The organism is Nocardia sp. NBC_00416 (assembly GCF_036032445.1).
Taxonomy (GTDB): Bacteria; Actinomycetota; Actinomycetes; order Mycobacteriales; family Mycobacteriaceae; genus Nocardia.
Genome location: NZ_CP107932.1, coordinates 4,492,572 through 4,550,242, shown reverse-complemented (window position 1 = coordinate 4,550,242; position 57,671 = coordinate 4,492,572). Strand labels below are relative to the sequence as shown.

Annotated in this window: 25 protein-coding genes and 3 pseudogenes (1 of these 28 only partly in view); 16 read left to right on the top strand and 12 right to left on the bottom strand. The window is 68.8% G+C overall.

Annotated elements, in window-relative coordinates; all coding sequences use genetic code 11:
- A protein-coding gene (locus OG804_RS19415) for a non-ribosomal peptide synthase/polyketide synthase (protein ID WP_328388487.1) crosses the window boundary here: on the top strand, window positions 1-34,984 show its 3' portion. It extends 19,370 nt beyond the left edge of the window; 34,984 of the gene's 54,354 nt are visible here — the last part of the coding sequence; its start codon lies off the left edge, out of view; it ends in the stop codon at window positions 34,982-34,984.
- Between the two features lie 191 nt (window positions 34,985-35,175).
- Here OG804_RS19415 and OG804_RS19410 read toward each other — a convergent pair whose 3' ends face one another.
- Window positions 35,176-36,480, bottom strand: a complete 1,305-nt coding sequence (locus OG804_RS19410) for a cytochrome P450 (protein WP_328388484.1) — start codon at window positions 36,478-36,480, stop codon at window positions 35,176-35,178.
- A 410-nt stretch (window positions 36,481-36,890) separates the two neighbouring features.
- Here OG804_RS19410 and OG804_RS19405 point away from each other — a divergent pair, with 410 nt between their 5' ends.
- A complete protein-coding gene (locus tag OG804_RS19405) occupies window positions 36,891-37,781 on the top strand; it encodes an NAD(P)-dependent oxidoreductase (protein ID WP_328388482.1) in 891 nt (296 codons plus the stop codon).
- 63 nt (window positions 37,782-37,844) lie between these two features.
- On the opposite strand, the gene OG804_RS19400 is transcribed toward OG804_RS19405, so the two are convergent.
- Entirely contained in the window at window positions 37,845-38,189 is a 345-nt protein-coding gene (locus OG804_RS19400; RefSeq protein ID WP_328388480.1) for an ester cyclase, read from the bottom strand.
- Window positions 38,186-38,623 (bottom strand): MarR family winged helix-turn-helix transcriptional regulator, encoded by a 438-nt coding sequence (locus tag OG804_RS19395; protein ID WP_328388478.1) that lies wholly within the window; start codon window positions 38,621-38,623, stop codon window positions 38,186-38,188. The genes OG804_RS19400 and OG804_RS19395 overlap by 4 nt, the downstream gene beginning before the upstream one ends.
- Before the next feature lie 125 nt (window positions 38,624-38,748).
- Between OG804_RS19395 and OG804_RS19390 the strand changes: the two genes are divergently transcribed.
- Window positions 38,749-39,198: an SRPBCC family protein gene (locus tag OG804_RS19390; RefSeq protein ID WP_328388476.1), complete on the top strand. Its 450-nt coding sequence runs from the start codon at window positions 38,749-38,751 to the stop codon at window positions 39,196-39,198.
- Window positions 39,199-39,295: 97 nt separating this feature from the next.
- On the opposite strand, the pseudogene OG804_RS19385 reads toward OG804_RS19390, so the two are convergent.
- A pseudogene (locus tag OG804_RS19385) lies at window positions 39,296-39,532 on the bottom strand (GNAT family N-acetyltransferase); the annotation flags it as partial.
- Between the two features lie 343 nt (window positions 39,533-39,875).
- On the opposite strand from OG804_RS19385, the gene OG804_RS19380 reads away from it, so the two are divergent.
- The 3 genes from OG804_RS19380 to OG804_RS19370 all read left to right on the top strand — a co-directional run bounded on the left by OG804_RS19380 (window position 39,876) and on the right by OG804_RS19370 (window position 41,834).
- Window positions 39,876-40,226, top strand: a complete 351-nt coding sequence (locus tag OG804_RS19380) for a PadR family transcriptional regulator (protein WP_328388474.1) — start codon at window positions 39,876-39,878, stop codon at window positions 40,224-40,226.
- Window positions 40,163-41,206, top strand: a complete 1,044-nt coding sequence (locus OG804_RS19375; RefSeq protein ID WP_328388472.1) for a permease prefix domain 1-containing protein — start codon at window positions 40,163-40,165, stop codon at window positions 41,204-41,206. Before OG804_RS19380 ends, OG804_RS19375 begins: the two co-directional genes overlap by 64 nt.
- A gap of 322 nt (window positions 41,207-41,528) precedes the next feature.
- A complete protein-coding gene (locus OG804_RS19370) occupies window positions 41,529-41,834 on the top strand; it encodes an imine reductase family protein (RefSeq protein ID WP_328388470.1) in 306 nt (101 codons plus the stop codon).
- Between the two features lie 65 nt (window positions 41,835-41,899).
- On the opposite strand, the pseudogene OG804_RS32375 reads toward OG804_RS19370, so the two are convergent.
- From OG804_RS32375 to OG804_RS19365, 3 genes and pseudogenes are all read right to left on the bottom strand, one after another.
- Window positions 41,900-42,256 (bottom strand): annotated as a pseudogene (locus OG804_RS32375) (GNAT family N-acetyltransferase); the annotation flags it as partial.
- Between the two features lie 25 nt (window positions 42,257-42,281).
- Window positions 42,282-42,428 (bottom strand): annotated as a pseudogene (locus tag OG804_RS32370) (GNAT family N-acetyltransferase); the annotation flags it as partial.
- 13 nt (window positions 42,429-42,441) lie between these two features.
- The gene (locus OG804_RS19365; RefSeq protein WP_328388468.1) at window positions 42,442-43,416 is read right to left on the bottom strand and encodes a helix-turn-helix transcriptional regulator; all 975 of its coding nucleotides are present in this window, start codon (window positions 43,414-43,416) and stop codon (window positions 42,442-42,444) included.
- A gap of 63 nt (window positions 43,417-43,479) precedes the next feature.
- Between OG804_RS19365 and OG804_RS19360 the strand changes: the two genes are divergently transcribed.
- The 3 genes from OG804_RS19360 (at window position 43,480) to OG804_RS19350 (ending at window position 46,146) form a co-directional block, all read left to right on the top strand.
- The gene (locus OG804_RS19360; protein WP_328388466.1) at window positions 43,480-44,622 is read left to right on the top strand and encodes an epoxide hydrolase family protein; all 1,143 of its coding nucleotides are present in this window, start codon (window positions 43,480-43,482) and stop codon (window positions 44,620-44,622) included.
- A gap of 111 nt (window positions 44,623-44,733) precedes the next feature.
- Entirely contained in the window at window positions 44,734-45,270 is a 537-nt protein-coding gene (locus OG804_RS19355) for a potassium channel family protein (protein ID WP_328388464.1), read from the top strand.
- 9 nt (window positions 45,271-45,279) lie between these two features.
- Entirely contained in the window at window positions 45,280-46,146 is an 867-nt protein-coding gene (locus OG804_RS19350) for an Fpg/Nei family DNA glycosylase (protein WP_328388462.1), read from the top strand.
- Window positions 46,147-46,160: 14 nt separating this feature from the next.
- On the opposite strand, the gene OG804_RS19345 is transcribed toward OG804_RS19350, so the two are convergent.
- The 4 genes from OG804_RS19345 to cobF are packed head-to-tail and all read right to left on the bottom strand — an operon-like array spanning window position 46,161 to window position 50,387.
- Complete coding sequence (locus OG804_RS19345) at window positions 46,161-47,888, bottom strand: carboxylesterase/lipase family protein (protein WP_328388459.1); 1,728 nt, start codon at window positions 47,886-47,888, stop codon at window positions 46,161-46,163.
- Window positions 47,888-49,354 carry a dihydrolipoyl dehydrogenase family protein gene (locus OG804_RS19340; protein WP_328388457.1) on the bottom strand — a complete coding sequence of 489 codons (1,467 nt, stop codon included), beginning with the start codon at window positions 49,352-49,354 and terminating at the stop codon, window positions 47,888-47,890. The genes OG804_RS19345 and OG804_RS19340 overlap by 1 nt, the downstream gene beginning before the upstream one ends.
- A 10-nt stretch (window positions 49,355-49,364) precedes the next feature.
- Window positions 49,365-49,610, bottom strand: a complete 246-nt coding sequence (locus tag OG804_RS19335; protein WP_328388455.1) for a DUF2630 family protein — start codon at window positions 49,608-49,610, stop codon at window positions 49,365-49,367.
- Window positions 49,611-49,646: 36 nt separating this feature from the next.
- The gene (gene cobF / locus OG804_RS19330) at window positions 49,647-50,387 is read right to left on the bottom strand and encodes a precorrin-6A synthase (deacetylating) (RefSeq protein ID WP_328388453.1); all 741 of its coding nucleotides are present in this window, start codon (window positions 50,385-50,387) and stop codon (window positions 49,647-49,649) included.
- Window positions 50,388-50,488: 101 nt separating this feature from the next.
- Between cobF and OG804_RS19325 the strand changes: the two genes are divergently transcribed.
- The 7 genes from OG804_RS19325 (at window position 50,489) to OG804_RS19295 (ending at window position 56,016) form a co-directional block, all read left to right on the top strand.
- Window positions 50,489-51,328, top strand: a complete 840-nt coding sequence (locus tag OG804_RS19325) for a thymidylate synthase (RefSeq protein ID WP_328388451.1) — start codon at window positions 50,489-50,491, stop codon at window positions 51,326-51,328.
- A complete protein-coding gene (locus OG804_RS19320) occupies window positions 51,325-51,894 on the top strand; it encodes a dihydrofolate reductase (RefSeq protein ID WP_328388449.1) in 570 nt (189 codons plus the stop codon). Before OG804_RS19325 ends, OG804_RS19320 begins: the two co-directional genes overlap by 4 nt.
- 77 nt (window positions 51,895-51,971) lie before the next feature.
- Window positions 51,972-52,298 carry a cupin domain-containing protein gene (locus OG804_RS19315; RefSeq protein ID WP_328388447.1) on the top strand — a complete coding sequence of 109 codons (327 nt, stop codon included), beginning with the start codon at window positions 51,972-51,974 and terminating at the stop codon, window positions 52,296-52,298.
- A 50-nt stretch (window positions 52,299-52,348) separates the two neighbouring features.
- Window positions 52,349-53,377, top strand: a complete 1,029-nt coding sequence (locus tag OG804_RS19310; RefSeq protein ID WP_328388445.1) for a Dyp-type peroxidase — start codon at window positions 52,349-52,351, stop codon at window positions 53,375-53,377.
- The gene (locus OG804_RS19305) at window positions 53,374-54,171 is read left to right on the top strand and encodes a family 1 encapsulin nanocompartment shell protein (RefSeq protein ID WP_328388443.1); all 798 of its coding nucleotides are present in this window, start codon (window positions 53,374-53,376) and stop codon (window positions 54,169-54,171) included. The genes OG804_RS19310 and OG804_RS19305 overlap by 4 nt, the downstream gene beginning before the upstream one ends.
- An 87-nt stretch (window positions 54,172-54,258) precedes the next feature.
- Complete coding sequence (locus OG804_RS19300; RefSeq protein WP_328388441.1) at window positions 54,259-54,786, top strand: hypothetical protein; 528 nt, start codon at window positions 54,259-54,261, stop codon at window positions 54,784-54,786.
- Window positions 54,787-54,879: 93 nt separating this feature from the next.
- Window positions 54,880-56,016 (top strand): lipase family protein, encoded by a 1,137-nt coding sequence (locus OG804_RS19295; protein ID WP_328388439.1) that lies wholly within the window; start codon window positions 54,880-54,882, stop codon window positions 56,014-56,016.
- Between the two features lie 7 nt (window positions 56,017-56,023).
- Here the strand turns inward: OG804_RS19295 and OG804_RS19290 are convergent, their stop codons facing one another.
- The gene (locus tag OG804_RS19290) at window positions 56,024-57,643 is read right to left on the bottom strand and encodes an acyl-CoA dehydrogenase family protein (protein ID WP_328388437.1); all 1,620 of its coding nucleotides are present in this window, start codon (window positions 57,641-57,643) and stop codon (window positions 56,024-56,026) included.
- Window positions 57,644-57,671: the final 28 nt, after the last annotated feature.

The window sequence follows — 57,671 nt, the reverse complement described above, 5'->3', positions numbered from 1 at the left end:
CGCCGACGCCGCGCCGGTACTGGCCGAACTGCCGGGTGCCGGGATCGGCACGCTGCCGCCGACCCCGGTGGTGCGGTTCATGGCCGAACGGGCCGGCTCCTTCGGCCGGTTCCATCAGCTCATGGCGCTGGAACTGCCGCTGGGTGTGGACGCCGCGACCATTGCCGCGGTCCTCGGGCCGGTGCTCGACCGGCACGATATGCTGCGCGCCCGGTTGGCCTTCGCCGACGGGGACTGGGTGGTCGAAACGGCCGAACCCGGCACCCTGGATGTGGCGGGCCTGATCGACCACACGGTGTTCGACGCGAGTGCGGACGCGGACCTGTTCTTCGAGATCGCCTCGGCCGCCGTGGATGCCGCACTGGACCGGCTCGACCCGCTGGGCGGTGTCGTCGTGCGGTTCGTCTGGCTCGAGCCCGACAGCGCCGAGCGCGCGGGCCGCCTGGTGGTCATCGCCCATCACCTGGTGGTGGACGGTGTGTCCTGGCGCATCCTGGTCCCCGACCTGGTGGCCTCCGCCGGCGCGCACAGCGCCGGCGGGGCCCCCGAACTGCCCGCCCCCGCCACCTCCATGCGCTCCTGGGCGCACGCGCTGGACGAGAACGCCCGCAGCCCACGGCGACTGGCCGAACTGGACTACTGGCGCACCGTCGCCGGTACCGCCGACCCGCTGCTCACCGAGCGTCGGATGGACCCGGCCGCCGATACCTCCGGAGTGGTCGAGATCCACGCGGTAGAGGTGTCCCCGGAGGTGACCCGGAGCCTGCTGACCACGGTTCCGGCGTTGTTCCACGGCGGTGTCAACGACGGCCTGCTCACCGCGCTCGCGCTGGCCACCGCCGTATGGCGGGCGCGCCGCGTGCCGGGGTCGCGCGCCGACGACGCGCTGCTGGTCCGGCTCGAGGGCCACGGTCGCGAAGAAGAGGTCGTGCCCGGGGCGGACCTGTCGCGGACGGTCGGCTGGTTCACCGCCATCTTCCCGGTGCGGTTCGAGCTGACCGGGATCGACGTCACGGCCGCCTTGACCGGAGGCCCCGATATGGGGGCGGCGCTCAAGGCCGTCAAGGAGCAGTTGCTGGCGGTGCCCGACAAGGGCATCGGCTACGGCCTGCTGCGGTACATGAACCCCGCGACCGCCGGTGAACTCCCCACGGAACTGCCGGGCCAGGTGAGCTTCAACTACCTGGGCCGCGTCGCCGCGAGCGAGCTGCCCGAGGGATTGCGCGGGTTCGGCTGGGTCCCCGCGCCCGAACTCGGTCTGCTCGGCGGCGCCTATGACGCCGATATGCCGGCGATGGCGCCGCTGGACATCAATGCCATCGTGGCCGGCGATACGCTGACCGCGCGGATCGGCTATCCGTCCACCCTGCTCTCGGCCGGTGAGGTCGCCGAATTCGGCGACCTGTGGGTCGCGGCGCTGGAGGCCGTCGCCCGGCACGCCGAGTCGGCGGGTGCGGGCGGGCACACGCCGTCCGATTTCGGCATGGTGCGCCTGGCGCAGGCCGATATCGACGGGTTCGAACGGCAGTTCCCGGGCCCGGTGGCCGATGTGTGGCCGGTGTCCTCACTGCAGGCCGGTCTGCTGTTCCACGCACAGCTCGCCGCGCATTCGGTCGACGTGTACACCGCGCAGGCGGTGCTCACGCTCAGCGGCCGGGTCGACGCGACCCGGCTGCGGGCGGCCGCGCAGGCTCTGCTCGACCGCTACGAGAATCTGCGCACCGCCTTCGTCGCCGACTCCGGCGGTAATCCGGTGCAGATCGTGCTCGACGGGGTCCGGGTGAACTGGGCGGAATTCGACCGCACCGCCACCGGGGACGCCGCCGAACTGATCGACGCGGACCGGTTGCGGCGCTTCGATCTCACCGAACCGCCGCTGATCCGATTCACCCTGATCCAGGTGGGCGCCCAGGAGTGGCAGTTCGTGGTGTCCAACCACCACATCCTGCTCGACGGCTGGTCGATGCCGCTGCTCATGCGGGATCTGCTGGTGCTGTACGCGGCGCACGCCGACACCAGCGTGTTGCCCGCCGCCCGCTCCTACCGGCACTTCCTGGAATGGGTCGGCGAGCAGGACCATCGGGCGTCGCTGACGGTGTGGTCCGACGCGCTGTCCGGCATCAGCGAACCGACCCTGCTGACCAGGCCGGACAGCGGCGGGTCTTCCTCGCACGAGATCAACGCGCTCTCCGGTGAATACGAGTTCGGGCTCGACGAGGTCGCTACCTCCCGGCTCACCGCGGTGGCCGCGGAAATCGGGATCACCGCCAATACCGTGCTGCAGGTCGCGTGGGCGATCCTGGTGGGCCGGATGACCAGCCGCGACGATGTGCTGTTCGGCGCCACCGTATCCGGTCGCCCCCCGCAATTGACCGGTGTCGAGACGATGGTCGGCCTGTTCATCAACACTGTCCCGGTGCGGGTGCGCTTCGACCAGTCCCGGTCCGCGCGCGAGGTCCTGGTCCGTACTCAGGCCGAGCAGGCCGATCTGCTCGACCACCACTATGTGGGCCTGTCCGATATCCAGACGGCCGCCGGAATGGCGAACCTGTTCGACACGCTGCTGGTGTTCGAGTCCTATCCGGTGGACGCGGAGGGCATCCAGGCGCAGGCCGCCGATATCGACGGGATGACGGTGACCGGCCTGAACGCGGTCGACGCCACGCACTACCCGTTGACCCTGGTGGCCGCGATGGATTCCCGGCTGCGGATCCGCGCCGGCTACCTGCACGACATGTTCGACGAGGCGACCGTCCGCCGGATCGCCGAGCGGCTGGTGTGGGTGCTCACCGCCATCACCACCGAGCCCGAGCGCCCGATCAGCGAGATCGATCTGCTCGGCGAAGGGGAGCGCGAACTCGTGCTGTCGCGGTGGAACGCGACGGCCCACGATCTGGACACCACCGCGACCCTGGTCTCGATGTTCACCGACCAGGTCGCGCGGACCCCGCAAGCGTCCGCGCTCACGTTCGAGGGGACGACTCTGTCCTACGCCGAGCTCGCCGCCCGGGTGAACCCGCTGGCGCGCTGGCTCATCGATCGCGGTGTCGGCCCGGAATCGTATGTGGCGCTGGGGATGCGGCGTTCCATCGATCTGGTGGTCGGAATGTACGCGGTCGCCGTGGCCGGCGGCGCGTATGTGCCGCTGGACCCGGATCATCCGGCCGAGCGCACCGAATACATTCTGCGGACCGCCGATCCCGTGTGCGTGCTCACCTCCGGCGACGATCTCGAGATCGACACCGCGCAGGTGCGGATCGATCTGCTGGATCTGTCCGGGCACCGCGAGAGCGCGATCACCGACCGGGACCGCCGGGCCCCGCTGCGCTCCGGCAATACCGCGTACGTGATCTTCACGTCGGGTTCGACGGGCCGCCCGAAGGGTGTGGCGGTGTCGCATGCGGCGATTGTGAATCGTCTGGTGTGGATGCAGTCCGAGTACGGGTTGTCGGTCACGGATGTGGTGTTGCAGAAGACGCCGGCGTCGTTCGATGTGTCGGTGTGGGAGTTCTTCTGGCCGTTGCAGATCGGTGCGCGGTTGGTGGTGGCCAAGCCGGACGGTCATCGTGATCCCGCCTACCTCGCGGAGATCATCGACGCCGAGCGGATCACGGTCGCGCATTTCGTGCCGTCGATGCTGACCGTTTTCGTCGGGGCTCTCGCCGAGACCGCCGATTCGGAATCCCGCTGTGCGTCGTTGCGGTTGGTGTTCTCCTCGGGTGAGGCGTTGTCGCCGAAGCCTGCGCGGCGTGTGCGGGAGTTGACCGGGACTGCGTTGCACAACTTGTATGGTCCGACCGAGGCCGCGGTGGATGTGACGTATCACGAGGTGACCGATGCCGATGTGGTGTCGGTGCCGATCGGTGCGCCGGTGTTCAATACGCGGGTTTATGTGCTGGATGACCGGTTGCGGCCGGTTCCGGTGGGTGTCGCGGGTGAGTTGTATCTTGCGGGTGCGCAGTTGGCGCGTGGTTATGTGGCGCGGCCTGATCTGACCTCCGACCGTTTCGTGGCGGATCCGTTCGATTCCGGTGCGCGTATGTATCGCACTGGTGATCTGGTTACGTGGACTGCTGGTGGTGAGCTGGATTATCTGGGTCGTACCGATTTCCAGGTGAAGTTGCGTGGTCTGCGTATCGAACTCGGCGAGATCGAAGCCGCGCTCGCCGGTATCGATGAGGTCGACCAGGCCGTCGTGGTACTGCGCGGCGATCCGCACACCGGCGATCAGCTGGTCGGCTATGTGGTCGCGGCGGCGGGCGCTCAGCTCGATATCGAAACCGTGCGCGAGGACCTCTCCGCGCAGGTGCCCGCCTACATGGTTCCGGCGACGATCATCGCGCTGGACGCGTTCCCGCTCAACGCCTCCGGCAAGCTCGACCGCAAGGCGCTGCCCGCGCCGGTGTTCGAGGCCGCGGTGTTCCGCGCCCCCACCACCCCGGTGGAGGAGATCGTCGCCCGGACCTTCGCCGAGGTTCTCGGCGTCGAGCGGGTCGGGCTCGACGACGACTTCTTCGCGCTCGGCGGCAACTCGCTCAGCGCGACCCAGGTCGCCGCCCGGTTGTCGGCGGCATTGGATACCGCTCTCGCGGTCCGCGAACTGTTCGAAGCGTCCACCGTGGCGGCACTGGCCGCGCGCGCGGAAACCCGGGCCGGTGCGGGCAGCGCCCACGCGGCACTCGTCCCGCAGCCCCGCCCGACCCATACCCTGCCCTCCGGCGAGGTCGTGGAGCGGGTGCCGTTGTCGCTGGCGCAGCAGCGGATGTGGTTCCTGAACCGGTTCGATCCGGATTCGGCGGTGGACAACATCACCGTCGCGGTCCGGATGTCGGGTCTGCTGGACCGGCAGGCCCTCCAGATCGCGGTGGCCGATGTGCTGGCCAGGCACGAATCGCTACGTACCTTCTATCCGGAGGTCGACGGCACCGCCTATCAGCAGATCGTGCCGACCGCGCAGGTCATCCCGGATCTGGCGCCGATCGATATCACCGAGGCCGAACTGCCGCACCGCCTGGCCGAAGTGGTGATGGCCGGATTCGATGTCATCGCCGCGGTTCCGTTCCGGGCCCGGCTCTTCGAGATCAGCCCGACCGAGCACGTCCTCGGTTTCGTGGTCCACCACATCTCCGGCGACGGGTTCTCGATGACCCCGTTCTTCCGGGACGTGGTCACCGCCTACGCCGCCCGGATCGAGGGCGGGGAGCCCGGCTGGCGTCCGCTCGAGGTCCAGTACGCCGACTACGCGCTGTGGCAGCGGCAGGTGCTGGGGTCGGAGGACGACCCGGATTCGGTGATCTCCGAACAGATCTCGTACTGGACCGACAAGCTGGCCGGAATCCCGGAACAGCTGGATCTGCCGATCGACCGGCCGCGGCCCGCGATCGCGTCCGGTCGCGGCGCGACCCATCTGTTCGAGATCGACGCCGATACCCATGCCGCCCTCACCGAACTCGCCCGCTCGCACGGCGCCACCCTGTTCATGGTCGTGCACTCCGCTTTCGCGGTCCTGCTGTCGCGGCTTTCCGGTGAATCCGATATCGCGATCGGCACCCCGGTCGCGGGTCGCGGTGAACGTGCGCTCGACGACCTGATCGGCATGTTCGTCAACACCCTGGTGCTGCGTACCCCGGTGGACCCGGGCGCCGGCTTCACCGATCTGCTGAGTGCGGTGCGCGGCACCGATATCGCCGCTTTCGGTCATGTCGATCTGCCGTTCGAGCGGCTGGTGGAGATTCTGAACCCGGTGCGCTCGCAGGCCCGGCATCCGCTGTTCCAGGTGATGTTGTCGCTGCAGAACACCCGGCCGGTCAGCATGGAGTTGCCGGGCCTGGTCATCGAAGGGGTCGGCACCCCGATCGAGACCGCCAAGTTCGATCTGGCGCTCGAGCTCACCGAGCGGGTCGGCGAAGAGGCCGGCGCCGCCGGAATCGACGCGAAATTCGTCTACGCCACCGACCTGTTCGACGACGTCACCGTCGCCACCTTCGCCCGGCGGTTCAACCGGCTGCTCAAGGCCCTCACCCGGACGCCGGAACGGCCGATGGGTGATCTGCCGATGCTCGAACCGGCCGAGGCGGCGCAGGAACTGCGCGGCTGGCACGGGACCACGCGGCCCATGGACCGTTCCGCGACTCTGGCCTCGATGTTCACCCAGCAGGCTTTCGAGACCCCGGACTGGGTCGCGCTCACCGGCCCGACCGGCGAATCGCTGACCTACGAAGAGTTCTCGGCCCGGGTCTCGCGGTTGGCGCGCAAGCTGATCGACGACGGCGTCGGCCCGGATACCCGGGTGGCCCTGGGCATCCGGCGCTCCATCGACCTCGTCGTCGCGATGTACGCGGTGGTGCAGGCCGGCGGCGCCTACGTCCCGCTCGACCTGGACCAGCCGGCCGACCGGATCGCCTATGTCCTCGACACCGCGGCACCGGTCTGTGTGCTGACCACCGGCCGTGACGGTTTCGCCGCCGCGGGCCGCCCGACCCTGACCGTCGACGAGATCGATTTGTCCGGCTATTCGGACGACCCGGTCACCGATGCCGACCGGACTGTCCCGCTGCATCCGCAGCATCTGGCCTACATGATCTTCACCTCGGGTTCGACCGGTCGCCCCAAGGGCGTGGCCGTCACGCACGCGGCGATCGTGAACCGTCTCGTGTGGATGCAGGCCCAGTACGGGTTGTCGGGCTCGGACGTGGTGTTGCAGAAGACGCCGTCGACGTTCGACGTATCGGTGTGGGAATTCTTCTGGCCGTTGCAGATCGGCGCCCGGCTGGTGGTCGCCAAGCCGGACGGTCACCGCGACCCGGTGTATCTGGCCCAGGTGATCGACGCCGAAGACGTGTCGGTGGCGCATTTCGTGCCGTCGATGCTGACCGTGTTCGTCGGAGCGCTGGCGGATTCGGGTGTGGCGCACTGCGATTCGCTGCGCCTGGTGTTCGCCTCGGGCGAGGCGCTGACACCGCGGCCGGCGCAGCGACTGCGCGAGCTGACCGGTGCGGCGCTGCACAACCTGTACGGCCCGACCGAGGCCGCGGTCGATGTGACCTATCACGAGGTCACCGATGCCGATACCGTCACGGTGCCGATCGGTGCGCCGGTATGGAACACCCAGGCCTTCGTCCTGGACGCCCGGCTGCATCCGGTGCCACCGGGTGTCGCGGGTGAGCTCTATCTGGCGGGCGTCCAACTGGCCCGGGGCTACTTCGGTCAGACGACGCTGACCGCGGACCGTTTCGTGGCCAACCCGTTCGGTCCCGAGGGCTCCCGGATGTACCGCACCGGCGACCTGGTCACCCGGGGCCGCGACGGCGAGCTGAACTACCGGGGCCGCACCGATTTCCAGGTGAAGCTGCGCGGTCTGCGGATCGAGCTCGGCGAGATCGAGACCGCGCTCACCGGACACCCGTCGGTCGGGCACGCGGTGGTGCTGGTGCGGACCGACGCGCACACCGGCGACCGTCTGGTCGGCTATGTGGTTCCCGCCTCGGATGCCGACGTTGACGTCGACGTGCTGCGCGACTACCTGGGCACACAGGTGCCCGCTTATATGGTGCCGGCAGCGTTCGTGGTGCTCGATGAGCTCCCGGTCAACGCCAGCGGCAAACTCGACCGCCGGGCGTTGCCGGATCCGGTGTTCGCGGCCCGCGAGTTCCGCGCTCCGACCACCCCCGTGGAAGAGATCGTCGCGAATGTGTTCGCCGAAGTCCTCGGCGTCACCGCGGACCGGCGGATCGGCCTGGACGACGATTTCTTCGAACTCGGCGGCAACTCGCTGATCGCCACCAAGGTGGCCGCCCGGCTGGGCGCCGCCCTGGAGACCGAGATCCCGGTCCGGATGCTGTTCGAGGCGTCGACCGTGGCGGCGCTGGCGACCCGGATGGAACACGCGGAGAGCGGGGCGCGCCTGGCGTTGACCGCCGGACCGCGGCCGGACCGCATTCCGCTGTCGCTGGCGCAGCAGCGGATGTGGTTCCTGAACCGGTTCGACAGCCGGTCGGCCGCGTACAACGTGCCGATGGCGGTCCGGTTGTCGGGTCGCCTGGATGCGGACGCGCTGCGCGCGGCGATCGGCGACCTGGTCGGCCGGCACGAGGTGCTGCGCACGGTGTATCCGGAGAGCGACGGTCCCGAGCAGGTGATCCTGCCGGTGGTCGGCGCGGTACCGGAACTGACGGTGCGCGCGGTGGCCGCGGACGCGGTGCTCGGCGCGGTGCTCGAACTCGTCTCGACCACCTTCGATGTCACCACCGAGGTGCCGTTGCGGGTGGCGCTGTTCGATATCGATGGCGCCGGCACGGAATACGTCCTCGCGATGGTGGTGCACCATATCGCCGGTGACGGCTCCTCCGTGGGGCCGCTGACCCGTGATCTGATGATCGCCTACGCGGCGCGGGCCACCGGCGAGGCGCCGGGCTGGGCGCCGCTGCCGGTCCAGTACGCCGACTACAGCATCTGGCAGCGGTCGGTGCTCGGTGACGAGGCGGATCCGGAATCGCTGGCGCACAAGCAGGTCGCGTACTGGCAGTCGGCGCTGGCCGAGCTGCCCGAACAGCTGGACCTGCCGACCGACCGGCCGCGTCCGGCGGTGCAGTCGCACACCGGTGGCCGGGTCGAGGTCCATATCGACGCGGAGATCCACCGCGCGCTGCTGGAAGCCGCGCGTGACGAGCACGCCACCCTGTTCATGGTGGTGCACACCGCGTTCGCGGTGCTGCTCGCCCGGCTTTCGGGCTCCGACGACATCGCCATCGGCACGCCGCTGGCGGGTCGCGGCGAGGCGGCACTCGACGATCTCATCGGCATGTTCGTCAACACCTTGGTGTTCCGGACCCGGATCGACCGCGGTGAACCCTTCACCGAACTGCTGTTCCGGCAGCGGGAGAACGATATCCGCGCCTTCGCCAACGCCGATGTGCCGTTCGAACGCCTGGTGGAGGTCCTGAACCCGGAGCGCTCGACCGCGCGCCATCCGCTGTTCCAAGTGGGTCTGTCGTTCCAGAACACGGCGAATTCGCAGCTGGAACTGCCGGGCCTGACCGTTTCGCCGGTGGATTTCGATACCGAGCAGTCCCAGTTCGACCTGAATCTGATCGTCGGGGACAACTACGACGATTCCGGCGCCGCGGACGGAATCAGCGGGTTCCTGACCTACGCGACCGATCTGTTCGACAGCGCGACCGCGCAGGGCATCGTCGACCGGTTCCTGCGGCTGCTCCGCGAGATCGTGGCCGCCCCGGATACCGCGGTGGGCGATTTCGACGTCCTCGACGACTCCGAACGGGACCGCGTCCTGGTGGCGTGGAACGACACCGCGCGGACGATCGATCCGGAACTGCTGCTGACCGGCTACACCCGGACCGCGGCGGCCCATCCCGATCGGGTTGCGGTGGTGTACGAGGGCGCCGAGCTCACCTATCGGGAATTCGACGAACGGGTCAACCGGCTGGCCCGATTGCTGATCGAGTCGGGTGTGGGCCCGGAGTCCCTGGTGGGGCTCGCGGTGCGGCGCTCGCTGGACCTCGTGGTCGGCATGTACGCGATCATCACGGCCGGTGGCGCCTATGTTCCGCTGGATCCGGACCATCCGGCCGAACGCATCGGCCATATCCTCGGCACCGCCCGGCCGGTGTGCGTGCTCACCACCGCCGCGGACGCGGTGCCGGTTCCGACGGGCACTCCGGTGTTCGAGATCGACAGCGTCGATGCCGAGTCCTACCCGGCCGACCCGGTGCGGCCGAGTGAACTGCGCGGGGTCGTCTCGCCCGACAACCCGGCGTATGTGATCTTCACGTCCGGTTCCACGGGCCGCCCGAAGGGTGTGGCGGTTTCGCATCGGGCCATCCACAACCAGATCACCTGGATGCTGTCGGAATACCCGATGGACGCCGCGGACGTCTACTTCCAGAAGACCGCGACCACCTTCGACGTATCGCTGTGGGGCTGGTTCATGCCGCTGCGGGCGGGCGCGAAACTCGTCGTGGCCACCCCGGACGGTCATCGCGACCCGGCCTATATCGCGGAAACCATTGCCGCGCGGCAGGTCACCGTCACCGACTTCGTGCCCTCGATGCTGACGGTCTTCGCGACCCAGACCGCCGCGGGGTCGATCCCGACCCTGCGCGATGTCTTCGTGATCGGCGAGGCGCTGCCGCCGGAGACGGTGGCGGCTGTCCGGGCGATCTCGGATGCCGGTGTGCACAACCTGTACGGTCCGACCGAGGCCGCGGTATCGGTGACCTATTGGCCGGCTACCGGTTCGGAGACCTCCAGTGTCCCGATCGGCTTGCCGCAGTGGAACACCCGCGGCTATGTGCTGGACGCCCGGTTGCGGCCGGTACCCCCCGGTGTGGTGGGTGAGCTCTATCTGGCGGGCGATCAGCTGGCCCGCGGTTATGTCGCGCGCCCGGACCTGACTTCGGACCGGTTCGTGGCCGACCCGTTCGATCCGGGCGCCCGGATGTACCGCACCGGCGACCTGGTGCGCTGGCAGCCGATCGACGGCAAGGGTGTCCTGGACTATCTGGGTCGCTCCGATTTCCAGGTCAAGTTCCGCGGTCAGCGGATCGAGCTCGGCGATATCGAATCGGCGCTGCTGGCGCAGCCGTCGGTGAGCCAGGCGGTCGCGTTGGTCATGCCGTCGGAACTCGGTGAACAGCTGGTCGCCTATGCGGTGCCGGCGCCGGGCGCGCAGATCGATCCGGCGGGCCTGCTCGCCGCCATCGGGCAGCGGCTGCCGACCTACATGGTCCCGGCGACCGTGGTCGGGCTGACCGAGTTCCCGCTCAACACCAGCGGCAAGCTGGACCGCAAGGCGCTGCCGAAGCCGACGCTGAGCCGGCGTGAGTTCCGGGCCCCGGCAACCCCGATCGAGGAGATCGTGGCCGGAGTGTACGCGGATCTGCTCGGGGTCGAGCGGGTCGGCGCGGACGACGATTTCTTCGCGCTCGGCGGCAACTCACTGGTCGCGACCCAGATCGTGGCCCGGATCGGCGCCGCGGTGGATACCCGAGTGCCGGTGCGGCTGCTGTTCGAGGCGCCCACGGTGGCCGGTCTGGCCGCGAAGCTGGAGCAGCACTCCGGTGCCGCGGGACGCCCGCCGCTCGTCGCCGGGCCACGGCCCGAGGTGGTGCCGCTGTCGCTGGCGCAGCAGCGGATGTGGTTCCTCAACCAGTTCGACACCGCGTCCTCGGCGTACAACATCCCGGCCGCGATCCGGCTCACCGGCGAACTGGACACCGCCGCCCTGCAGCGGGCGGTCGCCGATGTGATCGGTCGGCACGAGGTCCTGCGTACCGTCTATCCGGAGCGGGACGGGGTTCCGCAGCAGGTGATCCTGCCGGTGGAACGGGCGCTCCCGGACCTCACGCCGGTTCCGGTTCCGGCCGAAGCGGTGCGCGACCGGGTCGCGGCCGCGATCTCCGTCGGCTTCGACGTCACCACCGAGGTACCGCTGCACGCGGCGCTGTTCCATGTGGGCGAGCGCGAGTACGTGCTGGTCATCGTGGCGCACCACATCAGCACGGACGGCTGGTCGATGGGACCGCTCACCCGTGACGTCATGGTCGCCTACGCGGCCCGGGCCGCCGGTGAGTTGCCCGCGTGGTCGCCGCTGCCCGTGCAGTACGCCGATTTCAGCCTGTGGCAGCGCGCGGTTCTGGGTTCCGGCGACGACCCGGAGAGCCTGCTCAGCAACCAGACCGAGTTCTGGCGGACCGCGCTGGACGGGGTCCCCGACGAGCTGAACCTGCCCGCCGACCGGACCCGCCCCACCACGCAGTCCTTCGCGGGCGGCCGGGTGCGCTTCGATATCGACGCCGAGTTGCATCGCGCGGTGGTCCGCCTGGCCGCCGAGCACAACGCGACGCTGTTCATGGTCGTGCACGCCACGCTGGCGCTGTTCCTGGCCCGGATGTCGGGCACCGGCGATATCACCGTCGGCACCCCGGTCGCGGGCCGCGGCGAAGCCGAGCTCGACGATGTCATCGGCATGTTCGTCAACACCCTGGTGCTGCGATCCCAGGTGGACGGTGACCTGAGTTTCACCGAATTCCTGGCCGCCACCAGGGAATCCGACCTGCAGGCCTTCGGGCACGCCGATATCCCGTTCGAGCGGCTGGTCGAGCTGCTCGACGTGGAACGGTCGACGGCCCGCCATCCGCTGTTCCAGGTGGCGCTGTCGTTCGAGAACCTGCCGGTCACCGAGTTCGAGCTGCCCGACCTGCGGGTCGCCGGCGTCGAGTTCGATATCGACACCGCGAAATTCGATCTCGCGCTCAATCTGGCCGAGCTCGCGGGCGGCGGAATGTACGCGGACTTCGCCTACGCCCGTGACCTTTTCGACGAGTCCACGGTGGCGGTGTTCGCCGAGCGGTTCGTCCGATTGCTGCGCGCCGCCGTCGGCGCCCCGCACACGCCCCTCGGCGATCTGCCGCTGCTCGAGGACGCCGAATTCGGGCTGATGACCGATGTCCACGGCGACCATGTCATGGCCACCGGTCTGATGCCGGAAATGCTCACCCACGGCGTCCGCCTCAACCCGGACGGTGTGGCCGTTCGCTACCGGGGCCGTTCCATCACCTACCGCGAACTCGACGACCGGTCCTCGCGACTGGCGCGGGTGCTCATCGGCCGCGGTGTCGCGCCGGAAGAGATCGTGGCGCTGTCCTTCCCGCGCTCCTACGAGATGGTGCTCGCTTTCTGGGCGGTGACCAAAGCCGGTGGCGCGCATGTGCCGGTGGACCCGAACTACCCGGACGACCGCAAGCGCCACATGCTCACCGACTCCCGTGCCGTCCTGGGTATCACGAGCAGTGAGTTCGTGGATCAGTTGCCGGGCGAGGCCGAATGGCTGCTGCTGGACGATCCGGAGTTCATCGCCGAGATCGATGCGGAGTCGGGGGCCGAGGTCACCGACGCCGAGCGGCGCGCGCCGCTGATGATGTGGCATCCCGCCTACCTCATCTACACCTCAGGATCGACCGGCCTGCCCAAGGGCGTCACGGTGACCCATGCCGGTATCGGCGGTCTCGCCGATACCGCGACCGACCTGTACAAGCTGGAATCGCATCATCGGTTCCTGCAGATCTGCTCGCCCAGCTTCGACCCGTCGGTACTGGAATGGGTGTGCGCCGGGTACATCGGCGCCACCCTGGTGGTGGTGCCCGGTGAGATCCTCGGCGGACCGGACCTGGCCGAACTGCTGCGGGCCGAGCGGGTCACCCACACCATCATCACTCCCGCGGTGCTGGGCAGCATGGACCCCGAGGGGCTGGACAGCATCGAGGTGCTCTCCGTCGGCGGCGATGTGACGACGCCGGAACTGCTCGCCAAGTGGCAGCGGGGACGTCAGTACTTCAACGCGTACGGCCCCACCGAGGCCACCATCATCTCCACCTTCGCCCGGCTGGTCCCGGACGAGCGGATCACCGTCGGCCGCCCGGTGCACGGGATGACCGCGCTGGTGCTGGACTCCCGGCTGCATCCGGTGCCGCCGGGTGTCGCGGGTGAGCTGTATCTGTCGGGCGGTGCGCTGGCCCGCGGCTACCACAACAGGCCGGACCTGACCGCGGACCGGTTCATCGCCAATCCGTGGGGCGATATCGGCTCCCGGATGTATCGGACCGGCGACGTGGTGCGCTGGTACGCCCCGGCGGGCGAGCACGCCGGGAATCAGACACTGCCGACGGTGAACTGGCACCTCGACTATGTCGGCCGCTCCGATTTCCAGGTGAAGATCCGCGGTTTCCGCGTGGAACTCGGTGAGATCGACACCGCGCTCACCACCCATCCCGATATCGACTTCGCGATCACCCTGGGCCGGGAAACCGATGCCGGGGCGACGATTCTGGTGTCCTATGTACTCGCGGTCACCGGTCACTCGGTGGATACCCGCGCGGTAACCGATTTCGTCGCCCGCACGCTCCCGGCGCATATGGTGCCGAGCGCGATCGTGGTGTTGGACGAGATTCCGTTGACGCCGGTCGGGAAGTTGGATCGGAAGGCGTTGCCGGAGCCGGTGCTGGAGGTTGGTGAGTTCCGGGCTCCGGTGGGTGAGGTGGAGTCGGTGATCGCCGAGGTGTTCGCTGATGTGCTCGGGGTGCCGGGTGTGGGTGCGGATACTGATTTCTTTGCTTTGGGTGGGGATTCGATTCTGTCGATCCAGTTGGTGTCGCGGGCGAAGGCGCGGGGTGTGGTGTTCTCGCCGCGTGACGTCTTCGAGCGGCGCACGGTGGCCGCGCTGGCCGAGGTCGCCTCGATCGGCGGTACCGGTGAGGTGCTGTTGGCGGAGTTGCCCGGTGGTGGTGTGGGTGATATCCCGTTGACGCCGATCATGGCGCAGATCCTGGACGGCAACGATTCCTACCAGCGGTTCTCGCAGACCGTGACGCTGAAGTTGCCGGTCGATCTGGACACTGAGACGCTGGTCGCCACCCTCGCGGGTGTCGTGGACCATCACGACGTGCTGCGGGCACGCCTGGTCCCCGGTGACGGCGGGCCGGTGTTCGAGACATCGGCTCCGGGCGCGGTGGATGTGAACGCCCTGCTGCACCGGGTGGATGTGGCCGCCGGGGTGGCGGACGAGGAACTGACGCGGATCGCGACGGCGGAGTTCGACGCGGCGCTGGACCGGTTGGATCCGGCCGCCGGTGCGATGGTGCAGTTCGTGTGGTTCGCCTTCGAGGGTGAGCGTCGTGATGTGCTGCTGGTGGCGGCGCATCACTTCGTGGTCGACGGCGTGTCCTGGCGCATCGTGGTGCCGGATCTGGCGATGGCCTGGTCGCAGGTCGCGGCCGGGCAGGCGGTGGCGTTGCCGGCGGTGGGCACCTCGCTGCGGCGGTGGGCACACGGCCTGGTGGAGGCCGCGGCCGATAGCGAGCGAGTGCACGAACTCGAGTACTGGCAGCGGGTTGTCGAAACTCCGGATCCGCTGTTGGGCTCGCGCGCGTTCGACCCGGAGATCGATACCAACGCGACGGTCGAGCGCGTCGAGATCCGGGTTCCCGCGGATATCACCGAGGCCGTCCTGACCACGCTGCCCGCGCGTTATCACGCGGGCGCCAACGACGGTCTGCTCTCGGCGCTGGCGATCGCGGTATCGCGCTGGCGCGGTGCGGATTCCGGATCGTCGGCGTTGATCAAGCTCGAGGGTCACGGCCGTGAGGAAGACGTCGTGCCGGGTGCGGATCTGTCCCGCACCGTCGGCTGGTTCACCGCGGCGCATCCGATGCGGCTGGACTTCGACGGGATCGATGTCGATGATGCGTTCGCCGGTGGTGCGGCCGCGGGTGCGCTGATCAAGTCGGTGAAGGAGCAGTTGCTCGCGGTGCCGGACAAGGGTCTGGGCTACGGCATGCTGCGGTATCTGAACGCCGAGACCGGTGCGTCGCTGCCGGACAAGGTGCCTGGTCAGATCAGCTTCAACTATCTGGGCCGCGTCTCGGCGGGCGAGATTCCCGCCGAACTCGCCGAACTCGGGTGGGTTCCGTCCGACGATCTGGGTCGATTGGACGCGGATCAGGACCGGGATATGCCGGCCAACGCGGTGCTCGACATCAACGCGATCGTCAACTCCGGCGCCGACGGTCCCGAACTGACCGCGTCGTTCGCCTTCCCGGCCGGTGTACTGACCGCCGCGCGGGTCCGCGAGGTCGGTGACCTGTGGGTGGCCGCGCTGTCCGCGCTCGCCGACCATGTGCGGCGCCCGGAATCCGGTGGTCACACCCCGTCCGATATGCCGCTGGTGCGGGTGAGCCAGGACGAGATCGAGACCTGGGAACGGCAGTACCCCACCTTGACCGAGGTGTGGCCGCTGTCCTCGCTGCAGTCCGGTCTGGCGTTCCACGCGCAGCTCACCCAGGACGCTGTGGACGTCTACACCATGCAAGCCGTGGTGGAGCTGACCGGCGTCGTGGACGCCGCGCGACTGCGCGCGGCGGGTGCGGCCGTGATCGATCGTTACCCGAACCTGCGCACGGCCTTCGTCGCCGATACCGCGGGCCGGTCCGTGCAGGTGGTGCTGGACCGGGTCGAGGTGCCGTGGCGGCAGGTGGATCTGCGTACGGTGCCGGCCGGCGAGCAGGACGCCGAATTCGAGCGGCGCCTCGACGCGGACCGGGCCGTGCACTTCGACCTGGCCGCGCCGCCGCTGCTGCGGTTCACCCTGTTCCAGTTGGCCGACGACCGGTGGCAACTGGTGGTCACCACGCACCACATCCTGCTCGACGGCTGGTCGATGCCGCTGCTGCTGCGCGATCTGCTGATGCTGTACGCGACGCGCGGCGACGCGGCGCCGCTGCCGCGGGTGTCGTCGTACCGCAACTTCCTGGCCTGGCTGGGGGAGCGCGACCGCGACGAATCGCTGCGGGCCTGGGCGGACTCACTGGCCGGTGTGGAGGAGCCCACCCAGCTCGCGCGGCAGAGCCGGACCGTGACCGACAGCGAGATCGTCACCCGCACGGTGGCGATCGACGCCGAGCGCACCCGTGCGGTCGGCGCGCGGGCGGCCGGTCTGGGCATCACCGTGAACACGATGATGCAGGCGGCCTGGGGCATTCTGCTGGGCCGGCTCACCGGCCGTGACGATGTGGTGTTCGGTACCACCGTCTCCGGTCGCCCGGCCGAGCTGTCCGGCGTGGAATCCATGGTGGGCCTGTTCATCAACACGGTCCCGGTGCGGGTGCGGGTCGACGAGGGCGCGCCGGTGCGCGACTTCCTGACCGGACTCCAGCACGCGCAGGCCGGACTGCTGGAACACCACTATCTGGGGCTCACCGATATCCAGCGGATCGCCGGTGCGGGCGCCGGGTTCGACAACCTGCTGGTGTTCGAGTCGTATCCGGTGGACGCCGACGCGATCGCGGCCACCAGTTCCATCGACGGTATGTCGATCACCGGGGTGCGGACCACGGACAACGCCCACTATCCGCTGACCCTGGTGATCACCGCCGAGGCCACCATCGATATCGGGCTGCGGTACCAGGCGGGCCTGTTCTCGGCCGACGAGATCGAGCTGCTGGCAACCCGTCTCGTGCGAGTGCTGGACGTGCTGGTGGACCGGCCGGAGCTGCCGGTCGGCGAGATCGACATCATGCTCGGCGACGAGCTCACGGACCTGACCACCCGGACCGGTGGTCCGGCCGAGCCCGCGCAGACGTTCCCGGATCTGCTGGCCGCCGCGGTGGCGGGCAACCCGGACGGTGTCGCGGTGATCGCCGACGGCGTGTCCTACACCTATACCGAGCTCGACGAGGCCTCGAACCGGTTGGCGCGCGCGTTGATCGCGCGCGGCGCGGGCCCCGAGGTCGCGGTCGCCTCCGCACTGCAGCGCTCGTGGCATTCGATCGTCACCCTGTGGGCGATCGTCCGCAGCGGCTCGGTGCTGGTGCCGATCGATCCGACCTATCCGGCGGACCGGATCGAGCACATGGTCACCGATTCCGGTGCGGCCCTGGGGGTCACGCTGGCGGCGGACCTCGCGGGCCTGCCCGCGCCGACCGGCGGCTGGCTGCCGGTGGACGGCGCCGAATTCGCCGCCGAGGTGGCGGAGTCGCCGGCCGGTGCGGTGACCGACGCGGACCGGCATGCTCCGGTACGCGCGGCGAATACGGCGTACATGATCTACACCTCCGGTTCGACGGGTCTGCCCAAGGGCGTGGCCGTGACCCACGCGGGTGTGCGGAACTTCTGTGTGGAGCAGGTCGAGCGCTACGAGCTGGACAGGTCCACCCGGGCGCTGGCCTTCGCGTCGCCGTCGTTCGACGCGTCGATGCTGGAGTTGTTGCTGGCCGTCGGTTCGGCGGGTGCGCTGGTGATGGTGCCGCCGATGATGTTCGGCGGCGCGGAATTGGCGGAGTTGATCCGGGAGCACGGGGTGACCCATGCCTTCATCACCCCGTCGGTCCTCGCTTCCCTCGACTCGGATTCGCTGCCGCAGGTGCGCACGATCGTGGTCGGCGGTGAGGCCGTACCAGCCGAGCTGGTGACCCGCTGGGCGGCCGACGCGGACCGGAAGATGTTCAACGCCTACGGTCCCACCGAGGCGACGGTGGCCTCCAATATCAGCGATGCGCTGGTCGCCGGTGCGCCGGTCACCATCGGTGGGCCGATCCGCGGTATGCGCGCGCTGGTGCTGGACGGCCGGCTGCGACCGGTCCCGGTCGGCGTGGCCGGTGAGCTGTACCTGGGCGGCGTGCAGCTGGCCCGCGGATATCATGCGCGGGCGGGCCTGACGGCGGGCCGGTTCGTCGCGGATCCGTTCGGTGCGCCCGGTGAGCGGCTGTACCGCACCGGCGACCTCGTGCGGTGGCTCGGTGACGCGGTGGAGTATGTGGGCCGCAACGACTTCCAGGTCAAGGTGCGTGGTTTCCGCATCGAACTGGGTGAGATCGATACCGCGCTCACGGCGCAGCCGGGTGTGGACTTCGCGGTCACCATCGGCCGGCAGGCGGGTTCCGGGACGACGATCCTGGTGTCCTATGTGCTGCCGGTGGCCGGTACCGCCGTCGACACCGCGGTGCTCACCGACGAGATCTCGCAGGTGCTGCCGGACTACATGGTGCCGAGCGCGATCGTGGTGTTGGACGAGATTCCGTTGACGCCGGTCGGGAAGTTGGATCGGAAGGCGTTGCCGGAGCCGGTGCTGGAGGTTGGTGAGTTCCGGGCTCCGGTGGGTGAGGTGGAGTCGGTGATCGCCGAGGTGTTCGCTGATGTGCTCGGGGTGCCGGGTGTGGGTGCGGATACTGATTTCTTTGCTTTGGGTGGGGATTCGATTCTGTCGATCCAGTTGGTGTCGCGGGCGAAGGCGCGGGGTGTGGTGTTCTCGCCGCGTGACGTCTTCGAGCAGCGCACTGTCGCCGGGCTCGCCGAGGTGGCGCGTCTGGGTGGCGCCGACGAGGTGTTGTTGGCGGAGTTGCCCGGTGGTGGTGTGGGTGATATCCCGTTGACGCCGATCATGGCGCAGATCCTGGACGGCAACGATTCCTACCAGCGGTTCTCGCAGACGATGTCGCTGCGGCTGCCGGTGGGGATCGATCGGGAGACGCTGGTCGCCACGTTGGCCGCGACCTTCGATCACCACGATGTGCTGCGGTCGCGGCTGCGACCGGAGGACGAGGCGTTCGTCTTCGAGACCCTGCCCACCGGTGCGGTGGATGTCGACGGCCTGCTGCGCCGGGTGGATGTGGACGGCGCGGTCTCCGATGCCGAGCTGGTCCGGATCGCGACGGCGGAGTTCGACGCGGCGCTGGACCGGTTGGATCCGGCCGCCGGTGCGATGGTGCAGTTCGTGTGGTTCGCCTTCGACGGTGAGCGTCGTGATGTGCTGCTGGTGGCGGCGCATCACTTCGTGGTCGACGGCGTGTCCTGGCGCATCGTGATCCCGGATCTGGCGATGGCCTGGTCGCAGGTCGCGGCCGGGCAGGCGGTGGCGTTGCCGGCGGTGGGCACTTCGCTGCGGCGGTGGGCACACGGTCTGGTGGAGGCCGCGGCGCGGCCGGAGCGGGTCGCCGAACTCGAATACTGGCAGCGGGTGGTGTCGACGCCGGATCCGCTGCTGGGTGCGCGCGCGTTCGACCCCCGCACCGATACCAACGCGACGGTCGAACGGATCGAGGTCACTCTTCCGGTCGAGGTCACCGAAGCGGTGCTCAACACCCTGCCCGCGCGCTATCACGCCGGTGCGAACGACGGTCTGCTGTCGGCGCTGGCGCTGGCGGTCGCCCGTTGGCGCGGTGCGGATTCCGGGACGGCGGCGTTGATCAAGCTCGAGGGTCACGGCCGTGAGGAAGACGTCGTGCCGGGTGCGGATCTGTCCCGCACGGTCGGCTGGTTCACCTCGGCCAACCCGGTCCGCCTGGACTTCGACGGGATCGACGTCGATGATGCGTTCCTCGGTGGTGCGGCCGCGGGTGCGCTGATCAAGTCGGTGAAGGAGCAGTTGCTCGCGGTGCCGGACAAGGGTCTGGGCTACGGCATGTTGCGGTATCTGAACGCCGAGACCGGTGCGTCGCTGCCGGACAAGGTGCCTGGTCAGATCAGCTTCAACTATCTGGGCCGCGTCTCGGCGGGCGAGATTCCCGCAGAGCTCGCCGAACTCGGGTGGGTGCCCACCGATGATCTCGGTGCGATCGACGCCGACCAGGACCGGGACATGCCGGCCAACGCGGTGCTCGACATCAACGCGATCGTCAACTCCGGCGCCGACGGGGCGCAGCTCACGGCCGGATTCGCCTTCCCCGCTGGGCTGTTGACCGCCGAGCAGGTCCGCGAGTTCGCGGACCTCTGGGTGGCCGCGCTCACGGCGCTCGCCGACCACGTGCGGCGCCCGGAGTCCGGTGGCTACACCCCGTCCGATATGTCGCTGGTGCGGGTCGGACAGGCCGATATCGAGGGCTGGGAGTCCACGTATCCGGCGCTGTCGGAGGTCTGGCCGCTCTCGCCGCTGCAGTCCGGTCTGCTCTTCCACGCGCAACTGACCCAGGACAGCGTCGACGTCTACACCATGCAGGCGTTGCTGGACCTGACCGGAACCCTGGATCCGGAACGGCTGCGCGCGGCCACACGCGGCATGTTCGACCGCTACCCGAACCTGCGGACCGTCTTCGTCACCGACTCGTCCGGTCAAGCGGCGCAGGTCGTACTGGACCGGGTCGAGGTGCCGTGGCGGGAGGTCGAGCTGCGCACGGTGCCCGAGGACGACCGCGAAGCGGAGCTGTTGCGGCGGACCGCCGAGGACCAGTCGCGCCACTTCGATCTGGCGGCGCCCCCGCTGATGCGGTTCACCCTGTTCCGGGTGGCCGACGACCGGTGGCGACTCGTGATCACCACGCACCACATCCTGCTCGACGGCTGGTCGATGCCGCTGCTCATGCGGGATCTGCTGATGCTGTACGCGACGCGCGGCGATATCGCGCCGCTGCCGCGGGTCTCCTCCTACCGCAACTTCCTGGCCTGGCTCGGCGACCGCGACCGCGCGGTCTCCGAACAGACCTGGGCCGACGAGCTGGCCGGTTTCACCGAACCGACGCTCATCGCGCCGCGCCCGGTGGAGAACGAGTCCTACGAGATCGGCAAGCTGCTCCTCGAGCTCGACGAGACGCGCACCCGGCAGCTGACCGACCGGGCCGCCACGCTCGGTGTCACGGTGAACACGATGGTGCAGGCGGCGTGGGGTGTGTTGCTGGGTCGGTTGACCGGGCGTGCTGATGTGGTGTTCGGTGCGACGGTGTCGGGTCGTCCGGCGGAGTTGCCGGGTATCGAGTCGATGGTCGGTTTGTTCATCAATACGTTGCCGGTGCGGGTGCGGGTGGATGAGCGGGCGACGACGAGTGAGTTGTTGACCGGTTTGCAGCGTTCGCAGGCGGGTTTGCTGGAGCATCATTATTTGGGGTTGACCGATATTGTTCGGGCGACCGGGGCTGCTGCGCAGTTCGACAGTTTGGTGGTGTTCGAGTCGTATCCGGTGGACAAGGATGCGATCGAGGCGACGAGTTCGATCGACGGTATGTCGGTGACCGGCGCGGGTATCAACGACAACACCCACTACCCGCTGACCATCCTGGTGATGGCCGGCGCCACGGTCGAATTCACCGTCAAGTACCTGGCCAGCCGCTTCGACGCGGCCGAGATCGATGTGCTGATCGCCCGGCTGCTGCGGGTGCTGGACGCACTGGTGAACTCGCCGGAACTGGCGATCGGCGATATCGACATCATGCTCGACGCCGCCGAACGGACCCGGGTCCTGCGGGACTGGAACGACACCGCCGACGAGATCACCGGCCCGGCCACCCTGGCCGACCGGTTCGCGGCACAGGTCGAGCGGACCCCGGATGCGTCCGCGGTGACGTTCGAGGGGACGACTCTGTCCTACGCCGAGTTCGACGCGCGGGTGAACCATCTGGCACGGCACCTGATCTCGCTTGGCGTGGGCCCGGATGTGCCGGTGGCCCTGGGGATCCGGCGGTCGCTGGACCTCGTCGTCGCGATGTACGCGGTGGTGCAGTCCGGTGGCGCGTACGTGCCGCTGGATCTGGACCAGCCGGCGGAGCGGATCGACTACGTCCTCGCCACCGCGGCCCCGGCCTGTGTGCTGACGACCGCGAGCGCGGAGTTCACGGCATCGGACTGCCCGGTGGTCGAGATCGACCGCCTCGAGTTGTCGGAGTACTCGGACGAGACGATCACCGACGCCGACCGGATCAGCCCGCTGCGACCGGAGAACACGGCGTACGTGATCTTCACGTCGGGTTCGACGGGCCGCCCGAAGGGTGTGGCGGTGTCGCATGCGGCGATTGTGAATCGTCTGGTGTGGATGCAGTCCGAGTACGGGTTGTCGGTCACGGATGTGGTGTTGCAGAAGACGCCGGCGACGTTCGATGTGTCGGTGTGGGAGTTCTTCTGGCCGTTGCAGATCGGTGCGCGGTTGGTGGTCGCGAGGCCGGACGGTCATCGTGATCCCGCCTACCTCGCGGAGATCATCGATACCGAAGAGATCACCGTCGCGCACTTCGTGCCGTCCATGCTGACGGTGTTCGTGGCGGCCCTGGCCGATGCCGGGGTGCCGCGCTGCGATTCGCTGCGGTTGGTGTTCTCGTCCGGTGAGGCGTTGTCGCCGAAGCCTGCGCGGCGTGTGCGGGAGTTGACCGGGACGGCGTTGCACAACTTGTACGGTCCGACCGAGGCCGCGGTGGATGTGACGTATCACGAGGTGACCGATGCCGATGTGGTGTCGGTGCCGATCGGTGCGCCGGTGTTCAATACGCGGGTTTATGTGCTGGATGACCGGTTGCGGCCGGTTCCGGTGGGTGTCGCGGGTGAGTTGTATCTTGCGGGTGCGCAGTTGGCGCGTGGTTATGTGGCGCGGCCTGATCTGACCTCCGACCGTTTCGTGGCGGATCCGTTCGATTCCGGTGCGCGTATGTATCGCACTGGTGATCTGGTTACGTGGACTGCTGGTGGTGAGCTGGATTATCTGGGTCGTACCGATTTCCAGGTGAAGTTGCGTGGTCTGCGTATCGAACTCGGCGAGATCGAAGCCGCGCTCACCGCCCACGAGACGGTGGCCCAGGCGGTGTCGCTGGTACTGCGCAACCCGCAGACCGGCGATCAGCTGGTCGCCTATGTGGTGGCCGGCTCCGGACAGGCCGCCGACCCGGATGTGCTGCGCCGGCACCTGTCCGGCCGCCTGCCGGAGTACATGGTCCCGGTGGCGATCGTGGTGCTGGACGCGTTCCCGCTCAACGCCTCCGGCAAGCTCGACCGCAAGGCGCTGCCCGCGCCGGTGTTCGAGGCCGCGGAGTTCCGCGCGCCGGTGACACCGCTGGAAACCGTTGTCGCCGAGGTCTTCGCCGAAGTCGTCGGTGTGGAACGGGCTGGTCTGGACGACGACTTCTTCGCGCTGGGCGGCGATTCGATCCTGTCGATCCAGTTGGTGTCGCGGGCGAAGGCACGGGGTGTGGTGTTCGCGCCGCGCGATGTGTTCGAGCAGCGCACGGTGGCCGCCCTGGCCGACGTCGCGCGTTTCGGCGGCGTGGAGGAAGTGCGCCTGGCCGAACTGCCCGGTGGCGGTGTCGGCGATATGCCGCCGCTGCCGTTCATGGCGCAGATCCTGTCCGACACCGCCCCGCACGGCCGGTTCTCGCAGACGATGATGCTGCGGCTGCCGGTGGGCATCGATCGGGAGACGCTGGTCGCCACCTTGACCGCGGTCGTCGATCATCACGACGTGCTGCGGTCGCGGGTGCGGCCGGAGGACGGGTCGTTCGTATTCGAGACCCTGCCCGCGGGTGCGGTCGAGGTGAGCGAGCTGCTGCGCCGGGTGGAGCTGGACGCGGACGTATCGGATGCCGAGCTGGCGCGGGTCGCGTCGGCGGAGTTCGACGCGGCGCTGGACCGGTTGGATCCGGCCGCCGGTGCGATGGTCGAGTTCGTGTGGTTCGCCTTCGACGGTGGACGGCGTGATGTGCTGCTGGTGGCGGCCCATCACTTCGTGGTCGACGGCGTGTCCTGGCGCATCGTGATCCCCGACCTCGCGACGGCCTGGTCGCAGATCGTCGCGGGCGATTCGCCGGTGCTGACGCCGGTCGGCACCTCGCTGCGGCGGTGGTCGCACGGTCTGGCCGAGGCCGCCCAGCGGCCCGCGCGTGCCGCCGAGCTGGAGTACTGGCGCCGGGTCGTGGACACGGTGGACCCGGTGCTCGGTGCGCGGGCGTTCGACCCGGCCGTCGACACCAACGCGACCGTCGAGCGCGTCGAGGTCCGGGTGTCCGCGGCGGTGACCGAAGCCGTGCTGAACACACTGCCGGCCCGGTTCCGGGGAGCCGCCAACGACGGCCTGCTCACCGCGCTGGCCATGGCGGTGATCCGCTGGCGCGGCGCCGATTCCGGATCGTCGGCGTTGATCAAGCTCGAGGGTCACGGTCGTGAGGAGGACGTCGTACCGGGTGCGGACCTGTCGCGTACGGTCGGCTGGTTCACCTCCGTCTTCCCGGCCGCGCTGGATCTGTCCGGCGCCGACCTCGACGACGCGTTCGCCGGCGGCGCGGCCGCCGGGACGCTGATCAAGTCGGTGAAGGAACAGCTGCTGGCGATCCCGGCCCGCGGGCTGGGTTACGGAATGCTGCGGCATCTGAACGCCGAGACCGGCGCGCAGTTGCCGGCGAAGGTCCCGGGCCAGATCGGCTTCAACTACCTGGGCCGTGTCTCGGCCGGCGAGATCCCGGCCGACCTGGCCGAACTCGGCTGGATGCCGACCGACGATCTGGGCGAACTCGATACCGATACCGCGCCCGAGATGCCGGCCGCGGCGGTGGTGGACGTCAACGCCATCGTCGCCGACGGCGCCGACGGTCCGGAACTGGGCGCGTCCTTCAGTTTCCCGGCCGGGCTGCTGTCCGCCGAACAGGTTCGCGAGTTCGCGGATCTGTGGGTGGCGGCGCTGACCGCGCTGGCCGACCACGTCCGCCGCCCGGACGCCGGTGGTTTCACCCCGTCGGATATGCCGCTGGTGCGGGTGAGCCAGTCCGATATCGAACGCTGGGAAGGCGTCTACCCGGATCTGACCGAGGTGTGGCCGCTGTCCTCGCTGCAAGCGGGTCTGATCTTCCACGCGCAGCTCACCCAGGACAGCGTCGACGTCTACACCATGCAGGCGCTGCTGGACCTCACCGGAACCGTGGAACCGGCCCGGTTGCGCGCCGCGGCCCAGGCGATGACCGGCCGCTACCCGAACCTGCGCACGGCCTTCGTCACCGGCGCCGCCGGGCAGCCGGTGCAGGTGGTGCTGGATCGGGTCGAGCTGCCGTGGCGCGAGATCGATCTGCGCACGTTGCCCGAAGAGGCGCGTGCGGCCGAATTGCTGCGGCGCACCGCGCAGGACCAGTCGGTGCACTTCGATCCGGCCACACCCCCGCTGATGCGGTTCACCCTGTTCCGGGTGGCCGACGACCGGTGGCGCGTAGTGATCACCGTCCACCACGTCCTGCTGGACGGCTGGTCGATGCCGCTGCTGATGCAGGACCTGCTGGTCCTGTACGCGACCCGCGGCGAAACCGCCGGGCTGCCGCGGCCCACTTCCTACCGCAGCTTCCTGGCCTGGCTGGTGGAGCGGGACCGGGCTGCTTCCGAGCAGGCCTGGGCCCAGGAGCTGGCCGGATTCACCGAACCGAGCCTGCTCTCACCGCAGTCGGTGGACGCCGAGACCTTCGATATGGCCGAAGAGGTCGTCGAGCTCGCACCCGAACGCGCCCGTCTGGTCGCTGCCCGGGCCGCTGAGCTGGGTGTCACGGTGAACACGATGGTGCAGGCGGCGTGGGGTGTGTTGCTGGGTCGGTTGACCGGGCGTGCTGATGTGGTGTTCGGTGCGACGGTGTCGGGTCGTCCGGCGGAGTTGCCGGGTATCGAGTCGATGGTCGGTTTGTTCATCAATACGTTGCCGGTGCGGGTGCGGGTGGATGAGCGGGCGACGACGAGTGAGTTGTTGACCGGTTTGCAGCGTTCGCAGGCGGGTTTGCTGGAGCATCATTATTTGGGGTTGACCGATATTGTTCGGGCGACCGGGGCTGCTGCGCAGTTCGACAGTTTGGTGGTGTTCGAGTCGTATCCGGTGGACAAGGATGCGATCGAGGCGACGAGTTCGATCGACGGTATGTCGGTGACCGGCGCGGGCACCAACGACAATTCGCATTACCCGCTGACGATCCTCGCGCTGGCCGAGGAGACGGTAGTGCTGCGACTGCGCTACCTCACCAGCAGGTTCACCGAGTCGTACATGACGGCGCTGGGCCGGCGGCTGGTCCGGGTACTGGACGCGCTGGTGGATGCACCGGCGCTGCCGGTCGGCGATATCGACATCATGCTCGACGGTGAGCTCACGGATCTCACCACCAGGACCGGCGGCCCGGCCGAACAGCCGCGCACGCTGGCCGAGCTGATGGACGCGGCGGTCGCGGCGAACCCGGACGGGATCGCGGTGATCGCGGACGGCGTGTCCTACCCCTACGCCGAACTCGACGAGGCGTCGAACCGGTTGGCGCGCGCGCTGATCGCGCGCGGCGCCGGGCCCGAGGTGCCGGTGGCGTCCGCGCTGCGGCGGTCGTGGCATTCGGTGGTCGCGCTGTGGGCGATCGTCCGGTCCGGTGCGACGCTGGTGCCGATCGATCCGACCTATCCGGCGGACCGCATCGCGCATATGGTCGCCGACTCCGGTGTGGCCTTCGGTGTCACCCTGACGGCCGACCTGTCCGATCTGCCCGCCGCGGCGGGTGGCTGGATCGCATTGGACGACACCGAATTCGCCGCCGAGGTCGCCGGACTGCCGGCCGCCGCGGTGTCGGACGCGGACCGGCCTGCTCCGGTACGCGCGGCGAATACGGCGTACATGATCTACACCTCCGGTTCGACGGGTCTGCCCAAGGGCGTGGCCGTCACCCATGCCGGTCTGCACAACTTCAGCACCGAGCAGGTCGAGCGCTACGAGCTGGACAGGTCCACCCGGGCGTTGGCCTTCGCGTCGCCGTCGTTCGACGCGTCGATGCTGGAGCTGTTGCTGGCCGTGGGTTCGGCGGGTGCGCTGGTGATGGTGCCGCCGATGATGTACGGCGGCGCGGAACTGGCGGAGCTGATCCGGGAAACCGGGGTGACCCATGCCTTCATCACCCCGTCGGTCCTCGCTTCCCTCGACCCGGCCGCGCTGTCCGGTATGCGGGCCATCGTGGCCGGTGGTGAAGCCGTACCCGCCGAGCTGGCCGCCCGCTGGGCGACCACGCCCGGCCGGTCGCTCTACAACGGCTACGGCCCGACCGAGACCACGATCATGTCCAATATCAGCGAACCGCTGGTGCCGGGTGCACCGGTCACCATCGGCGGTCCGATCCGCGGTATGCGGTCGCTGGTCCTGGACAGCCGGCTGCGGCCGGTGCCCGAAGGCGTCACCGGCGAGCTGTACCTGGGCGGAATCCAGCTGTCCCGCGGCTATCACGCCCGTCCCGGTCTCACGGCCGGCCGTTTCGTCGCCGACCCGTTCGGCGCACCGGGCGACCGGCTGTACCGCACCGGCGACGTGGTCCGGTGGCTGGGCGACGCGGTGGAGTACGTGGGCCGCAACGACTTCCAGGTCAAGGTCCGTGGTTTCCGCATCGAACTCGGCGAGATCGACGCCGCGCTCACTGCGCAGCCGAATATCGACTTCGCCGTGACCATCGGCCGGGAGGCCGGTTCCGGGTCGACGATCCTGGTGTCCTATGTGCTGCCGGTCGACGGTGCGGTGGTCGATACCGCCGCGCTGACCGACGAATTGGGCCGTGCGCTGCCGGAGTACATGGTGCCGAGCGCGATCATGGTGCTCGACGAGATCCCGCTGACCCCGGTCGGCAAACTCGATCGCCGCGCGCTTCCCGAACCGGTCCTGGAGGCCGTGGAGTTCCGGGCGCCCGCCACTCCGGTGGAGGAGATCGTGGCCGGGGTGTTCGCCGAGGCGCTGGGCCTGTCCGGCACGCGACGGGTCGGCCGTGACGACGACTTCTTCGGTCTCGGCGGCAACTCGCTGATCGCGACTCAGGTCGTCGCCCGGCTGGGTGCGGCACTGGACACCAGCGTTCCGGTGCGCGCGCTGTTCGAGGCGTCGACGGTGGCCGAACTCGCGGCCCGGGTGGAAGCGGAGTCCGGCCCCGGCCGGGTCGCGCTGGTTCCCCAGCCGCGTCCCGCGCGGATCCCGCTGTCGCTGGCGCAGCAGCGGATGTGGTTCCTGAACCGGTTCGACACCAACTCCGCGGCGTACAACGTGCCGGTGGCCGTCCGGCTGACCGGCCGGATGGACGCCGCCGCGTTCCGGGCCGCGCTCGGTGATCTCACCGCTCGGCACGAGGTCCTGCGCACCATCTACCCGGAGACCGATTCCGGTCCCGTCCAGGTGATCCTGCCGGCGGGCACCCCGGTCGACCTGGAGACCAGGACCGTGGCCACCGACGACATCACCGCGGCGGTCACCGAGGTGCTGTCGACCTCGTTCGACGTCACCACCACGGTGCCGTTGCGGGTCGCGCTGTTCGATATCGCCGGGACCACCGACGAATACGTACTGGCGATGGTGGTCCATCACATCTCCGGCGACGGTTCGTCGGCGGGCCCGCTGACCCGTGACCTGATGCTGGCCTACGCCGCCCGGATCATGGACACCGCACCGGACTGGCAGCCGCTGCCGGTGCAGTACGCCGACTACAGCATCTGGCAGCGCGAGCTGCTGGGCGTGGAATCGGATCCGGATTCGCTGTCGCACAAGCAGATCGCCTACTGGCAGCAGGCGCTGGCGGAACTGCCCGACCAGCTGGACCTGCCCGCCGACCGCCCGCGGCCCGCGGTGCAGTCCTACACGGGCGGCCAGGCGCAGGTGCGGATCGACGCCGAAACCCATCGGGCGCTGGTGCAGTTCGCGAACGAACAGGGCGCGACGCTGTTCATGGTCGTGCACACCGCGTTCGCGGTGCTGCTGTCGCGGCTGTCCGGGACCCCGGATATCGCGATCGGCACCCCGATCGCGGGTCGTGGTGAGGCCGCCCTCGACGATCTGATCGGTATGTTCGTCAACACTCTGGTGTTCCGCACCCAGGTGGATTCCGGTGAGGCCTTCACCGATCTGCTGGCCCGGCAGCGCGAGATCGACATCCAGGCGTACGCGAACGCGGACGTCCCGTTCGAACGGCTCGTGGAAATCCTGAATCCGGAACGTTCCACGGCGCGGCATCCGCTGTTCCAGGTGGGTCTGTCGTTCCAGAACCTGTCCCGGTCGGAGTTCGAACTCGCGGGTCTGGCCATCTCCGAACTGACGGTGGACTGGGAGATCTCGCAGTTCGACCTGCACCTCATCGTGGCCGACGGCTACGACGAGTCCGGTGCGGCCACCGGTATCGGCGGCTATCTGACCTACGCCACCGATCTATTCGATCACGACACCGCCCAGGGCTTCGTCGACCGGTTCGTCCGGCTCCTCGGCGCCGTGCTCGCCACCCCGGATACCGCGGTGGGCGAACTGGAGGTTCTGTCCGCTACCGAACGGACCGAACTGGTGTCCGGCCGGAACGCGACCGAGCATCCGGTCGACACCACCGCCACCCTGGTCGACCTGCTCGACCGGACAGTGGCGGCCGACCCCGGCGCGGTCGCGCTGGTCGGCCCCGACGGCGCCCGGATCGGCTACGCCGAACTGGACGCCCGGGTGAACCGGCTGGCCCGGCACCTGATCGGCCTCGGCGTGGGACCCGAGGACCGGGTGGCGCTGGCGCTGCGGCGCTCGGTGGATCTGGTGGTCGCCATGTACGCGGTCGCCAAGGCCGGCGGCGCCTACGTGCCGGTGGATCCGGATCAGTCCGCCGAACGGACGGCCTACATCCTGGATACCGCCGCACCGGTCTGCGTGCTGACCGTGTCCGAGACCGGGTTCCGGACCGAGAGCGCACCGGTGGTCCTGCTGGACGAACTCGAGCTGGACAGCCTGGCCGCCACCCCGGTGCGCGCGGAAGAACGGATCACGCCGCTGCGTCCGCGGCACACCGCCTACGTGATCTTCACGTCCGGTTCCACCGGGCGCCCGAAGGGCGTGGCGGTGCCCCATGCCGCGATCGTCAACCAGTTGCTCTGGAAGACCGCCGAATTCGGTCTCGGCGCGGACGACGCGGTACTGCTGAAGACCGCGGCGACCTTCGACCTCTCCGTCTGGGAGTTCTGGTCGGCGGCGGTGTCGGGTGGCCGGTTGGTCATCGCGACCCCGGACGGTCACCAGGATCCGGAGTACCTCAACGGGCTGCTGCGCGACGAGCGGGTGACCACCCTGCACGTGGTGCCGTCGATGCTCGACGCCCTGCTCACCGCCTCCGACGGTGTGCCGGCCGAGAGCCTGCGGCGCGTCCTGGCCATCGGTGAGGCGCTGCCCGCCGCGACGGCGCAGCGATTCCGGACGGCGAGCGACGCCCGCCTGTTCAACCTGTACGGCCCCACCGAGGCCGCGGTGTCGATCACCGCGCACGAAGTGGACGCCGCCGACACACTGTCGGTGCCCATCGGCGCGCCCGAGTGGAACAGCCGGGTCTACGTGCTGGACCAGCGGTTGCGACCGGTACCCGACGGTGTGCCCGGTGAGCTGTACCTGGCCGGTGCCCAGCTGGCCCGCGGCTACTTCGGGCGCGCGGACCTGACCGCGGACCGATTCGTCGCCGATCCGTTCACCCCGGGCGCCCGGATGTACCGCACCGGCGACCTGGCGGTGTGGAACAGCCGGGGCGAACTGGAATACCGGGGTCGCACCGACTTCCAGGTGAAGATCCGCGGTTTCCGGATCGAACTGGGCGAGATCGAGGCCGCGCTGCTGGCTCAGCCGTCGATCGCGCAGGCCGCGGTGATCGCGAAATCGCATGAACGGCTGGGTGATTCGTTGGTCGCCTACGTCGTGTCCATCGACGGAGGGCTCGACCTCGCCGAGCTGAAGTCGGCGCTGGCGGCCCAATTGCCGTCGTACATGGTGCCGACGGTCTTCATGGAACTGGACGCGTTGCCGCGCAACATCAACGGCAAGCTCGACCGCCGGGCGCTGCCGGATCCGGAATTCGCGACGACCGCCTACCGGGCGCCGTCGAACCGGACCGAACAGATCCTGGCCGAGGTCTTCGCCGACGTGCTGGGTACCGACGAACTCGGCGTGGACGACGATTTCTTCGCCGTCGGCGGTAACAGCATCCTGTCGATCCAGCTCGTCTCGCGGGCGAAGTTGCGCGGCGTGCTGCTGCGGGCTCGGGATGTATTCGAGCAGCGCACGATCGCCGGTCTCGCCGAGATCGCGGTACTGGACACCGCCGAATCGCGACGGCTGCCGGAACTGCCCGGCGGCGGGGTCGGTGAGCTTCCGGTGCCGGCGAATATCGCCCGGCTGCTGGCCCACGGAGCCGACCATTCCGGTTTCGCCCAGGCCCTGGCCTGGGAGCTGCCGGCCGGTATCGACGACGCCGCGGTGACCGCTGCCGTAGCGGCGGTTCTCGACCAGCACGACGCGCTCCGGCTGCGGGTGCGGCCGGGCGCGGACGGTCACCGGGTGGAGGTCGCCGAACCGGGCACGGTGGACGCGGCCGCGGTGCTGCACCGGGTGGTGCTGCCGGCGGGGCTGAGCGCGGTCGAACGGTCGCGGATCATCGCCGCCGAATCCGACGCGGCGCGTGAGCGTCTCGATCCGGAACAGGGCATCGTGGCGCAGTTCGTCCGGTTCGTGGCCGCCGACGTTGCGGACGCGGGCGATACCACCGGCGCAGCTGGCACGGGCGATACCGCCGGTGCAGCGGGCACAAGCGGCACCGCCGGTGCAGCGGGCACAAGCGGCACCGCCGGCGCCGATGTGCTGCTGGCGCTGGCACACCGGGTCGTGATCGACGAACGGTCCTGGCGGATCCTGGCCCGCGATCTGGCGAGCGCGGCGACCGCCGCGGCCGAGGGTCGGCAGATCAGCCTGCCGCGGACCGGAACTTCGCTGCGGGCCTGGGCGCACGCGCTGGCCGCCGAGACGCTGGCCCGCGCCGACGAGCCGTACTGGAAGGAAGACCACACCGGGTCTTCGTCCGTGCTGCCGCTGGAGCGGGATTTCGAGCCGGGCGTGGACACCGCGTCCACGGTCGACCAGGTACGCGTCGCGATACCCGACGAGATCACCGCCGCGGTCCTCGACCGCATCCCGGGCCTGTACCGCGCCGACCCGGCCGACGCGCTGTTGTCGGCCCTGGCGCTGGCCGTGACACGGTGGAACTCGGCGTCGGTCATGTCGATCGACCTGGTGGACACCGGCCGCGGCGCACACGCCCTGGCCGGGGCCGATCTGGACGCGACGGTCGGCTGGTTCGCCGGTTCCCATCCCGTCCGGGTGGACCTGTCCGGCACCGATCCGGCGGCGGCCTTCACCGGTGGCGCGGCCACCGGCGAGGTGATCAAGGCCGTGAAGGAGCAGGTCCGGGCGGTGCCCGGGCATGGGATCGGCTACGCCGGCCCCGGGCCCGCGCCGGTCTCCCTGCGGGTGATCGACCGCCGAACGGCCGACGTGGAGCCGCAGTGGCGTCCGGTGGACGGGTTCGCCGAACCGGTCACCTGGAGTGCGCCGCGACTGCCCGCGCGCGCGGTGATCGCGATCGAGGCGGTCCGGTCCGAAACCGGGCGGTTCACCGCGTCGTTCGCGTTCCCGACCGGTCTGCTCTCCCGGCAGAAGGTCCAGGATCTGGCCGATCTGTGGCTGGCGGCGCTCACCGGCCTCGCCGGTCACGCCGACCGGACGGACGCCGGCGGGCTGACCCCGTCCGATCTCGCACTGCTCGAGGTCGAACAGACCGATATCGACCGCTGGGAGCAGGACTACCCGGCGGTGTCGGAGGTCTGGCCGCTGACCCCGCTGCAGTCCGGTCTGCTGTTCCTGGCCCAGCTCTCGGCCGGCGCCGCGGATATCTACGTCCAGCAGGCGATCATCGAACTCGGCGGCGAGGTCGACGCCGGACGACTGCGGTCGGCCGGGCAGGCGCTGCTCGATCGGTATCCGAACCTGCGGGTCGCCTTCACCGCCGATTCGGTGGGCCGGGCGGTCCAGGTGGTCTCGGATCGGGTCGAGTTGCCCTGGCGCGAAGTGGATCTGCGTACCGTTCCCGAGGCCGATCGGGCCGCCGCGCTGCAGCGGTGGCTGGCCGCGGACCGGGCCGACAACTTCGATATGGCGGTGGCGCCCCTGATCCGGTTCGCCCTGGTGCGCACCGAAGCCGAGCGGGCGTTCCTGGTCGTCGATTCGCATCACATCCTGATCGACGGCTGGTCGCTGCCGCTGGTCATGCGTGATCTGTTGATGCTGTACGCCCTGCACGGCGATCCGGCGCAGCTGCCGCCGGTGGCCCCGTACCGGGATTTCCTGGGCTGGCTCGCCGAGCACGACCGATCCGATTCGGTGCGGGTGTGGACCGACGCGCTGACCGGGGTCGACGAACCGACCCTGCTCGCGCCGCAGCAGTCCGCGAACAAGGTTCCGGACGGCAAGGTGCACACGACGCTGGACGCGGACCTGTCCCGGCGGATCCGGGACCGGGCGGCCGCGCTCGGGGTCACCGTCAACACTCTGGCGCAGTCCGCGTGGGCCGTGCTGCTGGGCCGGCTCACCGGTCGTGACGAGGTCGTCTTCGGCGCCACCGTCTCCGGCCGCCCGGCCGATCTGGCCGGGGTGGAGTCGATGGTCGGTCTGTTCATCAACACGCTGCCGGTCCGGGTTCGGATCGACGACCGGGCCACGGTCGCCGACCTGCTCACCCGGGTGCAACAGGAACAGGCGGCGCTGCTGGATCACCACCACATCGGCCTGCCCGAGATCCAGCGTGCGGCCGGGGCGGGAGCCCAGTTCGACACACTGCTCGTCTTCGAGTCCTATCCGGTGGACCGCGAGTCCATCGAACGGGTGAGTTCGATCGACGGGATGTCGGTGGTCGGCCTGGACTTCCACGGCGGCACGAACTACCCGATCACGGTCATGGTCACCGATGAGGAACAGCTCGGCTTCTCCCTCGAGTACGCCGGGGACCGGTTCACCGAGGCGGAAACCGAAACACTGGCCGCCCGGTTCCAACGGGTCCTGGAGGCGCTGGCCGCGGACACCGACACCCCGGTCGGCGATATCGATATCCTCGACGCGGCCGAGCGTGCGCGGCTGGTGACCGAGTCCAAGGCCGCGCCCGCGGCCGAACCGGCCGGCTGGGTCGGGGCCCGTACCGTCGCCAAGGCGCTGGCCGAAGTGGTCGAGGAAGATCCGGCCGCACCCGCGCTGCTGGTGGGTGACGACGAGATCGCCTTCCAGAGCCTGGACCGCCGGTCCTCGCAGTTGGCCCGGTTGCTGATCGCCCGCGATATCGGACCCGGTAATACCGTGGCGGTCACCACGGCACGGTCGGTGGACGCGACGGTCGCGGCGTGGGCGGTCCAGAAGTCCGGTGCCGCACTGGTCTTCGCCGCGGACCTGTCGGCCGACCGGGTCGCCGCCGCGAACGCCGATCTGGTGCTGGGCGATACGGCCTCCGGTTCGTTGCCCTGGCTGAACCCGGATGCCGACGATATCGCCGCGGAACTGACCGAGGCCGCCACGCACCCGGTGTCCTACGCCGACCGGACCCGGCCGCTGGGTGAGGACCATCCGGCCTTCGTGGTGGTCACCGCCACCGAGGCCCGGATCCTCACGCAGACCGAGGCCCTCGACCGGGCGGCCCGGCTGCGCGAAACGAACGAGATCGACTACGAGTCGACCACGTTCACGACCGCGTCGTCGGGCTCCGCGGCGGTGGACGAATTCCTCGTCGCCGTCACCGCGGGCGCGCTCTCGGTGCTGCCGACCGGAGACGATCCGGCCGGCGATATCGAGTCCGGCGAGGTCACCCACTGGTTCGTCGCCGCCGGCGAACAGGTGGGCGAGGTCCCCGAAGAGGTCACCGTCGTCGAGAGCTGACCGGTTACCGGGTGGGGTCGCGAACCCCACCCGGTCCGGCCGGCCCGGCGGTCTTCACCGCCGCCGGTCGGCGCGCGGTTCCACCATCGGGCAGGAAGCGAACGCGTACTGCGCGGGCGACCGCAGCCCCGCGCCGCCGCGGACGAGCCGACCGTGGGAGTTGCGCGCGGACCGCTCGAACGGGTCCTCCCTCAGCCGGCGGTCAGGTGGCTGCGGACGCGCGGTCCGGTGTGCGCGGGGAGGTGCTCGTAACCGTGCAGGGTGAACAGCGGCCGCCGGGTGGGCGGATCGGTCAACCGCAGGTCCGGAAAAGTCTCGAACAGTGCGCGCAGGGCGTGTGCCGCTTCCATCCGGGCCAGTCCGGCGCCCAGGCACACATGGATTCCACTGCTGAAGGAGAGATGGTTCTTGGCATTGTCCCGGGTGATATCGAAGCGGGCCGGGTCGGTGAAAACGGCGGAGTCGCGGTTCGCGCCCGCCAGTGACAGCACCACGATCGATCCTTTGCGCAACCGCGTCCCGCCGATCTCCACCGTGGTGCGGGTGGTGCGCGCGGTCGATTGCACCGGCGGATCGATCCGGAGGATCTCCTCCACCGCGTTGGGCCAGAGTTCGGGCTCCGCGCGCAACCGGTCCAGCTGGCCGGGATGGCGGAGCAGCCAGACGATGCCCTTCCCGATTAGGTTCACCGTCGTTTCGAAGCCCGCGGCCATGAGCAGGGTCGCCGACGCGCACAGTTCGTAGGTGGACAGATCGCCCGCGGCGACCAGGCTGCTGAGGATATCGTCACCGGGTTCGGCGCGCAGGCGCTCGACGTGCTCGACCAGATACCGGTACACCCGCTCCGAAGATTCCATCGCCTGCTGATGCGTCCGCCAGGAGATCCCGATATCCAGCAACGGACTGATGTCGTCGCCCCAGCGCAGGAACATCTCGCGGTCGGAGTCCGGGAATCCGAGCATTTCGGAGATGATGGCGATGGGGACCTGCGCCGCGTACCGCGCCACCAGATCGGTGGGCCCGTCGTCGGGGAGTGCCGCGAGCAGTTCGTCGGTGACCGTCTCGATCCGGTCGCGCAGCCGGGCGACGGCCCGCGGGGTGAAGGCCGCGGCGATCGGTTTGCGCATCCGGGTGTGCTCGGGCTGGTCGATCACCAGCATCGACGGCGGATCCACCGGATTCGGCGGGAGGGGCCGGCGGTCCAGTATCCGCCGCAGCGGCCGCGGCACACCGAGAACGGTCGGCATGCCGGTGCCGAAACGGTTGTCGCGCAGTATTTCTCGTACCAGGTCGTGATCGAATGCGGTCCACACCGGAAGGGTCCGGCGCAACCCACCGTCCCCCCGCATCTGCTCGATGAGAGCGTAGGGGTTCTCGATTCCCTCCGAGCTGCCGTTCAATCGCGCGAACAGATCGCCACGACGCAGCAGTGCCTTCTCGAACAGGCGAACCACCCCGTGATTGTTGACCCACCGATATATGTACTGCGGTTTCATCGAGCCCCTCCATCGTCGAACCGTCGCGTCCTTGTGGTCGTTACGGATATCACAGGCATCGTCGAGCCCGCCGCGGTGGTTACTCGAGATCGTGCCTGGTCCGAGAGGGCGGCACCGCCCGTCATCCGAAAGCTGCGACGGCGGAGCGGAATCGAATTCTGTGCGGCCTGCGACCGGTAGTGCGCCGCGCCGCAGGCGATACTCGACCACCCACCGCTCGCGGTCCGCACCGAGTTCGCGGTGTCGGGCGGGTGGCGCGGTCGGACGGTCAGCGGCTCTCGATGCTTACCGATATGTAAGTAGCCCACTAATTAGTGGGTACTTGTCGTCGCGGTCGCGGCCCTCGAGAATCGTTACCGGCGCGCCCCACACCACCCGAGCGATTTTTGAGCCATACAGGAGTGCAGGCAGTGACGAGTTCTACGCAGACGACGGTGACCGTGCTCGGCCTGGGCGCGATGGGCCGAGCCCTGGCCGCGGCGTTCGTCGCGGCCGGACACCCGACCACCGTATGGAACCGCAGTCCGGGGAAGGACGCCGATCTCATCGCCCGCGGCGCGACGAGCGTCGCGACGGCGGCGGAGGCGGTGCGGGCGAGTGATCTCGTCGTCGGGTGCCTGTTCGATCACGGATCGGTGCACGAGGTTCTCGACCCCGTTGCCGGGCTCCTGGCCGGGCGCCCCCTGGTGAATCTCACGAGCACCGAACCGGCCGGCGCCCGGGAACTGGCTACCTGGGCGGCCGCGAACGGCATCCCCTTTCTCGACGGCGGCATCATGGCCACTCCCGAGATGATCGGTCGGCCCGGCTCGGCGCTGCTCTACAGCGGATCGTCCGATGTCTTCGACACATTCCGCGACGTGCTCGAATCACTTGGTACCGCCGAGTATTTCGGCGCCGACGCCGGTCGGGCGTCGCTGGTCGATTTCGCTCTGCTCTCCGGCATGTACGTGATGTTCGCGGGCTATTACCACGGTGCGGCCATGGTTCGCGAGATCGGCATGTCCGCTGAGGAGTTCGGCAATCGCGCCGCCTCCTGGCTCGCGGCGTTGCTCCCGTCGTTGCCCGCGGCCGGGGCGCAGATCGATACGGGCGACTACTCGCAGGTGTTGCAGCCGCTGACATTCACCAAGGCCGCGCTGGACGCCATCGTGTCGGCCAGCCGGGACGCCGGGGTCGATCTCGATATCGTCGGCCCGGTCCGCGATCTCGTGGACCGGCAGATCGCGGCCGGGTACGGTGCGCAGAGCTCGGAGCGGGCCTTCGAAAGCCTGAATCCACGTCCGCGTATCGCGTCCTGACCGCGTGCGGAGGTCGACAAGGAAGAAGCTCCGGCCCGGCATTGTGCTGCCATCTCACTCGGATCAGTTGTCGCGGTCCAGGGAGGACAGGCCCCAGAGTTCGGCGATGCGGCCGTCACGAATTGCGAATATTTCCATCATGGTCGGAGGTTTCCGGCCGGGGATGCCGTGCACGCTGGTACGTGTAGCAACGCGATCGCGTTCGATGATCATGTCCTCGACGACGACACGGACGGCGGGGAAGGCCTGGTGGAATCGTTTCCATGCCTGGGCGACGCTGCTCGGGCCGGTGGCGTCGAGTGGGTGGCTGTAGAAATCCTCGGTGAATATCTCCTGGGTCGCGGTGTAGTCGCGTGCGTTGAATGCTTCGTACATGCGTCGGGCGGTGGCCTGTGGGTCGTTCGTCATGTCTTTTCCTCGGCGATGGTGGCGTTCGTGCGGACGCGCCGTAGCACGTCCATGACGATCTGCTGGTGCTCGACGCTGACACCGTCGAGCAGCCGGTGCTGGTATTCCTGGTGTGCGTGGTCCAGTTCGCCGGCGAGTCGTTCGCCGGTCGGGGTCAGGACCGCCAGGGTGTAGCGATTGTTGTCGGGATCTACTCGGCGGGTGACGAGTCCTTCGGCCTCGAATTTCTTGACCAGTCGCGTGATGGTCGCGGCATCCGCCCCCAGCGCCTGTCGCAGGTTGCTGTGGCTGGTCTCGCCCTGCCATCGAAGCCGCATCAGGAGTTGTAGTCGTTGCGCACTGATTCCGATCTGGCCTGCGAATGCTTGACGTAACTGCGTTGAGGTGGTGGCGAGGTCATGGAAGAACTGGTCCTCATGTGCCGAGCTGCTCACGGTTTCATTGATACCCTCAACTCTTGATCAGGTCAACATTTGATGAGGCTTGCCGAACGCATGCTGTCGGTGTCTCCTCAACGCTGGTGACTCGCCGGCAACCTCGCGCAAGTACGGTTCCCGCTATGCACGTATCCACATCCAGCGTCCGTATCAAAGCCCCCCGCGAGCTCGTGTGGGCGATACTCACCGACCCTGCCTATGTCGCGCAATGGCAATACGGCAGTGTCCTGAGCACCGACTGGTCCGTGGATTCTCCGATTCGTTTCACCAACGAGTGGGAAGGAAACACATTCGAGCAGTGGGGGACTGTGCTCCTTGTCGACGCTCCCGCGCAATTGCGGTACTCCATGTTCGCTCCCCGCCCAGACCTCGAAGACAAGCCGGAAAACTACTTCACGATGGGCTACGCGCTCGAAGACGACGCGGGTGCGACCAATTTGACGATCACCCAGGAAGACCCCCGCGTGAGCGCGGGTGAGCATGCGGACAGCGATGACGAGGAAAACCCCGTGCTCGCCGCACTGAAGAACCTCGCCGAGTCCGTGGCGGCAACATCGCCGGCCGGACACTAGCTCCCATACCACCTGTGCGACCCCTCAGATCGTGAGCGACCCCCGCCGCTGATGGTTTCGTGATGGGCGGTACGCCACAGGACAGTGCTTCCTCGAGGACGGCCGCTGCGGCCTCGCTCGCGAATCCGCGTCCCTGATGGGACCGGCGGATCTCGTAGCCGATCTCGGGTTCCGCGCCTGTACGTCCGGCGAAGAGGCCGCAATTTCCCAGGAGCAGTCCCGTGGCGCGGTCTCGGACCGCGTACCACAGCAGCCCGGACCGCGCTCGGCTCGCCATGTGGCGTATCCGATCACGGGCCGGGCGGCTCGGTCCCCGCTGAGACCCGTCGCGCATGCCACCCGGCCTAGGCAGGTGATGCTATGGCTGGCTACGCCCGCGTTCGTGTAAACCCGTCCACGAACCATCACCGATGCCCAGTGGGCTGTGATCCAGCCGCTGCTACCACCGCGGCCGACCGCACGGCCGAACCGGGCGGCCGCGACAGCATTCACGCAGGGTCATCATCGACACCATCCCATACGTGCTGGTCAGCGGGTATGCATGGCGGCTGGCGCCACATTATCCAGCGCTCTGCATCGTGACGGCAATTCCGACAGCCCAAAGAACTGCGAGCGCCATCGTCCTGTGCATGTAGTGCCTGTTGCGATACTGTGTGTCACACACTATCGTGTGTGGCATGGTCGACGCAGAGTTGATTACCAGCCACAGCCAGGAGGTGCGACGTGGTTCCGTCGTCGTCGCCAGTCTCTTGATGTTGCGCAGGCCCGGCTACGGCTACGGCCTACTCGAGGCGCTGGCCGGTGCGGGGATCGCGGTCGATGCCAACACCCTGTATCCGCTACTGCGCCGCCTCGAGAAACAAGGGCTATTGGTCAGCGAGTGGAACACCGACGAGTCACGCCCGCGGAAGTTCTACCAAGTCTCCGAATCCGGAGAGAAACTCGCGGCGACGCTCCTCGACGAGTGGACCGCCATCGGAAAAAGCCTGCAGACAATGGAATCCGCCACCCAGAAAGGCACGTCATGACGCTGACCGATCGATACGTCGCTGCGACCCTGCGCAGCGTTCCCGCAGACGCCCGCGATGACATCGACCGCGAACTGCGCGGTTCGATCACCGACGCGGTCGACGCGAAGGTGGAAGCCGGCACCGAACCGGCAGCCGCCGAGGTCGCGGTGCTCACCGACCTCGGAGATCCGGATCGTCTCGCGGCCGGATTGGCGGGCCGGTCCCTGTACTTGATCGGTCCCGAGCTCTTCCTCGGTTGGCGACGACTCCTCAAAGGTCTCCTGTGGATCGCGCTCCTGCCAGGGATTGCGGTTTTGGCACTCGACATCATCGACGGCTCGTCCGCAGGTGCGGCGATCGGGGGCGCTGTCTGGTCGACCGTGATGGTGGCGCTGCAGATCGCGTTCTGGACAACCCTCGTGTACGCGGTGCTCGAACGCAGCGGCCGGCGTCGGGAAAACCCCGCTGGGGCGTGGTCGGTCGACAACCTTCCGGATACCGATGAGGATCGCGGGATCTCGCTGGTAGAGACGGTGTTCTCGGTGGGTGTCGCCCTCATTCTCATTGTTGCTGCCCTGTTGCAGCGCGAGTTCTCGGCCTATCGGGATGCCGGCGGGGCGCCGATCCAGATGCTGGACGTCGACCTGTGGTCGTTCTGGATGCCGGCCTTACTCGGGGTTCTGGGTCTGACCATCGTGCTCGATATCGCTAAATACGCCATCGGCCGCTGGACCACTGTGCTCGCCGCGGTCAACACCGTGCTGAACATTCTGTTCGTCGTGCCCCTGATGTGGCTCGCCACCAGTGGCCGGCTGTTCGAGGCTGCCTATTTCGACGCGGAATTCCCCGGTGACGGAACCGAAGCAATGCGCTTGTTCACACAGGCCGTGATCGCCATCGCGGTCGTTGTGGCCGCGTGGGAAGTCGGCGCAGGCTGGCTCAAGGTGCTGCGTTCGCCTAGTCGAACCGGACTGCCGCCGTTGGTGGGCGCCCACTGAATGCCAGTGCGATAGTGGACTGGCCAAGTAGAAGTCCGGGCCGCGAGGGCTTGGGCCCGGAGTTGCACCGGGCTCGAGCCCTCGAGCTCGTCGAGATGCGTTCATACGGCTTTGAGGACACTCGCCGGGTCACAATCGGCCATAGAGGCTTCCATCGACACCGATCCCGTCGCCTCGACAAGACAGCGTCCTTCGTGATTCACGGAAAAATCACCAGCTGCGGAGACTGCCGGGTGAACCTGGGGACTCCTCAGGTGAGGGCGACGAGTTCTGGAAGAGATTGACAGGGTCTGGAACCTGGCGCTCTACAGCGGATCGTCCGATGTCTTCGACACATTCCGCGACGTGCTCGAAACACTCGGCCTGGCTCGCCGCATTGCTCCCGTCGTTGCCCGCAGCCGGGGCGCAGATCGATACGGGCGACTACTCGCAGGTGTTGCAGCCGCTGACATTCACCAAGGCCGCGCTGGACGCCATCGTGTCGGCCAGCCGGGACGCCGGGGTCGATCTCGATATCGTCGGCCCGGTCCGCGATCTCGTGGACCGGCAGATCGCGGCCGGGTACGGTGCGCAGAGCTCAGAGCGGGCCTTCGAAAGCCTGAATCCACGTCCGCGTATCGCGTCCTGACCGCGTGCGGAGGTCGACAAGCTCGATTCCCGGAGAACGTCGTTCCGCACCACCTGTGCGACCCCTCAGATCGTGAGCGGCCCCCGCCGCTGATGGTGTCGTGATGAAACCAGATAGACCAATTGGCCTTTGTCGTCGGAGCGAATGCTGTGGTGTGCGAATCCGGCCTTCGTCGCGACGCGCAGTGACGCGCAGTTGTGCGGTCGGATCGTCGCCCAGACGCGCGGTACGCCACAGGACAGTGCTTCCTCGAGGACGGCCGCTGCGGCTTCGCTCGCGAATCCGCGTCCCTGATGGGACCGGCGGATCTCGTAGCCGATCTCGGGTTCCGCTGCGCCTGTACGTCCGGCGAAGAGGCCGCAATTTCCCAGGAGCAGTCCCGTGGCGGTCTCGGACCGCGTACCACAGCAGCCCGGACCGCTCTCGGCTCGCCATGCGGCGGTGGATCCACTCCCGGGTCCGGTCCAGCGAAGTGAAGGGGCCGTCGCCGAGGGTGTGCGTCGCGGGGTCGCTGAAGATCTCGTGGAGTTCCTCGCAATCCTCGGGCCGGAACGGCCGTAGCGTCGTTCGCGGAGTGTCGATGTCAGGTTTCATGCGGCGTATCCGATCAGGGGCCGGGCGGCTCTGTCCCCGCTGAGACGGCGGCGGTGACGCGCTGCGCCAGCGCGCGCAGGTGGTCGATGAGTTCGGGGGGTTCGTGGACCTGGAATGCGAAGCCGAAAAGTCCCACGTAGACAGCTATCTCGTCGAGCGAATTAGAGCCCGTATGCAATAGGCAGGACGTCGCGTCGACGGCCTCGATGACGCCGACGGTGGCCGGAATCCGATCGGCGGCGGTCGCCGCCGATACGTGCAGGGTGATCCGGGCCCGGTAGCGGTAGACGGAGGTGCTCACCCCGCGCGAGACGAAACCGGCGGGATCGATATCGGGGGCCGGGCGTGGCTCGAATCGCGGCCCTGTGGGGATGCGGGGCGCCAAGCGGTCGACGCGATAGTTACGCCAGTCGGCGCGGTCGACGTCCCAGCCGATCAGATACCAGCGTCGTCCGGTGTGGACCAGCCGATGCGGTTCGGTGTCACGGCGGGTGGTGGTCCCGTCGTGCGCGCGATAGTCGAATCGCAGCCGGTGATGATCGCGGATCGCGCCCGCTATGGCGGTGAGCGTCTGCGGGTCGACCGGCGTGGTCCCGGCCGCAACGGTCACGGTCGCGGCCTGCAACGCGGTGATCCGGTGGCGTAGGCGAGAAGGGAGTACCTGCTCGAGTTTGGTGAGCGCGCGCAGCGAACTCTCCTCGATGCCCGCGACGGTGCCACCGGCGGCGGTGCGCAATCCCAGCGCGACCGCCACGGCCTCGTCGTCGTCCAGTAGCAGCGGCGGCAGCGCGGCGCCGGCGCCCAGGCGGTACCCGGCCGCGCCGGCGATCGCGTGCACGGGGTAGCCGAGCGTGCGCAGCTTGTCGATATCGCGGCGCACGGTGCGCATATCGACGTCCAGTCGTTCGGCGAGTTCGCGGCCGGTCCAGTCGCGGGGGGTCTGCAGAAGCGAGAGCAATCGGAGCAGTCGGGCGGAGGTCTCGAGCACGTATCCGATTCTTCCGCATTCCTAGGGCAGGAACTGTCCTAGGGGCTTCTTAGTGTAGGTGTCATGAGTAGCGAGATCAGTTCTTTCCGGATCGACGTACCCCAAGAGCAGCTCGATGATCTGCACCGGCGACTGACCGCCGTGCGCTGGCCCGACGAGGCTCCCGGGGTGGGATGGGCACAGGGCATCCCGCTCGACTACATCAGGGAACTGGCCGGCTACTGGCGCGACAGCTACGACTGGCGGGCCCAAGAGGCACGGCTCAACACGTTCCCGCAGTTCCGGACCGAGATCGACGGTCACGAGCTGCATTTCGTCCACGTCCGCTCGGCGGAACCCGGCGCCCTGCCGCTGGTGCTGACACACGGTTGGCCCGGCTCGATCGTGGAATTCCTGGAGTTGATCGGCCCGCTGACCGATCCGGTGGCGCACGGCGGCGACGCGGCGGACGCCTTCCATGTCGTCGTGCCGACCATCCCCGGATACGGCCTGTCCGGACCTGCCGTCGGCTGGTCGCCCACGCGGGCCGCGCGGGCCTGGGCCGAGCTGATGAGTCGTCTCGGCTACGACCGTTACGCGGCGCACGGTGAGGACACCGGCGCGGCGATCTCGCGCGAGCTGGCCGTGATCGACGCCGAGCACGTGGTCGCGGTGCACCTGACGATGATCGCCTCGGCCACCGTCACCGCCGAGACCGCGGACCCCGGCGATCCCGCCGAACAGCACGCCGCGCGGTTGGCGCAACGCGCCCAGTACGAACTCGGCGCCTACGCGATGCTCCAGGCCAGCCGCCCGCAGACACTGTCCTACGCGCTCACCGATTCACCGGTGGGTCAGCTGGCCTGGATCGTGGAACGCTTCAAGGACTGGACGGACTCCGCGGATGTCCCCGAGGACGCCGTCGACCGTGACGCCATGCTCACCAACGTCATGATCTACTGGCTCAACGGCACAGCCGGATCGTCGGCGCGCTACTACTACGAAAGCGCCGCCACCTGGGGCAGGACCGAACCCGACACCGATGTACCGGTGGCCGTGGCCGTGCTGCCGCACGATATCGGCGTCCCCGTCCGCCGGATCGCCGAAAAGAACCACAACATCGTGCGCTGGACCGAATTCGCCCGGGGCGGCCACTTCGCCGCTATGGAGGTACCCGACCTCCTGATCGATGATCTGCGCGGCGCGTTCCGCGACTACCGCGGGTAGCTTCAGCCGAGGACGAGCGGGTTTCGCGGCGAGCTCGCTGTTCGGGGTCGAATCCGTGGCTTCTCGGCGCGCCCGGCTGTCGAGTCGGGCGCGTGGGCAGATCATGACCGCATGGCTTCTCGACAGATCGACGGCCGGGCGCATCTGTGGCGTAACGCGACCACGGTCGTGTGCGCACTACTCATCTATTACTTCGTTCCGCTGGGCCTCGAGCTCCCCGGCTTCTGGCCCACCCGGGTGGTCACCGTGGTGGCGTTCGCCGCCGGCGTGAGTGGGTTGTCCTGGCTCGCTTACCGCCGGATCGGTCAATTTCTGCGCTCGAGCCGCGACACCGGCCATCGAGTCGACGGTCTGTTGTTCCTCATCTCGCTGGTCGTGGTGTTCTTCTCGCTCTTCTACTACATCCTCGAGCTGCGCGACCCCGGCCAGTTCGCGGAATTGCGGACTCGCAACGACGCGCTGTACTACACCGTCGCGACCCTGGGCACCGTCGGTTTCGGCGATATCCACGCGGTCGGGCAGGCCGCGCGGATCGCCACCACGGTGCAGATGGCGTTCGATCTCGTGGTGATCGGCACCCTGCTGGCGGTTACCACCACCGGAATCACCCGACGTTTGGACGCCACGGATGTCGCAGACCGCCGGTAGCCTGATCGTGTGCCCGAACTACCCGAAGTGGAGGCGCTGGCGCAGTTCCTGCGGGAACATGCCGTCGGTGCGGTGGTGGGACGTATCGATGTGGTGGCGCTGAGTGCGATCAAAACCTTCGATCCGCCGGTGACGGCGCTGTCCGGGCGGGATGTGACGGGCGCCGGACGGTGGGGGAAATTCCTCGGAATGGACTGCGGGGGTCTGTGGCTGATCACCCATCTGTCCCGGGCGGGCTGGCTGCGCTGGACAGATAATCCGAGCGCGAACCCGCCCAAGCCCGGTCGCGGGCCACTGGCGCTTCGGGTGCACTTCTTCACTCCCGAAGGAGCGACCCCGGCCTTCGACCTCACCGAGGCGGGCACCAAGAAGCGGCTCGCCGTCTATATCGTGCAAGACCCCGCGCAGGTCCCCGGTATCGCCCGGCTGGGGCCCGACGCGCTGGCGATCACCGCGGACCGGTTCGCCGAACTGCTGGCCGCCGCGCCAGGACGTATCAAGAACGTGCTCGTCGATCAGACCGTTATCGCCGGTATCGGCAACGCCTACTCCGACGAGATCCTGCACACCGCCAAGATCTCCCCGTTCGCCCCGGCGAAGACATTGCCGGCGGCGAAGGTCGGTGACCTGTACGAAGCGTTGCGCACGGTGCTGCTGGATGCGGTGGACCGGTCGGTCGGGCAGGCCGCGGCCCGGCTCAAGGGCGAGAAACGCTCGGGTATGCGCGTCCACGCCCGCACCGGTCTGCCCTGTCCGGTCTGTGCGGACACGGTCCGTGAAGTCGCCTTCACCGACCGGTCGTTCCAGTACTGCCCCACCTGTCAGACCGGCGGCAAGATCCTCGCCGACCGCCGGATGTCACGCCTGCTGAAGTAGTCGGGGCGGGCGGATCAGTCGTCGGCGCGTTCCCGGTTCGGCGACTCGGGTTCCGGCTCGGACGCCGGCTTGTCCGCGCTGTCGGCGAATTCGTCGGCGACCTTCATCGCGGCGTCGGCGAAGGTCGCGGCTTCGGGGTGTTCGGCGGTGATGGTCCCGAGCAGGGACCCGTCGCCTTCCGCTCCGGCCTCCGGCTCGTCCGTATCCTTCGCGGGGCTGCCGCCCGCCGCCGGCACCAGCAGCGGTGCGCGCACTCCTGCCCACAGTTCGCGCTGGGCGCGGTCGGGATCGTTGTCCACCCGGCTGGGCGCATCGATGATCAGCGTGCTGCGTTCCTGCTCGGTGTATCGCGGCCAAGACGGCAGCGGTGCGCCGGTGCGGGCGAAATTCAGCCAGTTGTTCTGGAACTGGCGGGTCACCGCGAGCAACCCGCGGCGACTTCCGCCGGCGGTGAGAGCCCGGCTCCATGGCTCGTAGACGGCGCCGAAGGTCGGCAGCAGATCGGTCGCGTGCGTCGCGCCCAGCTTGTAGAGCTGGAACAGCCGGGGCGCGAAATCGTAGCGGTAGGCGTAGGTGGGGGAGTGGCGGCTGTGCCCCTCCATCACCGCGACCGACGGACGCCAGAAGAAGTAGTCGCCGCCCGCGCGGATCGCCGCCTGTTCGGCCGGGAATCCGGGATAGGTCGAGAACACCCGGGGATACACCTCGGGTCCGGCGACCGAGAGTGCGCGTTTGAGGCGCTCCGGCCGGGTGGGCAGCGTATCTGTGAAGCGGTTGAACAGGGCGCCCTCGTTGCGGCAGGTGCCGATGATCAGCGGAACCCGATGGGTGTGTCCCTCGGTGAAGGCGTCGATCGGGGTGCGCGGCAACAGGTCACCGTCGGCCACCGGCGCGGCCGGGAAGAAACCCGGGAACTCTGCCATCGCCGCATTCGAGGCCCGATTGAAAGCCCGGCGGATATCGTGCGGATCCGCTTCGCGCAGAGCGCGATTCGCGTTTTCCGGAGCGACACCGAGGCGGTCGAGAATACGGCGGGCGAATTCCCGCGATTCGGCGATCGTCAGACCCCAGTCCGCGGGCGGGCTCTGCGCGATCCCGCGGTGGAAGAGCCCCTCGGCCGACGGCGTCGCCAGCAGACTCAGTACCGCGTGCGCGCCCGCGGATTCCCCGAAGATGGTCACATTCTCCGGGTCGCCGCCGAACTCGGCGATATTGGCCCGGACCCAGCGCAGCGCGGCGATCTGATCGCGCAGGCCGAGGTTGGCATCGTAAGGGCTGTCCGGGGTGGAGAACTCGCTGAAATCGGCGTATCCGAACGCACCGAGCCGGTAGTTGATCGACACCACGATCACGTCACCGTCGGCCGCGAGTTGCACCCCCGAATACAGGCGCAGTGCCGAGGTGCCGAACAGATAGCCGCCGCCGTGGATGAACACCATCACCGGACGCGGTCGCGGCGATGCCGTGGCGGGCGCCACGACATTCAGTGTCAGTGAGTCCTCGCTCATCTCCTGAAGCTTGCGCGGGCCGAGCCGCACCCCGAAGCGCGGTTGGATGCCCGCGGCGCGGAAATAGGTCGCGTCGCGCACATCGGTCCACGGCTGTACCGGTTGCGGCGATCGAAACCGCAGCTCACCGACGGGTGGGGCGGCATAGGGAAGCGACCGCCAGTACATCACCCGGCGACCCCGCCGACCACGGACGACGCCGTCGGTGGTCGTGATCTGTTCGGTAGCGCTCATCAGACCGATGGTAACGACGACCGATCGGTCTCCAACAGACGTAACCAGAATTCACTCACGGCGGGAAAGGCGGGCACCGCGTGCCACAGTGCGTCCAGCGGCACGCGTCCGGTGACGGCGATCGTCGCGGCGTGCAACTGCTCGCCGACATCGGGCCCCACGAAAGTGGCGCCGAGCAGAGTGTCGGTCGCGGTATCGATCACCAGCGCGGCGCGGCCCGCGTAATCGTCGCGGGCCAGCGCCGAACCCGCGACTGCGATATCCAGTTCGACCGTCCGGATGTCGTAACCGGCCTTGCGCGCGTTATCCGCGCTGAGCCCGACGGCGGCCACTTCGGGATCGGTGAACACGACTTGCGGTACGGCCCGGTGGTCGGCGCTCGCCCGGTAGCGCGGACCGGCCAGCGACCGGCTCTCGGCGCGGGCGGCGATCACATCGCCGCACACCCGGCCCTGGTATTTGCCCATATGCGTGAGCGCGGCGCGATGGTTGACATCGCCCACCGCGTAGAGCCAGTCGCCGGGGACGGCGGACACCGTGAGCTGGTCGTCGACCTGGACGTACCCCTCCGGCAGGCCGACGGTCGCGAGTCCGATCCCGGCGGTGTTCGGCGTCCGCCCGGCCGCCACCACGATCTCGTCGGCGACGAGTGTCGTCGCGCCGTCGGGCCCTTCGACCCGCACTGTCACCGGACCACCGTGGATCCGGCCCTCGCCGTGATCCGCGGCCGCCGGCCGCTGCACCCGTACCGGCCGGGTGCCGAACCGGATCTGCACGCCCTGCGCGGTGAGCCCGGAGGCCACGTATTCCCCGGCGAACGGTTCCACGCCGGCGAGCAGCCTGTCACCGCGGACCAGCACGGTGACCTCGGCCCCGAGCGCCGACAGCCAGGTGGCCGCCTCGCAGGCCACCACGCCGCCGCCGATCAGCACGACCCGCTTCGGGATCTCGTGCAGGTTGGTGGCGTCCCGGGAAGTCCAGGGCAGGGCGTCGCGCAGTCCGGGGATATCCGGGACGGCCGCGCGGGTTCCGGTGGCCAGGACCACCGCCACGCGGGCATGTAACGCGCGATCACCGACCAGCACACGACGTTCCCCGTCGAGCCGGCCGACGCCGCGGATCACGTCGATGCCCTGCTGCGCCGCCCAATCGACCTGGCTCGAATCGTCGTGGTCGCCGTTGTGGGCGTGCACGAACTCGTCTCGCCGGCGCAATACCTCGGCGATATCGGGACCCGCGGCCTCGATGCCCGGCAGCCCCTGCGCGGCTCCCAGCACGTGGCCCGGCCGGAGCAGGGCCTTACTCGGAATGCAGGCCCAGAACGAACATTCACCACCGACCTTCTCCGCTTCGACGATGGCCGCGGTGCGGTCGCTGCCGGCCACGGCGTAGTCGGCCGCGTTCTCCCCGGCGGGTCCGCCGCCCAGCACGATGACGTCGTATTCGGTGGCACCACTGTCGGACATCGGGGCCCCCTTACTGTAGGTAGCCCTCGACCTGTCCCGGCGACCGCGGCTCGGCCTCGTCCGGGGGTTCGCCGCTGTCGATCCGCGCTCGGCGCTGCCGCAGCAGATCCCAGCACTGATCCAGCATGACCTCCAGTTCGGCGAGTCGCCGCCGCTCCACATCGGGATCGAGTTCCCCGTGCGAAGCCCGCGACCGCAGGTCGTGCTCGTCGTCGACGAGGCCCTTGATCCGCCCGAGTATGTCCTGTTCGGTCATGCCGACCATGCTACGACCAGAGGGTCGATCACCTGGTCATTCAGCCGGGCGGAGCAGATAGATGTCCATGATCCAGCCCTTGCGCTCGCGCAGCTGCGCGCGCCGGTGCACGATCTCGCCGCCGACCTCGCCGACCCGGCCGGCGATGAGGGCCTCGTCGGGCATCCCCAGATAGGCCCCCCACCAGATGAAGGTGTCGCCGGGGGTGGTGGTGAACGCGCAGTCGGCGTCGAGCATGACCACCGTCGAACCGGCGCCCAGACCTTCCTCGCGCAACCGTCGCCCGGTGGTGATGTGCACCGGTTCGCCGATCCGGTGCAGGACGGTCCGGTGCCGGGCGGCGAGCGCGTGGACGCTGGTGACCCCCGGGATCATGGTGTAGTCGAAGTCCAGCGCGCCCCGTGCCAGCACCCGTTCCACCATGCGCAGGGTGGAGTCGTAGAGGGCAGGGTCGCCCCAGACCAGGATTGCGCCGACCCCTTCGGCCGCCGCGAACGCTTCCTCCAACAGCAGCGACCGCCGCTCGTGCCAGTCCCGCACCGTGTCCCGGTAGTCCTCGGGGGTGCGGTCGCGGGGTGGGTCGGGTATCTCCACGACGCGGTAAGGCCGGTCGACGTGTTCGGCGAGGATCGCGGTGCGCACCGCCATGAGTTCCTGTTTCTCGGCCCCTTTGCCGATCACGAAGAACACGTCCACCTGCCGCAGGGCCCGGACGGCCTGCATCGTCACCTGATCGGGGTCACCGGCGCCGATACCGATCACATACAGCTCGCGCATGAGGTCAGCTTGGCAGGTCGGGCCGCGGACCCTTCCCCGCGGTCGTACTCGGAAGTGACCAGCGTGTGCGAGGGTCCACGGGCGCGAAGTAAGCTCGGCGCGTGGTCAGCGCAGCGAACAGCCAGGTTCCGGACCCGCGACACGCACCGGACACCCAGTACGAAGATCTGCTCCGGCTCGTCCTCGACACGGGGACCGCCAAAGCGGACCGCACCGGGACCGGCACCCGCAGTGTGTTCGGGCACCAGCTGCGTTACGACCTCTCCGCCGGATTCCCCCTGATCACCACCAAGAAGGTGCACCTCAAATCGATCGTGTACGAACTGCTGTGGTTCCTGCGCGGGGATTCCAACGTGCGGTGGTTGCGCGAGCACGGGGTCACCATCTGGGACGAATGGGCCGGTGCCGACGGTGAGCTCGGTCCGGTGTACGGGGTGCAGTGGCGATCCTGGCCGGCTCCCGACGGCCGTCATATCGACCAGATCGCCCAGGTCCTGCACACCCTGCGTACCGATCCGGATTCCCGGCGGATGCTCGTCTCGGCCTGGAATGTGGCCGAGCTGGACCGGATGGCGCTGGCGCCGTGTCACGCGCTGTTCCAGTTCTACGTCGCCGACGGCCGGTTGTCCTGCCAGCTGTATCAGCGCAGCGCCGACCTCTTCCTCGGGGTGCCGTTCAATATCGCGAGCTACGCGCTGCTGACCGTGATGGTGGCCCAGCAGGCCGGGCTCACGCCGGGTGATTTCATCTGGACCGGCGGTGACTGCCATATCTACGACAACCATCACGAGCAGGTCGCCGAACAGCTGACCCGCGACCCGTACCCGTTCCCGGCGCTCGAACTCGCACCCGCCGACTCCCTGTACGACTACCGGTACGAGGACGTACGGGTGCACGACTACCGCCACCACCCGGCGATCAAGGCGCCGGTGGCGGTGTGACCGCGCCGGATTCCGCACGCGTCATCGGCCTCATCTGGGCTCAGACCCCCGCCGGGGTGATCGGGGTGGACAACACCATTCCCTGGCGGGTCCCCGAGGATATGGCCCGCTTCAAGACGACGACCGCCGGTCACCCGGTGATCATGGGCCGCCGGACCTGGGATTCGCTGCCGCCGCGTTTCCGGCCGCTGCCCGGCCGCCGCAATATCGTCGTGACCCGGCAGTCCGACTGGTCCGCGCCCGGGGCGGAAGCCGCTGATTCGGTCGCGGCGGCGCTGGCGCTGGCGGCCCCCGCCGCGACCTGGGTGATCGGCGGCGGGGAGATCTATCGGCTCGCGCTGCCGTATGCGACCGAACTGCTGATCACCGAGGTCGACACCGAGGTGGACGGCGACGCCCACGCCCCCGCACCGGGTCCCGAATGGTCCTCCGCCGACCCGGCGACCTGGTCGGAATCGTCCGCCGGCTTGAACTACCGGATCAGGCGTTTCACCCGCGACCGACCGTTTCCGGCCGCGGCCCGGCTTGCGATACCGGCACAGCCTCGGAAAACGCCCGAACGGTAGAGCCCGGTCGGGCATACTCGGCTGTACGTCCCGCGATCACAGCCCGGTCGTGGGTATGTGGAGGCGAAAGGCGGTCCATGGACAAGAAATCGCTGACAGCGGTGGCCCGGCAGCAATTGAAGTTGGCCGCGACCGTGACCAGTGGCCGCAGTTCCCAGACCATCTACGGCGGTCACGCGAACTCGCTGCGGCAGACCGTGGTGGGGTTGTGCGCGGGCCAGAGTCTGGCCGAACACGACAACAGCGGTGAGGCCACTCTGCTCGTACTGTCCGGCACACTCACGCTGAACAGCGGAGAGAACGAGTGGAAGGGATCGACCGGCGATCTGCTGGTGGTGCCCAAGGCCCGGCACAGCGTGCAGGCCATCGACGATGTGGCGTTTCTGCTGACAGTGGCCAAGTAGTCCGCCCGCGTTCCGTGGTCCCTGGTCGTTCGCCGGTAGTGTGAGCGGCTATGGGGCAGCCGCAGCCGATTCTCGAACCACTCACCCCGGCCGCGCATTTCCTCGTCGCCACGATCGAACCCGGCGGCGAGGCGGCGGCGCGGGACCTGCTGGCCGAACTTCCCGGCCTGCGCCGGGCCATCGGTTTCCGAGTGCCCGGCGCTGGGCTGGGCTGTATCACCGGCATCGGATCGGCTGCCTGGGACCGGCTGTTCGGCGGGCCCCGACCGGCCGAACTGCACGATTTCCCCGGGTACGCCGGGCCACTCCACCAGGCGCCGGCGACTCCCGGTGATCTGCTCTTCCACATCCGCGGCCAGGTCCACGACGCCTGCTTCGAACTGGCCATGGCGATCGGCGACCGGTTGGCCGGTATCGGGGCGATCGTCGACGAAACCGTGGGTTTCCGGTATTTCGAACAGCGCGATCTGCTCGGTTTCGTCGACGGCACCGAGAATCCCGAAGGCGGGTTCCCCGGCACCCCCGCCGGACGGGCCGCGCTGATCGGCGCCGACGACTCGGATTTCACCGGCGGGAGCTATGTGGTCGTGCAGAAGTATCTGCACGATATGACCGCCTGGCGGGCGCTGCCGGTACCGGATCAGGAGCGGGTCATCGGGCGCACCAAACTCGAGGACTTCGAATTCGACGACGACCAGAAGCCCGCGGATTCGCATATCGCGGTGAACCAGGTGATCGAGGCGGACGGCACCCAACGGGAGATCCTGCGCGCGAACATGCCGTTCGGCAGTATCCGGGAGGGCGAGTTCGGCACCTACTTCGTCGGCTATTCGGCGACCCCCCGGACCACCGAGATCATGCTGGAGCGGATGTTCCTCGGAACCGACGAGGCCACACACGATCGGATCCTGGACTTCTCCACCGCGGTCACCGGCACCCTGTTCTTCGTTCCACCACAGGATTTCTTCGATGATCTGCCCGCCCCGCCGGAAGCGGCCGAAGCGGCGGCGGATCCGGCGCCGCCGGTCGCGAACGGTTCCCTCGGTATCGGCACGTTGAAAAGGAGCAGCACCGTATGAACAACCTGCATCGCGAACTCGCGCCGATCACGGACGCGGCCTGGTCGGTCATCGAAGAGGAGGCCACGCGGACTTTCAAACGGCACAACGCCGGCCGCCGGGTGGTCGACCTGTCCGGTCCGCACGGTACCGACTATTCGGCCCGCGGCCTGGGCCATACCGAGGCCATCGCCGCACCGCACGACGGTGTCCAGGCGCGGCAGCGGATCGTGGCGCCGCTGGTCGAGTTGCGGGTTCCGTTCACGCTCTCGCGCCAGGAACTCGACAATGTCGAGCGCGGCGCCCAGGACACCGATCTGGATCCGGTGAAGGACGCCGCCCGCAATATCGCCTTCGCCGAGGACCGAGCGGTCTTCGAGGGGTACGCGGCGGCCGGTATCACCGGGATCCGCGAGGGGGCGTCGAACAAGGCGATCGCTCTTCCCGACGATGTGTTCGGCGTGCCCGAGGTGATCGCCCTGGCGGTCAGCGAGCTGCGGTTGGCCGGTGTCGACGGCCCGTACTCGGTGCTGCTGAGCGCCGACCTCTATACGAAGGTGAGCGAGACCTCCAATCACGGTCATCCGCTGCGCACCCATCTGGAGCGTCTGGTCCCCGACGGTGAGATCATCTGGGCCCCGGCCATCGACGGGGCGTTCGTGCTCACCACCCGCGGCGGGGACTTCGACCTCACCCTGGGACAGGACCTGTCCATCGGATATCTGAGCCACGACGCCGATACCGTCCAGCTGTACTTCCAGCAGAGCATGACCTTCCACGTCTACTCCGCCGAGGCTGCCGTCGCCCTGTTCTGAGCAGGTGACCAGCATCACCGGATCCGCCGCCGACCGTCCGGTACGGTGTGGCGCACAGCACCAGTTCGCGGGGTGAACGGAGTCGGTATGCAAAGGGTGCACGCGGGTGTCGTGCCCACCGGGCGGGCGCTGGCCTACAGCCTCGCCGGAGTCGCGGTGGTCGTCGTGGTGACGGTCCCGACGGTCCTGCTGTTCGGGCCGGCGCGGATCGTCACCGGGATCGTGTTCGGCGCGATGCTCGCCGTCGCCGCGTTGTTCGCGCTGTTCACCCGGGACACTGTCGTCCTCACCGACCAGGCGATCCAGCAACGCACACCGTGGTCGGTGACCAGTATCGACTGGGAGCGGGTGGTGGCCGGGCGCTTCGGTCTCGACGAGAACGCGCGCTGGTCGCTCGCGCTGGACCTGGCCGGCGGCGAAGTGCACGCAGAGCTGGTTCTGCTGTCGATTCCGCCGGTCCGCGGCCCCGTCTCGGGCGCCTACGATCTGCGCAAACGCGAACAGATCACCGAGATCCGCACCATGTTGCGGCGCAAGCGGATCCCCATCACCGTCCTGCCGGATATCGCGGGCGCGCTCGAGCAGTACTGGCAGATCGCTCCGCCTACTCGCTGAACCGGGCCGGGGCGTGTCTGCGCCACCCGGCGGCCGGGATCCCGGCCCGCTGCCACCATGGACGATTCGACCGCCGCACGGTAGAGGAGAGCAATGGTTCGCAACGTCCGGGCAATCGCGGGGATATTGACGCTGGTGGCGACGCTGTGCGCGGGCCTGCCGGTGGTCGCGCGGGCCGAGACGCCCTGGTATCCGGGACGGCTGCTGTCGGCCGAACCCCTCGATCGCGAGTGGGCCGGGCTCGACGATGTGCGGCGCATCGAATATGTCACCACCGGCCCCGGCGGCGAACTCGTCCCGGCCGCGGCCATCGTGCGTATCCCGGGAGGCCCCGCTCCGGACGGCGGCCGCCGGGTGGTCGCCTGGGACCACGGCACCTCCGGCCTCGGACACGAATGCGGTCTCACCGGTTCCGAACAGCTGGAACAGGGCACCGGCCCGACCGTGGCGCGGCTCAACGACGCCGGATACGCGGTGGTCGCCCCCGACTACATCGGCCTGAGCCCCGGCTCGCCGGGTCCGCACCCCTACTTGCAGACCGGCACCGAGGCCACCGCCACCATCGACGCGGTGCGCGCCGCCCGGGCCGCGTTCACCGGACTGTCCACGAGCTGGGCGGTGGCTGGAGCGTCCCAAGGCGGTCATGCCGCGCTCGGCACCGGCCGGCTCGCCCCGGAGTACGCACCCGAACTCGATTTCCGCGGCACCGCCGCGCTGGCCCCGGCCAGCAACCTGGAGAACGTCTTCCTGCGTTCGCGGCCGGACCAGCCCGAGGTGCCCGGATACGCCGGCCGGGCCGTCGCCATGGTGCTCGCCGGTATGGCGGGCGCCCGGCTCGATATCGATGTGCGCGACTACTTGACCTCGGCGGGGCGGCAGTTCATCGAAGGGCTCGGGACCGGGTGCAGTTCCCAGGCCGGGGCGATGCTGGCCAGCGCGCAGATCGGTGATCTGGTGTCGCGTCCGCTCGACGATCCGGAGTTCGCGCCGACGCTGCGGGAGTACATGGGAGTGCCGGTCAGCGGCTACCGGGATCCGATTCTCGTCGTGCACGGCAACTACGACACCGTCGTCCCGCTACCGCTGACCCTCGCGCTGCTGGGTCAGTTCGCCCTGCACGGCACCCGGCACGAGGTCCAGCTGCTCGACGCCGGGCACGAAGACCTGCGAGATCGGGGCGGCCTGGACCGCGCCCTCGTTTTCCTCGGGCAGGTGCTCCCGGCCCGCTGACCCGGGATCAGACGAACGCCCGCTCGATGATCGCCGCCGTGTCCACTCCCGTCGGCAGGGTGCCGAACGCGGCGCCCCAATCCTCGCCCAGCCGGGAGGCGCAGAAGGCGTCCGCGACCGCGCGATGACCGTGCCGGACCAGCTGCGCACCCTGTAGGACGAGCGCCATCAGCTCGACGATCCGCCGTGCCCGATACTCGATATCGCTGCGATCGGCCAGTTCCTTGCCCACCCGGTCGATCGCGTGATCCAGATGCGGGTTCGCGCCGCGTGCCTGCGCGACCTCGGCGAAGTACGCCTCCACCGTTTCCGGCTGAGTGCCCATCGCGCGCAGGGCGTCGAGCGCCGCCACATTGCCCGACCCTTCCCAGATCGACATGAGCGGCGCCTCCCGGTAGAGCCGCGGCATCCCGGATTCCTCGACGTAACCGTTTCCGCCCAGGCATTCGAGTGCCTCCGCCGCGTGCACCGCTGCGCGCTTGCACACCCAGTACTTGGTCACCGCGAGCGCGATCCGGCGCAGTGCGGCCTCGGCCGGATCACCCGCGGCGCGGTCGGTGGCTCCGGCCAGACGCAGCATGACCGTGGTGGCGGCCTCGGATTCGATCACCAGATCGGCCAGTACATTGCGCATCGCGGGCTGCTCGACCAGCGCCGCGCCGAACGCCCGCCGGTGCCGGGCGTGATGGACGGCGCGCACGGCGGCCGCGCGCATACCGACCGACGAGCCGATCACGCAGTCGAGGCGGGTCATATTGACCATCTCGATGATGGTCTTCACTCCGGCGCCCTCGGCGCCGACCAGCCGGCCGACGGCGTTCTCGTATTCGATCTCGGCCGACGCGTTGGATTTGTTGCCCAGTTTGTCTTTGAGCCGCTGGATCCGGATCGGATTGCGGGAACCGTCGGGCAGTACCCGGGGCAGCAGGAAACACGACAGCCCTTCCGGCGCCTGCGCCAGGGTCAGGAACATATCCGACATCGGCGCCGAGGTGAACCATTTGTGTCCGACGATCCGATACGAGCCGTCGGGCTGCGCGACGGCGGTGGTGGTGTTGGCCCGCACATCCGAGCCGCCCTGTTTCTCGGTCATCGACATGCCCGCGATCAGCCCCGCCTTGGTGGTCGGTTCGCGCAGCCCGAAATCGTAGGTGCGCGCGGTGAGCAGCGGTTCGTACTCCGCGGCCAGTTCCGGGTTGTGCCGCAGCGCCGGAATCGCCGCGTAGGTCATCGAGATGGGGCACATATGCCCCCCGTCGGCCGCGCCCCAGACGTAGAACCCGGCGGCCCGCGCCACATGCGCGCCGGTCCGGTTCTCGCGCCAGGGCGTGCCGTGCAGTCCGTGCTCGACGGCGACCGTCATCAGATCGTGCCAGTGCGGGTGGAACTCCACCTCGTCGATGCGATTGCCGTAGCGATCGTGCGTCCGCAGTACCGGTGGGTATTCGTTGGCGAGCCGTCCCCACTCCTGGACCTGTTCACTGCCCGCCAGCGCGCCGAGTTCGCGCACTTCGGCCTCGGCCCAGCCCGCGCCCTCCCGGTGCAGCCCGGCCAGCAGCGCCGGGTCCCGGGAGACCTCGAACGGCGTGATCGGCGGTACCTGGTTGAAGACCTCGTGCGTGGACATTCATCGATTATGCGTCCTACGTCACACT

What these genes read in the sequence shown, in the direction of transcription:
- OG804_RS19410 (WP_328388484.1), bottom strand. Translation starts at nt 36,480, where the DNA reads ATGAAACCGCAGTACATATATCGGTGGGTCAACAATCACGGGGTGGTT.
- OG804_RS19400 (WP_328388480.1), bottom strand. Translation starts at nt 38,189, where the DNA reads ATGACGAACGACCCACAGGCCACCGCCCGACGCATGTACGAAGCATTC.
- OG804_RS19390 (WP_328388476.1), top strand. Translation starts at nt 38,749, where the DNA reads ATGCACGTATCCACATCCAGCGTCCGTATCAAAGCCCCCCGCGAGCTC.
- OG804_RS19380 (WP_328388474.1), top strand. Translation starts at nt 39,876, where the DNA reads ATGGTCGACGCAGAGTTGATTACCAGCCACAGCCAGGAGGTGCGACGT.
- OG804_RS19370 (WP_328388470.1), top strand. Translation starts at nt 41,529, where the DNA reads ATGTCTTCGACACATTCCGCGACGTGCTCGAAACACTCGGCCTGGCTC.
- OG804_RS19360 (WP_328388466.1), top strand. Translation starts at nt 43,480, where the DNA reads ATGAGTAGCGAGATCAGTTCTTTCCGGATCGACGTACCCCAAGAGCAG.
- OG804_RS19355 (WP_328388464.1), top strand. Translation starts at nt 44,734, where the DNA reads ATGGCTTCTCGACAGATCGACGGCCGGGCGCATCTGTGGCGTAACGCG.
- OG804_RS19345 (WP_328388459.1), bottom strand. Translation starts at nt 47,888, where the DNA reads ATGAGCGCTACCGAACAGATCACGACCACCGACGGCGTCGTCCGTGGT.
- OG804_RS19340 (WP_328388457.1), bottom strand. Translation starts at nt 49,354, where the DNA reads ATGTCCGACAGTGGTGCCACCGAATACGACGTCATCGTGCTGGGCGGC.
- OG804_RS19335 (WP_328388455.1), bottom strand. Translation starts at nt 49,610, where the DNA reads ATGACCGAACAGGACATACTCGGGCGGATCAAGGGCCTCGTCGACGAC.
- cobF (WP_328388453.1), bottom strand. Translation starts at nt 50,387, where the DNA reads ATGCGCGAGCTGTATGTGATCGGTATCGGCGCCGGTGACCCCGATCAG.
- OG804_RS19315 (WP_328388447.1), top strand. Translation starts at nt 51,972, where the DNA reads ATGGACAAGAAATCGCTGACAGCGGTGGCCCGGCAGCAATTGAAGTTG.
- OG804_RS19310 (WP_328388445.1), top strand. Translation starts at nt 52,349, where the DNA reads ATGGGGCAGCCGCAGCCGATTCTCGAACCACTCACCCCGGCCGCGCAT.
- OG804_RS19305 (WP_328388443.1), top strand. Translation starts at nt 53,374, where the DNA reads ATGAACAACCTGCATCGCGAACTCGCGCCGATCACGGACGCGGCCTGG.
- OG804_RS19300 (WP_328388441.1), top strand. Translation starts at nt 54,259, where the DNA reads ATGCAAAGGGTGCACGCGGGTGTCGTGCCCACCGGGCGGGCGCTGGCC.
- OG804_RS19295 (WP_328388439.1), top strand. Translation starts at nt 54,880, where the DNA reads ATGGTTCGCAACGTCCGGGCAATCGCGGGGATATTGACGCTGGTGGCG.
- OG804_RS19290 (WP_328388437.1), bottom strand. Translation starts at nt 57,643, where the DNA reads ATGTCCACGCACGAGGTCTTCAACCAGGTACCGCCGATCACGCCGTTC.